The sequence below is a fragment of the Novosphingobium sp. NDB2Meth1 genome (assembly GCF_900117425.1).
Taxonomy (GTDB): domain Bacteria; phylum Pseudomonadota; class Alphaproteobacteria; order Sphingomonadales; family Sphingomonadaceae; genus Novosphingobium.
On sequence record NZ_FPEH01000019.1, the window covers coordinates 110,843 to 154,378 of the forward strand.

33 protein-coding genes and 1 pseudogene (1 of these 34 running past the window's edge) are annotated in these 43,536 nt (G+C 62.2%); 18 read left to right on the forward strand and 16 right to left on the reverse strand.

Going from position 1 to position 43,536, the window contains the following annotated elements; translation table 11 throughout:
• The 12 genes in view from NDB2M1_RS15240 to NDB2M1_RS15295 are tightly spaced (at most 50 nt apart) and all read left to right on the forward strand, a layout consistent with a single transcriptional unit that may run on beyond the window.
• On the forward strand, positions 1–104 hold the 3' portion of the coding sequence (locus NDB2M1_RS15240) for a hypothetical protein (RefSeq protein ID WP_072383662.1). 643 nt of this gene lie to the left of the window's left edge; the window shows 104 of its 747 coding nt (coding positions 644–747); its start codon lies off the left edge, out of view; it ends in the stop codon at positions 102–104.
• A complete protein-coding gene (traC, locus tag NDB2M1_RS15245; RefSeq protein WP_072383665.1) occupies positions 101–2,647 on the forward strand; it encodes a type IV secretion system protein TraC in 2,547 nt (848 codons plus the stop codon). Before NDB2M1_RS15240 ends, traC begins: the two co-directional genes overlap by 4 nt.
• 41 nt (positions 2,648–2,688) lie before the next feature.
• Entirely contained in the window at positions 2,689–3,114 is a 426-nt protein-coding gene (locus tag NDB2M1_RS15250; protein ID WP_072383667.1) for a hypothetical protein, read from the forward strand.
• On the forward strand, positions 3,111–3,518 hold the full coding sequence (locus tag NDB2M1_RS15255) for a type-F conjugative transfer system protein TrbI (protein WP_083554892.1): 408 nt from the start codon (positions 3,111–3,113) through the stop codon (positions 3,516–3,518). The genes NDB2M1_RS15250 and NDB2M1_RS15255 overlap by 4 nt, the downstream gene beginning before the upstream one ends.
• Positions 3,505–4,032: a S26 family signal peptidase gene (locus tag NDB2M1_RS15260; protein ID WP_253185902.1), complete on the forward strand. Its 528-nt coding sequence runs from the start codon at positions 3,505–3,507 to the stop codon at positions 4,030–4,032. The genes NDB2M1_RS15255 and NDB2M1_RS15260 overlap by 14 nt, the downstream gene beginning before the upstream one ends.
• Positions 4,033–4,034: 2 nt before the next feature.
• Positions 4,035–4,685: a type-F conjugative transfer system protein TraW gene (gene traW / locus NDB2M1_RS15265; protein ID WP_083554901.1), complete on the forward strand. Its 651-nt coding sequence runs from the start codon at positions 4,035–4,037 to the stop codon at positions 4,683–4,685.
• Positions 4,682–5,713, forward strand: coding sequence for a conjugal transfer pilus assembly protein TraU (gene traU / locus NDB2M1_RS15270; protein WP_072383669.1), 1,032 nt, complete (start codon positions 4,682–4,684; stop codon positions 5,711–5,713). Before traW ends, traU begins: the two co-directional genes overlap by 4 nt.
• Before the next feature lie 50 nt (positions 5,714–5,763).
• Complete coding sequence (gene trbC, locus NDB2M1_RS15275; protein WP_253185903.1) at positions 5,764–6,483, forward strand: type-F conjugative transfer system pilin assembly protein TrbC; 720 nt, start codon at positions 5,764–5,766, stop codon at positions 6,481–6,483.
• The gene (locus NDB2M1_RS15280; RefSeq protein ID WP_072383673.1) at positions 6,480–8,171 is read left to right on the forward strand and encodes a conjugal transfer protein TraN; all 1,692 of its coding nucleotides are present in this window, start codon (positions 6,480–6,482) and stop codon (positions 8,169–8,171) included. Before trbC ends, NDB2M1_RS15280 begins: the two co-directional genes overlap by 4 nt.
• Positions 8,152–8,979 (forward strand): conjugal transfer protein TraF, encoded by an 828-nt coding sequence (locus NDB2M1_RS15285; protein ID WP_072383675.1) that lies wholly within the window; start codon positions 8,152–8,154, stop codon positions 8,977–8,979. The genes NDB2M1_RS15280 and NDB2M1_RS15285 overlap by 20 nt, the downstream gene beginning before the upstream one ends.
• Entirely contained in the window at positions 8,969–10,417 is a 1,449-nt protein-coding gene (locus NDB2M1_RS15290) for a conjugal transfer protein TraH (RefSeq protein WP_143146783.1), read from the forward strand. Before NDB2M1_RS15285 ends, NDB2M1_RS15290 begins: the two co-directional genes overlap by 11 nt.
• 36 nt (positions 10,418–10,453) lie before the next feature.
• Positions 10,454–13,150, forward strand: coding sequence for a conjugal transfer protein TraG N-terminal domain-containing protein (locus tag NDB2M1_RS15295; protein ID WP_072383677.1), 2,697 nt, complete (start codon positions 10,454–10,456; stop codon positions 13,148–13,150).
• A gap of 5 nt (positions 13,151–13,155) precedes the next feature.
• Here the strand turns inward: NDB2M1_RS15295 and NDB2M1_RS15300 are convergent, their stop codons facing one another.
• Positions 13,156–13,368 (reverse strand): hypothetical protein, encoded by a 213-nt coding sequence (locus NDB2M1_RS15300; protein ID WP_072383751.1) that lies wholly within the window; start codon positions 13,366–13,368, stop codon positions 13,156–13,158.
• A gap of 198 nt (positions 13,369–13,566) precedes the next feature.
• On the opposite strand from NDB2M1_RS15300, the gene NDB2M1_RS15305 reads away from it, so the two are divergent.
• The 3 genes from NDB2M1_RS15305 to NDB2M1_RS15315 are packed head-to-tail and all read left to right on the forward strand — an operon-like array spanning position 13,567 to position 21,278.
• Complete coding sequence (locus tag NDB2M1_RS15305; protein ID WP_072383679.1) at positions 13,567–17,055, forward strand: class I SAM-dependent DNA methyltransferase; 3,489 nt, start codon at positions 13,567–13,569, stop codon at positions 17,053–17,055.
• Positions 17,056–17,073: 18 nt separating this feature from the next.
• Entirely contained in the window at positions 17,074–19,962 is a 2,889-nt protein-coding gene (locus tag NDB2M1_RS15310; RefSeq protein WP_216234029.1) for a ScoMcrA-related endonuclease, read from the forward strand.
• On the forward strand, positions 19,959–21,278 hold the full coding sequence (locus tag NDB2M1_RS15315) for an McrC family protein (RefSeq protein WP_072383681.1): 1,320 nt from the start codon (positions 19,959–19,961) through the stop codon (positions 21,276–21,278). The genes NDB2M1_RS15310 and NDB2M1_RS15315 overlap by 4 nt, the downstream gene beginning before the upstream one ends.
• A 390-nt stretch (positions 21,279–21,668) precedes the next feature.
• Here the strand turns inward: NDB2M1_RS15315 and NDB2M1_RS15320 are convergent, their stop codons facing one another.
• The 12 genes and pseudogenes from NDB2M1_RS15320 to NDB2M1_RS15375 all read right to left on the reverse strand — a co-directional run.
• Entirely contained in the window at positions 21,669–22,229 is a 561-nt protein-coding gene (locus NDB2M1_RS15320; protein ID WP_072383683.1) for a hypothetical protein, read from the reverse strand.
• 55 nt (positions 22,230–22,284) lie between these two features.
• Positions 22,285–23,160: a hypothetical protein gene (locus NDB2M1_RS15325; RefSeq protein ID WP_072383685.1), complete on the reverse strand. Its 876-nt coding sequence runs from the start codon at positions 23,158–23,160 to the stop codon at positions 22,285–22,287.
• Positions 23,157–24,824, reverse strand: coding sequence for an AAA family ATPase (locus NDB2M1_RS15330; protein WP_083554894.1), 1,668 nt, complete (start codon positions 24,822–24,824; stop codon positions 23,157–23,159). The genes NDB2M1_RS15325 and NDB2M1_RS15330 overlap by 4 nt, the downstream gene beginning before the upstream one ends.
• Positions 24,825–25,612: 788 nt before the next feature.
• On the reverse strand, positions 25,613–26,980 hold the full coding sequence (locus NDB2M1_RS15335; RefSeq protein ID WP_072383689.1) for a ubiquitin-activating E1 family protein: 1,368 nt from the start codon (positions 26,978–26,980) through the stop codon (positions 25,613–25,615).
• On the reverse strand, positions 26,977–27,411 hold the full coding sequence (locus tag NDB2M1_RS15340; protein ID WP_072383691.1) for an MPN domain-containing protein: 435 nt from the start codon (positions 27,409–27,411) through the stop codon (positions 26,977–26,979). Before NDB2M1_RS15340 ends, NDB2M1_RS15335 begins: the two co-directional genes overlap by 4 nt.
• Positions 27,412–27,448: 37 nt before the next feature.
• Complete coding sequence (locus NDB2M1_RS15345) at positions 27,449–27,937, reverse strand: DUF7665 family protein (protein ID WP_072383693.1); 489 nt, start codon at positions 27,935–27,937, stop codon at positions 27,449–27,451.
• A 1-nt stretch (position 27,938) separates the two neighbouring features.
• Positions 27,939–28,427 carry a hypothetical protein gene (locus NDB2M1_RS15350; RefSeq protein ID WP_072383695.1) on the reverse strand — a complete coding sequence of 163 codons (489 nt, stop codon included), beginning with the start codon at positions 28,425–28,427 and terminating at the stop codon, positions 27,939–27,941.
• A 95-nt stretch (positions 28,428–28,522) separates the two neighbouring features.
• Positions 28,523–31,870, reverse strand: a complete 3,348-nt coding sequence (locus NDB2M1_RS15355) for an ATP-dependent helicase (protein WP_072383697.1) — start codon at positions 31,868–31,870, stop codon at positions 28,523–28,525.
• Entirely contained in the window at positions 31,867–32,538 is a 672-nt protein-coding gene (locus NDB2M1_RS15360) for a hypothetical protein (protein WP_072383699.1), read from the reverse strand. The genes NDB2M1_RS15355 and NDB2M1_RS15360 overlap by 4 nt, the downstream gene beginning before the upstream one ends.
• Entirely contained in the window at positions 32,535–33,332 is a 798-nt protein-coding gene (locus NDB2M1_RS15365) for a hypothetical protein (protein WP_072383708.1), read from the reverse strand. Before NDB2M1_RS15365 ends, NDB2M1_RS15360 begins: the two co-directional genes overlap by 4 nt.
• Positions 33,333–33,580: 248 nt before the next feature.
• On the reverse strand, positions 33,581–34,288 hold the full coding sequence (locus NDB2M1_RS15370; RefSeq protein WP_072383710.1) for a GIY-YIG nuclease family protein: 708 nt from the start codon (positions 34,286–34,288) through the stop codon (positions 33,581–33,583).
• A gap of 248 nt (positions 34,289–34,536) precedes the next feature.
• Positions 34,537–34,908, reverse strand: a pseudogene (locus tag NDB2M1_RS15375) (integrase core domain-containing protein); the annotation flags it as partial.
• 230 nt (positions 34,909–35,138) lie between these two features.
• Here NDB2M1_RS15375 and NDB2M1_RS15380 point away from each other — a divergent pair.
• The 3 genes from NDB2M1_RS15380 to NDB2M1_RS15390 all read left to right on the forward strand — a co-directional run bounded on the left by NDB2M1_RS15380 (position 35,139) and on the right by NDB2M1_RS15390 (position 37,456).
• Complete coding sequence (locus NDB2M1_RS15380) at positions 35,139–35,624, forward strand: DUF488 domain-containing protein (RefSeq protein WP_072383712.1); 486 nt, start codon at positions 35,139–35,141, stop codon at positions 35,622–35,624.
• A 155-nt stretch (positions 35,625–35,779) separates the two neighbouring features.
• Positions 35,780–36,520 (forward strand): hypothetical protein, encoded by a 741-nt coding sequence (locus NDB2M1_RS15385; RefSeq protein WP_253185906.1) that lies wholly within the window; start codon positions 35,780–35,782, stop codon positions 36,518–36,520.
• Positions 36,521–36,814: 294 nt separating this feature from the next.
• A complete protein-coding gene (locus NDB2M1_RS15390) occupies positions 36,815–37,456 on the forward strand; it encodes a S24 family peptidase (protein WP_072383715.1) in 642 nt (213 codons plus the stop codon).
• Positions 37,457–37,466: 10 nt separating this feature from the next.
• Here NDB2M1_RS15390 and mobF read toward each other — a convergent pair whose 3' ends face one another.
• From mobF to NDB2M1_RS15405, 3 genes are read right to left on the reverse strand one after another with little or no spacing between them, the layout of a single operon-like run.
• On the reverse strand, positions 37,467–40,412 hold the full coding sequence (gene mobF, locus NDB2M1_RS15395; protein WP_072383717.1) for a MobF family relaxase: 2,946 nt from the start codon (positions 40,410–40,412) through the stop codon (positions 37,467–37,469).
• Positions 40,413–40,445: 33 nt separating this feature from the next.
• Entirely contained in the window at positions 40,446–42,815 is a 2,370-nt protein-coding gene (locus NDB2M1_RS15400; RefSeq protein WP_072383720.1) for a type IV secretion system DNA-binding domain-containing protein, read from the reverse strand.
• A complete protein-coding gene (locus NDB2M1_RS15405) occupies positions 42,805–43,137 on the reverse strand; it encodes a hypothetical protein (protein ID WP_072383722.1) in 333 nt (110 codons plus the stop codon). The genes NDB2M1_RS15400 and NDB2M1_RS15405 overlap by 11 nt, the downstream gene beginning before the upstream one ends.
• Positions 43,138–43,536: the final 399 nt, after the last annotated feature.

Here is a 43,536-nt window from a genome sequence, read left to right on the forward strand (position 1 = left end):
GGCCTTCCTTCGATCGGCCGCACTACCCCTCGGCCGCCGCGATCGACGCCGCGCACCGCGCTGCCGCAGCCAAGACCGCCTCGCCCAAGGAGCTGCACCCGTGAGCCTCTCTTTTCGCACACTTCGTGACGCCATGCTCGGCGGTCTCACCGGAGATGCCGAGCAGACCGAAGCCGCCCGCCCCCGCCTTATGCTCGACATGCTCTCGGACTGGCTGCCCTACCGCGTCTGGGATCCGCGTCACCGGCTCTATCTCAATGCCCGCTCAAAGGGCTTCGTGCTGGGCGTCACGCCGCTGATCGGGGCCGACGAGCGCACCGCCGAGATCCTCGGGGCGTTCTTTTCCGAAGGGCTGCCGGGCGGTGCCTGCCTGCAGATCCTCCACCTCGCCTCGCCGCGCATCAGCCGGATCGTCGGCCCATGGTTTGCGCCGCGCTACCTCCAGGGCGGGATCTACGAAGCCATCGCCCGGCACCGCGCCCGCCAGCTCTACAAGATGGTCTGGCGCTCAGGCTCGGACGAAGCGCCCTTCCACGCCCGGCACCATCAGGTCTTCGTTTCGGTCGGTGTGCCCGAGCACAAGTCTGTCTCTGCGCAGGAACTGGTCCAGGTCCGCGAAGGGCTCGTCGCCATGCTGAAGTCGCTCGGCCTCGGTGTGATCGAAGTGGAGCCCGAGGGTCTGATCGCGCTCATCGACGACCTCACCTCGCCGACCACCGCGCCGCAGGAAGACGCCGTTCCCTACAATCCCGAGGACCCGATTGCAGCGCAGGCCATCCGCCGCGATATCGAGCTGGTGGTGCGCGAGGACCGGCTGCTGCTCGCCACCGAGCGCTTTCGCCCGACCGGCGAGATGGCGGACGGCTCGCCTGTGATCGGCGAAGTCTATCCCGACCGCTTCGACCTCCGCCACTTTGCCGTGCGCGCCTATCCGCCGCGCTGGGCACCGCACGAATGCGCGCGGCTGATCGGCGATCTCTTCACCGACAAGCTGCGCTTTCCCTGTCCGGCCGCCACCATGCTCTGTCTGGTCTACCCCGATCAGGAAGCGGCAGCGGCGCGCGCTGGCTACAAGTTCATGCGCACGACCAGCCTGGCCGATACCCGCAGCGCGCGGTTCCTGCCGCGCATCGGTGAGCAATCGGCAGAATGGGCGCGTGTCCAGGCCGAGCTGCAGGAAGGCCGCCGTCTCGTACGCGTCTTCTACGGGGTCACGACCTATTCGCCGCTTGGGCTTGGCGACACCCACGAACGCGCGGTCAAGTCGATCTACAAGGCCGCTGGCTGGGATCTTGCCGACGAGCGCTATCTCCAGATCCAGGGCCTGCTCGCCGCCATGCCGCTCACCCTCGCCGATGGGCTTGCCACCGACATGGAGCGGCTGCGCCGTTTCCGGACGCTGCTCTCGACCACCGCCGCCAATATTGCACCGGTCCAGGGCGAGTATCTCGGCGGGCTGGTCCCGCACCTCCTATTTGTCGGGCGGCGCGGCCAGCCCTTCTACTGGTCCCCCTTCGAAAACGGCGCGGGCAACCACAATGTCGCGATCTGCGGCAAGTCGGGCTCGGGCAAGTCGGTGCTGCTCCAGGAGATGTGCGCGGCGTTACGCGGTGCGGGCGCGCAAGTTGTCGTGATCGACGATGGCCGCAGCTTCGAACATTCCGCGCGGCTCCAGGGCGGGCGCTTCGTCGAGTTCACGCTCGCCTCGGGCTTCTGCCTCAATCCCTTCTCGATGATCGATGCCGCCCGCGCCGCCGAAGACGAGGACTACCGCCTCGACTGCTTCGGCATGGTCAAGGCGATCATCGGGCAGATGGCGCGGCATAGCGCGGCGCTCAGCGATACCGAGCGCGGGCTCATCGACCGCGCGGTCAACGAGGTCTGGACCGCGCAGGGCTCCGCCGCCACCGTGACACAGGTCGGCGCCGCGCTTGAAGGGCTCGACCACCCGCTGGCCCGCGATCTTGCGACGGCGCTCGCGCCCTACATGGCGGGCGGGACCTACGGCGCTTTCTTCGAGGGTGCGGCGACGCTCGATCTCTCGAGCGACTTCACGGTGTTCGAGATGTCGGACCTGGCCGCACGCGAAGACCTCAGAAGCGTGGTCCTGAGCGCCATCATGTTCATGACCAGCCAGGCGATGACGCGCAGCCCGCGCTCGGTGCGCAAGCTGCTTCTGATCGACGAGGCCTGGGCGCTGCTCAAGGGCGGGTCGATGGGTGCGTTCGTCGAGACCTATGCCCGAACCTGCCGCAAGTATGGCGGCGCGCTTGCGACCGCGACCCAGTCGCTCAACGACTACTACAAGTCGGACGGGGCGACCGCCGCGCTCGAGAACAGCGACTGGATGCTGATCCTTCAGCAAAAGCCCGAGACGATCGCGGATTTCCGCAATTCGAAGCGGCTCGACATGGACGACCGCACCGAGACACTGATCCGCAGCCTCAAGCGTGAGGGCTCGGCTTACTCCGAGGTCTTCATCAAGGGCCCCGAAGTCGAGGCGATCGGCCGGCTCGTGCTCGATCCCTACTCCGCGACACTGTTCTCGAGTTCGCCCCAGACCGTGGCCGATATCGATGCCGAGATCGCGCGCGGCCACCAGCTTGCCGACGCCATCGCGCGTATTGCCTTTCCGGACCAGCCCTAGGCCGGCCGCATCCCATCACTTCCCAACGCAAGGACACACCCATGCCTCTCTACCTCGTCACGCCCTTCGACCATCTCGCACCCCCGGTAGCCGCTGACATGGCGCCGCCTGGCCTTCCGGTTCCCGCAACTTCGGCGGGCGATAACCCGCCGCACGCGCGGCGGTACTTGGCCGACCTCTGGTACATCCTCGTCAAGGCCGGTGCCTTTCTCGGCGCGATCTATCTGATGGTGCTCGGGCTGCCTTTGCTCGCCTTCCTGATGCTGGCGGGCGGCGATCCCGAGCGGCTGTTCCTCCACCTCGACAACCTCGCCGCGCACTATCTCGCCGCTGACCACAACGCGCGCGCCGCGTTCGACCAGGGCACTGCGCTCGGGCTCTTCGGCCTCGCCACCCTGATTGCGATCTGGCGGCTGCCCTCCTTCCTCGATGCCGTGCAGGCAGGCCTTTCGGAGCGTGAAAAGTGAAGAACATTCTGGCAACATTATCGGCGCCATCCCTGTCCTGGCGCAGGACGCTCGGCACGGCAGCACTCGGGGTGAGCCTCACGTTCTCCACGCTCTGGGGTGTTTGGGCGACCCGCAGCCTGCTGGCGCTTGAGAAGCGCCAGGTCGTGACGGTCCAGCTCTCGCGGATCATGGGCGACTTTGTCGAAGCCGAGGCCCGCTCGGGCCGGCCGCCCGAACAGACCCGCGGCGAGGTCGAGGCCTATCTGAAGGCTGTGCAAGCCTCGGTCGAGCGGCTCGGCCGCGACGGCCGCACGGTGCTCGTCGCCGAAGCCGTCGTCGCTGGCGGTGTGCCCGACATGACCGACACGGTCCGCGCCGATGTCGCGCGGCGTATGGGGGACCTGGCCCGTGCTGCGCGCTGACTTGCTCCACCTCAAGAACGGGCACTGGCGCAACCTGCTGCTGACCGGCGGTGCCACCCTCGCACTCCTCGGTGCTGCCGGGCTGAGCGACTTTGCGCGCGCCCACGCCTTGCTCGTCAACGCCAGTCCCTCGCTTCCGTGCTGGGCAATCTGGCTGACGCGCGGGGCCGAGCCCGGCAAAGGCGACCTCGTGCTCTTCGTGCCCCCGCGCTCGGACCTGCTCCAGCGGCATTTCGGCAAGGAACCGGGCCTGTTCGGCAAGCGGGTTCTGGGCATGCCCGGTGAGCACGTGACGCGCGAGGGGCGCCAGTTCTTCGTGAATGGCGTGCCCGTCGCGCTCGCAAAGGCGACAACCCGAACCGGCGAGCCGCTCGCGCTTGGCCCCACCGGCACAATACCCAAGGGCTGCTACTTCGTCGGCACCGCGCACAAGGACGGTTTCGACAGCCGCTATGCCGCGATCGGGTGGATCTGCCGTCCGCGTATCCTCGGGACCGGGAGGGCAATCCTGTGACGGTGCGCCCCGTTTCCTCGCTCGTCCGGGCTCTGGCAATCACCCTGTGCGCAAGTGCAAGTCCAGCCAATGCTCGCGACTATGGCCAGCATGGCGCCGTCTGGGGCATTGCCGAGCCTGATCTCCTCGAACAGATCCACACCCGCCTGTTGCGCCTCGAAGCGAGCGGCGAGACCGCGCGCCTCAATGCCGCGCTCCAGCACCGCACCGAAGCCAAAGTCCAGCGGCCCGATCCGGTGCCAGGTCTCGCCGCCGCCTCGGTCTCGCGGACCTGGACGTTCGATCCGACGATCACCGTCAGCGCCGATATCCGGGACGCGCGCGGCGCGGTCATCATTGTCCGCGGCACCCGGGTCAATCCACTCGACACCGTTCCGCTGCGCAGCCCTCTCGTATTCCTCGATGGCGACGATCCGGCTGCGCTCGACTGGGCTGCCACTACTTTCGGCAAGCGCCGGCCCAAGGTGATCCTCGTCTCCGGTGCGCCGCTGGCGCTCATGAAAGCGCGGCAGATGCGCTTCTACTTCGACCAGGGGGGCACGCTGGTCCGGCATTTCGGCATCCGCGCGGTGCCTGCTGTCGTCGAGCAGAAGGGCCGCGTCCTTCAGATCACCGAACAGGCGCTCAAGCCAGCGCCAGCGAGGGCGTCATGAAGCAGCTACGCTCAATCCCTCGCAGGGCTCTGGCCGCCACTGCCGCGCTGGCGCTCACCACGACCGTCACGCAGTCGCCTGCTGCAGCCGCATCGGGCCCGGGGCGCTGCACCGGGCATTTCGTGAACCCGATCACCGACATCTGCTGGTCGTGCCTCTTCCCGATTTCGATCGGCGGACTCAAGATCTGGCCGTCGAGCCGGCCTGACACCAGCAATCCTGCGCTCCCGGTGTGTCTCTGCGGCCTGCGCCCCGGCATCGCCATGGGCTTCTGGGAACCGGTGCGGCTCGCCGATGTCAGCATGAAGCCCTGGTGTTTCGTCAATCTGGGCGGGCTCAAGCTCGATCCGGGCTTCGACATCGGCTTCAAGACCATGGCCGGCCCCTCCGCGGTGGGCGGCGCGACGCAGTATGCCTCGCAGTGGCATATCCACTGGTACGCCTACCCGCTGATCTACTGGATGGAACTGGCCGCCGATTTCCTCTGCCTCGAGCAAGGCTCGGTCGACATTCTCTACATCACCGAGCTCGATCCGCTGTGGCAAGACAGCGAGCTCACAGCGATCATCAACCCCGAGGCAGTGCTCTTCGCCAATCCGCTCGCGCTTGCTGCCTGCGCTGCCGATTGCGTTGCGGCCACCACCAAACTTCCCAGCGACGACCTGTTCTGGTGCGCAGGCTGCCAGGGCACGATGTACCCGCTGAACGGCAACGTCTCGGCGACGATCGGCCATGTCCAGGCCTCGCGCCTCGCGCTCGCGCGCTTTGCCTACAAGCTCCACCGCGAGCTCGTCGCCTGGGGCACGATGGGCAGCAAGGGTCTCTGCGGCAAATACCTCATGCCGGTCATGCGCAAGCAGCAGTATCGCTTGCAGGCGACCAACCCCAATCCCCAGACCAGCGGCCGCTATGCCTGCGCGCCGATCGGCGCCTCGACGACCTTCATGTCGGCAGGACAGGTCTATCCCGCGATCGGTGAGGACATGGGCTACCTCGTCTGGCGCAAACGCAATTGCTGCGCCCTATGAGCCGCCGGCCCTCCCTCTCCCTTCGCACCTGCGCGCTCACGGGTCTTGTCATGACATCCGCGCTCGGCGGCGCGCTCGCGCAGAGCGTACCGGCGGATATCGATGTCGAGGCTATTCGCGCGCGTGCAGGCGAACAGGCTAGCGAAGCCGAGGCTCTCGCTACGACCGCGCGGGCCCGCGCCAAAGCGGTCAGCGCTTCGGCCACCGGCACTGCGGAGCAAGGCCACGCCAATGGCGCGCGTTTGGCGGCAAGTCCGCGACTTCAGACCAGCAAGACCGGCGATGTGTTCGATTTCGACGGCATGGTTGCGGATGCCGGAACCATAGCGAAAGCAGACCTTGGCGAGGCGCCGCGGTTCATCGCCTTTGCCAGCACTGCAATGCCGCCGGCCGCGCTCAAGGCGATGATGGACGACGTACCGCGCGCGGGCGGCGTGGTGGTGTTTCGCGGGCTGACGCGCGGCAGCGCCCAGGCCATGACTGCCGCGCTGTCGCGCGTGCTTGCACCGGGCGAGCGCCGTGACGGGGTCGGGATCGATCCGCGCCTGTTCCGCGCCTTCGGGATCGAGACGGTGCCGACCTATGTGGTCGCCAGCAGCGACTTCGATCTCTGCGACGGCTTCGATTGCAGGACCAATGTCCCGCCGTTCGACCAGATCAGCGGCAATGTCACCGCGGCCTATGCGCTCGACACCATCGCCAGCGGTGGCGGTCCCGGCGCCAAGCTCGCGGCTCAGTACCGCGCAAGGCTCGAGGAGCACACGCCATGATCTGCCGCGTTCCCGCTCTTGTCCTGCTTGTGCTCGCTTTGCCAGCACTGGCACAGAGCACGCCCGACGCCGCACGCGCCGATGGCAAGGCTTTCGGCGCCGCCAAGTCGGCCACTGCACAGGCTGCCGCGACTACAAAGCCGGATGCAACCCGCGTGCCCGGTTACGGCGGCACGCCGACGCAGTCGGGCTACTTCGCCGATCCCGATCGGATGGTCCGCGAAGCCGCCAGCCAGACCAGTACCAACAGCGGCTATAGGGCGGTGCGCGATTCCATGCGCAGCCGGGCGAAGTTCAATGCCGTCGATCTCGACGCGACAATTGCCCGCAGCCGGACGATCAGCGCCGATCCGCTCACCTACGCGAGTGGCATGGGCGGCAAAGGCAGCCAAGGCCGCTGCGTTCCGCTGCCGCCTTCGACCGGCACGGCTGCGCGTTACTTTGCGACCTGCAACACCGGCTACACCGCGAGCCAGGAGAGCCGCAGCTGCACGGTGCGATTGACGACTGTACTACGCGATACGTCCACCTACCTCTACTTCTGCTCAACCGGCGGCGACTGCTCGGCCTTCACCGGAGCGCAGTGCCGCAAGACCGGCACGCACCCCGGCCCATGCCTGCAACGGGACAAGACCTTTGTCGGCGGTGGCTGCACCGAGCCCGGTGATCCCGTCGATGAGTTCACCTGCACGACGCCGATTTCTGGGTATACGCCGGTTGCCGTCAGGACGGGTCAGACCATTGAGCCTGTTCGCGATGAAAGCGCCTGCACCTCGCTCGCGGCCGACGCCGATTGCACCGCTGGCGGAGAAACCTGCACCGACAGCGACCCCATCACCCGTACCATCGGCGGCGTCGCCATCACGCAGCCCTGCTGGGCCTGGGGGCGCAGCTACACCTGCGCTGCCTACGAGGCGAAGCAGGACTGCTCGGAGCTGGATGCCAATCCCGGCTGCCGCTTTGTCCGCGCCGATTGCCTGACCGATGAGCCCTGCCGGACCTGGGAGCGGGTCTACGATTGTCCGGTGCCTGATCAGCCGACCGATCCCAGCCAGTTCATCTGCGACGGCGACATCTACTGCATCGACGGGTCCTGCGAGACGATCGACCGCCAGCCCAACACCGAGTTCAAGGATGCGGCGGTTGCGCTGAATGCCATGAACCAGGCGCGCCGCGAGTTCGATCCCGCAAACCTGAAGCTGTTCGAGGGTGAGCGCGCAAGCTGCGCCTCCAAGGTCTTCGGCATTCTGAACTGCTGCAAAGGCAAGGGTTTCCCGCTGATCCCAGGCATCCAGCTCCTCGTCGCGCTCGGCTGCAGCCGCGAAGAGATGCTGCTCCATCAGCGCGATGCCAAAGGTCTGTGCCACTATGTCGGCACCTACTGTGCGTCGAGCTTCCTCGGTGTCTGCTTCACCAAGCGCAAGGTCTACTGCTGCTTTGAATCGAAGCTCTCGCGCATCCTGCAGGAACAGGGCCGCACCCAGCTGAACAAGCCCTGGGCCCCGCCCAAGGAAGAAACCTGCGCGGGCTTCACCGTTCAGGAATTCGCGAAGCTCGATCTGTCCAAAATGGACTTCAGCGAAGTCTATGCCGAGTTCACCGACGCCGCGCGCCTGCCCGATGAACTCCAGGCTGCCAGCGATCTCCAGCAGAAAATCGAGGCCTACTATGCCCATGCATCGCATTGACCGCGCCCTGCGCATGGCCGCTCTCGGTGCTTGCCTGATCCTGTCGTCCGGGCTGGCCGCTCGTGCTGCCGATCCGACACCAACTGCACAAACATCGGGCGACGATCCCTTCTACTGCCAGGAGCGTCGACTCGGGTACTGGTTCTACTGCACCAGGCCCAAGCCGCCCGAGGCGCCGCAAACGCAGGCAGTTCCGGACACCTCGGCCACACAGCGCCTGGAGACGATCACGTCTCAGCTGCGCGAGCTCAAGGCCCGCGCCATCCTCGAGCCAACGCCGGCCAACGTCACTGCCTATATCCGCTTCCAGCGCGCGCAGCTCGACCGCGCCTCGCTGTTCAGCGATGTCTGGCAGCGCTCGATCTGGCAGCACCCCGACCTCGACTACACGCTCCAGCGGCCGGTCTCGACGCTCGGCAAGCGCCAGTGGCAGGATGCCCGCAAAGCCGAGCGCGACAGCGTGATGGCGCATCTCTCTCAGCGCTACGGCCTCTTCTACTTCTTCGCGCAAAGCTGCGGTGCCTGTTCGGTGATGTCGCCAATCGTGCGCTCAGTCGCGGCAACCTGGGCGATCGAGGTACGCGCGATCTCCACCGACGGAGGGCCCTCGCCCGATTTTCCGCGCTACACCGCCGAGACCAACCAGCGCGCCCGCATGGGCCTCGAACCCGGGATCACGCCCGCCGTGGTCCTGTGGGATGCTGCGGCGCACCGCGCGATCCCGATCGGCTACGGCGTGATGTCGGCCGACGAACTGCAGGACCGCATCTACCTCCTCACCACCAAGGAAGCCGGCCATGACTACTAGATCCCAGCGCCTGATCGCCGCGATCATGGCGCTCGCCCTCCCGCTCGCCACGATACCCGCTCCGGTCTCCGCCAATGTCGGCAGCTCGATGGACTCGTTCCTGAACGATGTCGGCGGCGCGTCGAACGTGACCGGCCCAACCGCCTTCCAAGGCCAGTCGGCCGGCTACTACAGCCTCGGCAATGTCTGGATGCGCTTCCCGCAGAAGACGACCTCGATCGCCAACCTCCAATTGCCCAAAGCCCGCGCCGGCTGCGGCGGCATCGACCTGTTTGCGGGCTCATTCAGTTTCATCAACGCGAGCGAGATCGTCGCGATGCTCAAAGCCGTCGCCAACAATGCGGTCGGCTTTGCCTTCAGCCTCGCCATCGACACCGTCTGCCCGGAATGCTCGAAGATCATGCAGGAGTTCGCCCAAAAAGCGCAGCTCATGAACAATCTCAGCATCAACTCGTGCGAGATGGCGCAGGGCCTCGTCGGCGGCGTCTGGCCCAAGGGCGACCTTGCCGACAAGGCGGTCTGCGAAGCGATCGGCAACAGCCAGGGTATCTTCACCGACTACGCCGCCGCCAAGCACGGCTGCGGTACGCGCGGTGAGCGCGCGAGTACGACGGGCAAGGCCGACGCGAGCTTTGCCGACGTCAATCCCGGCGTGGCGCGAAACTACACATGGACCGTTCTCAAGAAGTCCGCCTTCTTCTCGCCGGGCGGCAGGTTCGACCAGGAACTCGCTGAATATGCCATGACTTTGGTGGGCACGGTGATCTACCAGCCGCCCAAGGATGACAGCGCCGGCAAGTTCATTCCCGTGTCGGGCGATGCTTCGTCGACCCTGGTCTCGGCGCTTCTCGACGGCAGCTCGGGCAGCGCGGTCAAGATCTTCCACTGCGACGAGCCCGACCAGTGCCTCAACCCCGGCCTCGCAGCGCTCTCGGTGCCAACGTCCAAGGCGCTGCGCCCGCGCATTGCAGCGTTGATCGATGGCATGGTCCAGGCGATCCGCGACGACACCGCGATCACGGCGGCGCAGAAGGAACTGCTGCAGATCTCCTCGATCCCGCTCTACAAGATCCTGACCGTCCAGGCCGCTTATGGACGCGGCATGCCAACCGATGACCGCCAGACCCTCGCCGAGATTGCCAGCGTCGACCTGCTCTTTGCGGTGCTCGACCGCATCGTCAGCGAATCCAGCCGCTCGATGGCAAGTTTCATCGGTGCCGACGAGGCCAAGATCGCGCTGTGGCAGGGCCAGGTGAACGTGGTCCGTCAGGCACTCGCGGACAGGCAGGCCAATACCCACGCCAAAGTCGGGGCGATCATGCAGATCATCGAGAAGACCGCGTTCATCGAGAACCTGCTCGCCAGCCAGATGTCACCGGGCATGGCCGCTGCGCTCGACTGGTCGCGCGCCGTCGAAACCCGCGCCCTCACCCACTGACACGTCAGCTCATAAAGCCAGCAAGGGACCACCGAAATGGTCGAAGTCTTCACGATCGGCGGCGGCGACTACCTCGTCGCGGTGTTCCGGGCGGTGGCTGCCTGGACCGGCAATGGCGGCTACAAGGGTCTGCTGCAGGTCGTGATGGTCATGGGGCTCGGGCTCTCGGCGCTCACGCTCGCTTTCGGGCAGAACTGGCGCGCGTGGATCAACTGGTTCCTTGGCGCGACGCTTATGTATTCCTGCCTTATGGTGCCGCGGCTCGACGTCCACGTCACCGACCGCATCAACCCCAGCCTTGCGCCGGCCAATGTGAGCAATGTCCCGCTGGGCCTTGCGCTGATGGCGAGTTTCACGAGCCAGGTCGGTGACTACCTCACCGGCTCGGCCGAGGTGGTCTTCGCGCTTCCGCCCCAGCTCAATTACTCGAAGAATGGGATGGTCTACGGTGCGCGCCTGTTCGAGGCGACGCGGGGCCTGCGCATCTCCGATCCCGAGTTCGCTGCCAATCTCGATGAGCATTTCCGGCAATGCGTGTTCTACGATGTTCTGCTGGGCCGGGTATCGATGCAGACGCTTGCGAACAGCAGCGACATCTGGACGACGATTGGCCCCGGCAGCCCGGCGCGTGCGCAGCGGTTTCTCACCCGCGATGCAGCGAGCGGCAAAGTCACAGCGACCATCCTCACCTGCCGGGAGGCCTACACCGCGCTGAACGGTCAGTGGACCGGCCTGATCACCGCCATTACCACGGCGTTTGGCCGGCAGCTCTATCCGAACCAGACCGCATCGCTCGCCAAGGCCAAGCTGCTGGCTGATCTGCCCGTCGCCTTCCAATATCTCTCCGGCGTCTCGGCCAATGCCTCTCAGATCTTCAAGCAGACGCTGACGATCAACGCGATGGCGCAGGCGATGCACGGCTTTGCGGGGAACAGCGGGGCCTCGAGCATTGACGTCTATGCCCAGACCCGCGCCGATATCCAGACCGAGCGCACCTACGGCTCGATCGCCAACAACGCCATGAAATGGGTGCCGCTGCTCGGCATCGTGCTGACCGTGCTATTCTATGCGCTGTTCCCGGTGCTGTTTCCGCTGTTTCTGCTCCCCCGCACGGGGCCGACCGCGCTCAAGGGTTACCTTACAGGCTTCTTCTATCTCGCGGCCTGGGGGCCGCTCTTTGTCATCCTCCACATGATCCTGATGACCAAGGGCGCCTCCGATATGGCCGCTGTCGCAAATGGGGCGGGGCTCAGCCTTGCAACCTTCACCGGCATGGCCGACGTCAATGCCGATATCAGCCTGCTGGCAGGCTATCTGATTGCCTCGGTGCCGTTCCTGGCCGGCGGCGTCGCCAAGGGCGCGATGGCGATATCATCGCAGGCAACCTCCTACCTCAACCCCAGCCAGAACGCCGCCGAGGAAGCTGCACGCGAAGCCAGCACCGGCAATGTCTCGCTCGGCAACTCCAGCATCGACAATTCGACCGTGTTCACGCGCCAGTTTGCGCAAGGGACGATCGCGCCGAGCTTTGCCTATGGCGCGCCGCAGACCCGCACGATCAGCGAAAGCGGCGCTACCACGTCCTGGTTCCCTGACGCGGCCTATGACCAAGTCCCGAACTCGAGCTACCCCTTCACACCGACACTTGGGGCGGAGTTCTCCTCGCGTCTGGCTATGATGGCATCCGAAGCTAGGAGCCGCAGTGAGACCCTTGCCAATGTCGCCAGCCAGTCTACGTCCAATGCCATCAGCCGGTTCCGGGAGCTGCGCAACCAGTTCAGTTCCTCGCATGGCAGCGAAACCGCGCAAGGCAACACGACCTCGGACAGCATCCAGACCGCCTACAGCGAAGTGGATCAGGCGTCGGCCAGTCTACAGCGGCAGTTTGGTCTGTCACGGCGAGCAGCGGATGACATGTCGATTGCCTGGTTCTTGAACGGCGAAGCATCAGCTGGCCTCGGCAGCAACTTCGGAACCGCAAAAGTAGGGGGCGGAGCGCGGGGTGGCCGAAATCAGTCCTGGACGACCAGCGACACCGCGATTGCATCCGAAGATCGCTCCCGCATCCTCGGTAGCCTCAAGCAGATGTCCGACAGCAAGAACTGGTCTAGCACCCGCGATGGCTTCCTCCGCACCATCAGCACATCCGGAAGCTCATCGGTCTCCTCGAGTGCCGGCGGGCTGAATTCCAGTATCACGGAAAGTCGCGCCAACTCCCAAGAGGCTCGGCGGGCAGAAGAGACAGCGCACCGGCTAGAGCGCCAGGCTTCGTACTTCGCTGGCCATAGCGCCGCAGGTAATCTGAACCTCAGTCAGGCATATCGCGAGTGGGGTCTTGCAGAGCTGGATCGCAATCGTGATTTTTATGGAAGTGCCCGCTTCGACGACACAGCTTTTCAGCTAAGTCCAGCAGGGCAGGCAATGCAGTCAAAGTTCATCGAGAGCTATGCGGATAAACTGCGCGACGATGTTTCCGGCGACCTAGCCCTCCCTTCAGCTCCGCCACTGGCACAGCCGGACACTCGAGGCGTCCGTCAGGTCTCGGCGAGCAAGGCCAGCGGTAGGCAATCGCGCCTACCAAATGTCGAGGGGATCCATTCGAGCGTGGAACAGGTGCAGATGCGGGGTCGACGCACAATTGAGACCCAACGCAGTTCGCTCGAAGCCCTGACCAAAGATGCTACAGGAGTAAGTGCGGACCGAGCCATGCGCGTGAACGAATGGCCCGAATAAAGCCTTCAAAGGATGAAGTCTGCAAGCACCACGTACCCGACGTAGACAGCCAGGATCAGGCAAACGGCAATGGTCACAACGCGATTGATCGGATCAGCCCAAGCCTTCTTGATCCGGTACTCGGTCAACCTGTTCTCAGCCAAGGCCTTATCCAGCTCTGCCAGCCCTTCCCACTTGTTCTTTGCAATGCCCTCGGAGCGTTCATCCATTTGGCTCATCACACTAACTCCGCTGATCCTTCCTGCGGAACATAACATAAACAAAAATCAAAGCCAATTACCAATGATCGGCGACAAAGCGCCGAGAATCAGAAACTAACCGTTCGATCTTTAATGCGAAATTCGAGCAAGTTCACCTCGCGCAGGCCCAATCCGCTTTGTTGCCCGTTCACCGCCCCTGTGCTTAACTAGCGATGCATGAGAGACCCCGCCGACATTGATGCATTCATCGCGCATTGGCGTGAAACCGGCGGTAGCGAACTCGCCAACACGCAGAGCTTCATCAACGGTCTGTGCCACCTGCTCGGCGTCGATGCTCCTGCCGGGAGCCGTACCGACGACAAGCACAACGACTATGTATTCGAACGCCGCGTGTTCCAGGATAACGGCGACGGCACGCAGAGCTTCGGCCGGATCGACTGCTACAAACGCCGCTGCTTCATTCTTGAGGCCAAGCAAGGCAGCGAGGGCGATCGGGCGGCGGCAGCCAAAGGCGAAGACGACCTCGACCTGTTCGGCCAGACCGCGAGCGCGCGAGTCAAGCGCGGCACAGCGCGGCGGGGCACCCCGGGCTGGGCCAAGGCGATGGTGCAGGCCAAGGGCCAGGCCGAACGCTATGCCAAGGCCCTCCCCGCCGATCATGGCTGGCCGCCGTTTCTGCTGGTGGCAGACATCGGCTATTGCATCGAGGTCTATGCCGATTTCACCGGCACCGGGAAGGCCTATGCCCAGTTCCCGGATCGAGCGCGCTACCGGATCATGCTGGAGGATCTGGCAGACGAGGACGTGCGCGACCGCCTCCGCGCCATCTGGACTGAGCCCAAGACGCTCGACCCCGCCATCCAGTCAGCCAAGGTCACACGCGAGATCGCCGATCTCCTTGCCACGGTATCGAAGCGGCTCGAGGCGCGCGGATACAACGCGGAGAGCGTCAGCGGCTTCCTCATGCGCGTGCTGTTCACGATGTTCGCGGAAGACACCAAGGTTCTGCTGCCGGAAGACAGCTTCAAGACCCTGCTGCGCGAGCACATCGGTAATGCGGGGATGCTCCACCATTCACTGGCCGCGCTGTGGAAGGCGATGGACAAGGGCGAGTTCGCCCCCGCGCTGCGCACGCAGGTGAAGCGCTTCAACGGGTATCTGTTCAAGTCCACGGATGCACCGGTGCTCGATGACGACGAGCTGCAAGCGCTTATCGAGGCTGCCGAGAAGGACTGGACCGAGGTCGAGCCCGCCATCTTCGGTACGCTGTTGGAGCGCGCGCTGAACCCGAAAGAGCGCGCCAAGCTGGGCGCGCACTACACCCCGCGCGCCTATGTCGAGCGGCTGATCGGCCCGACGATCATGGAGCCGCTACGCGCCGATTGGGATGGGGTGCGCGGCGCTGCCGCGACCCTGATCGAGGAAGGCAAGGCAAGCGAGGCCAAGGCCTTTGTCGAGGCTTTCCATGCCCGTCTGGCGCAGACCAAGGTGCTCGATCCTGCCTGCGGTACCGGCAATTTTCTTTATGTCGCCATGGCGCGGATGAAGGAGCTGGAAGGCGAAGTGCTCGACCTGCTCGAGGAACTGGGCGACGCCCAATATCTTGCTGAGCTGACCGGCCACACGATCACGCCGGAAAACTTCCTCGGCATCGAGATCAACCCACGCGCTGCGGCCATCGCGCAGCTGGTGCTGTGGATCGGATATCTGCAATGGCACTTCCGCGTGAATGGCCCCAATCGCTCCCCGCCCGAGCCGATCCTCAAAAATATCCGTACCATCGAAAACCGCGATGCGTTGATCGATTACGACGACAAGGTCCTGGAGCTCGACGAGGAAGGAAAGCCTGTCACACGCTGGGATGGGGAGACGATGAAGCTTCATCCGGTGACGGGTCGTAAGGTGCCGGATGACGACGCGCGGGCCGAAGTCTACCGCTATGTGAAACCGCGCGCGGCGAAGTGGCCCACGGCGGATTTCATCGTCGGGAACCCGCCGTTCATTGGCGGCAAGGATGTCCGCGAAAGGCTGGGCGATGGCTATTTCGATGCCCTGTTTGCCACTACCGATGTGCCCGAAAGCGCCGATTTTGTAATGCATTGGTGGGACAAGGCCGCGACTGCGGTGCGCAAGGGCGGCACGCGCAGGTTCGGCTTTGTCACAACCAATTCGATCACGCAGGTGTTCAGCCGCCGGGTGATTGCAAAGCATCTGGATGCCAAGGACCGCGGGAGCCTGCTGTTCGCCATACCCAACCATCCTTGGGTGGACGAAAAAGACGGCGCGGCAGTCCGTATCGCCATGACGGTGGTGGGGTCGGGTAAAACCGTTGGACAACACTGGTCGGTGGCTGATGAGAGCCAAGCTCCAGAGCATCTCGTTTACACCGAGAGGGTCGGGCAGATCAGCAGCGATTTGCGCATTGGTGCCGATGTGACCGCCACGGTTGCGTTGAAGGCAAATGATGGCGTTTGTTCCCCTGGTGTGAAGCTGCATGGTGATGGCTTCATCGTCACGACAGAGCAGGCGGCGCAGTTGCGGAACGCACCTGGAGTAGCGGGCGGAGGCCAAATCCGGACCGGCATCGACGATGGAGCCGAAGTTATCTTCGACTATCGGAATGGCCGTGATTTGGCCTCACGTCCACGGGGCGTCATGCTGATTGACCTGTATGGGCTAAGCGAAGCAGACGTGCGGATGACCTATCCGGCAGTCTATCAGCACGTACTTGCGACGGTGAAGCCGCATCGAGATACGAACAATCGCGCCAGCTATCGGGAAAACTGGTGGCTCTTCGGCGAGCAGCGTTCCGAGTTGCGCAAGGCCTTGCGTAGCGTGACCCGATACATCGCGACCATTGAAACTGCGAAGCACCGGGTCTTCCAGTTTCTGCCCAAGTCGATTGTGCCTGACAACATGTTGGTCTGCATCGCGCTGGATGATGCCTATTTGCTCGGCGTATTGTCGAGCCGCTTCCATGTGCCATGGGCAATCACCTCTGGCGGTCGCATGGGAATGGGCGATGATCCTCGCTATAACAAATCCCGCTGCTTCGATCCCTTCCCATTCCCAGCTGATGTACCTGAAACGCTCAAGGACAAGATTCGCGCCGAAGCCGAAGCGCTGGATGCCTTGCGCAAACGCGTGCTGGCCGATCACGAGGATCTCACGCTCACCCGCCTCTACAACGTGCTTGAAGCTCTGAGGGAAGGCCGCGCGCTGACCGAGGTCGAACGCGATATCCATGATCGCGGGCTCGTCACGCTGATCCGCCAGCACCACGATGACATCGATGTGCTTGTAGCCGAGGCCTATGGCTGGCCGGCCGACCTCTCCGACGAGGAGATCCTCACACGCCTCGTCGCGCTCAACAAGGAACGCGCTGCCGAAGAAGCCAAAGGCCTGATCCGCTGGCTGCGTCCAGAATTCCAGGCACCGGACTACGCAGCCCCCATCACCCAGACCCTCGATCTGGGCGAGACCTCCGCCGTGCTGCCCGATAACATCATTCCTTGGCCTGGCACCCTGCCCGAACAGGTCAGCGCCGTGCAGTCGATCCTTTCCGCCGCCTCCACCCCTCTCGCCCCTCAAGACATCGCCCGCGCCTTCAAAGGCAAACGCGCCGCTACCGTCCGCCCGGTCCTCGACGCCCTCGCCGGCATCGGCATGGCCCGCCGTCTCGGAGATGGGCGGTATGCGGCATGATGATGAAGGAACCGACCGATGGATGACGCGGTCTTTCGCCAGTATCTCAATTGGAAGGGCGCAAAGGCGAAGGACGCACAGGACACTCGCATCAATGCGGTCAAAAAGATCGAGAGCAGCCTTTCAGTCCTCGGCTTTCCCTACGCCGACCTGGATGAAGCATTTGCGGCTGATCGCTTTGCAGCCCTTCGCGAGAAGCTGCGCACCATTCGTGCCGATGCAATTTCTGGCGGAGAATCCTATCGGATCCTGATGCCGGTATCGGAAAACCCCAAGAACCGACTGGCTAAGTGGGGCACTTGGCTTGCCGACTATGGGAGGAGCCTTGAGTGGCGAGATGGCGAAGACGAGGACGAGGACGAGCGTTTTGCGGAAGGCATGGACCAGCTGAGAAAAGCGTTCCTCGCCAAGATCCCGGATTTTGAAGATTTCGAGATCGAAGAGGGCGAATTCTTTGAGCAGGAAACAGCTTACAAGCGCGCTGCAGCGGCTGAGGTGCTTCAAGCCCTGCCATTAGCTGGTTCGCCAGCAGCCAATGAGCCGTTAGAGGTAAACGGCCGTAATGTTTACAAGGCGCTGTCGCAAAGCACAGGCCAAGGACGACCGCTCGGTTGGCGAACACCAGGCGAAGTAGCTAAGGCAATTCCTGAAGCGCAAACGCGCTTCTACGAGACGGTTGCCAAGCTGGCCCAGCTAGAGGCAGACGATCACGCCGAACTTGAAGAGTGTGCGCGCGCGCTCGAGGCCCTGCATGAAGAGGGCATCACGGCATTGAAGCGTGGTGAAGTCCTCTGCATCACGATCTCGATCTTTGGGACGCGAAATCCTAACAGTGCCTGCTGGTTTAAGGCTCGCACATTCGACAAGCTCGGCAAGCTCCTTTTTGGTCGTCGACTGTTTCGGTCGTCGCGCTTCGAGCTGCAGGATTTCGAGGAATTTCAAGGCCTCCTTCATCGCATGCGCAGTATGCTGGGGGAATGGGGTTGGAAGCCTTCCAACCTCCGGGACGTTCAGGGTTTCATATGGGTCGCCCTGTCCGAGGCAGAGGAATCTGAGACGAAAGATGGATTGACGCGCGAGGCCGTCGAGCGGTCGATGGACGAGTGCGAGCAAATCGGGGTCGAGGCCTTCCTCGCCAAGTATCAGTTCGGCAAGCCGCGTGACTATTGGGTGCGGCGTGAATCAGGTGGGATGCTCTATCCAGCCAAGGCAACTGTCGGTGCTGCCTATGGCTTCTTGCCAGACGGAAAGCCCCAGAGCGCCAAGGAGTTCTATGGAGGATTCGGCGAGCAAGCCGCGAACGGCATCCTGCAACGACTCGGGTTCGAGATCGTGACCGTAAAGGGGACTGATGTGGCTGAACCGCAAGATCGCAAAGTCTCACCGCCGTCGAAGCCGACCAACCTCATCCTCTACGGGCCGCCCGGGACCGGCAAGACCTATGCGACAGCGGCCGAAGCCGTGAAGCTCTGCGGGGAAGAGGTTCCCGACGATCGTGACGAGTTGATGGCCGTCTATCGCAGGTTGACGGACGCCAAGCGGATCGAATTCGTCACTTTCCACCAGTCCATGAGCTATGAGGACTTCGTCGAAGGAAAGCAGCCGGTCACAGGCGCGGATAGCGAGGATACCACTGGTGGCTTCCGGCTCGAAACATTCCCTGGCATCTTCCGCAGGATTGCTCGCCGCGCCGAAACAAGCATCTCAAGTTCCGAAGGTCCGGGTGCAATCCGGGTTGCGGGGCGGCAGGTATTCAAGACTTCGATTGGCGAGGCAGCAAACCCCGAAGACGCCTACCTCTTCGAAGAGGCCATCGCGGAGGGGCACACACTCTTAGGCTTTGAGGATATCGACTGGAGCGACGACAAGTACGCCTCGCGTGACGCGATCATCGAGGCCTGCCGCGAACATGGCGATCGGGAAGGTGACCTCAACGCGCAGACCGGGCGTGTGCAGATGCCATTTATATTCCGCAACTGGGTCAAGCCAGGTGACCTCATCATCGTCTCGAAGGGCAACAGCCTGTTCAGAGCAATCGGTGAAGTTACCGGCGAGTATGAATTCCATCCCCGGCCCGAGGGTGACTATGCACACCGGCGCAAGGTACGCTGGCTCTGGGTGGACCGCGAGGGTGTACCTGTCAGCGAGATCTACCAGCGCAAGTTCAGCATGCGGACCATCTATGAGATGACACCAGCGGAGTTGAACATTCCCGCGCTGGAGCGCTACATCAACAGCCAGCAACCAACGACAAAAGCAGCTGCCCATCCTGATCAGTTTGTCCTGATCATCGACGAGATCAACCGTGCGAATATCTCCAAGGTGTTCGGCGAACTGATCACTCTGCTGGAACCTGACAAACGACTTGGCCAGCCGAATGAAATCAAGGTCCGCCTGCCGCATTCCGAGGACGAATTCGGGGTGCCTTCCAATCTCCACATTATCGGCACCATGAACACTGCCGATCGCTCCATCGCGCTGCTCGACACGGCTCTGCGCCGACGTTTTGAATTCCGCGAAATGATGCCCAAGCCCGAGGTGCTCAACGATGCAGCAACACGGACAGGTGTCGACTTGTCGGCGGTCCTGCGGACGCTGAACGAGCGGATCGAGTACCTGTTCGACCGCGAGCATCAGATTGGCCACGCCTACTTCGTGGACTGTCAGACGCGCGAGGATCTGGACAAGCGCATGCGCCGGCGGGTCATTCCGCTCCTTGCCGAGTACTTCTTTGAGGATTGGACCAAGGTCGCCATGGTGCTTGGTGATCGCGAAGGCACCCGCTTCCTCGAACGGATTGAGCTCAAGCCTCCAGCTGGCCTGGATGAAGATGGCGATGCGCCGGTGCGCTGGCGTTGGATGGTTCGGCCGTCCTTCCCGCCCGACGCTTACTCTGGTCTGATGTGATCAAGCGTTCCGTCCTTGAGTGGGGATCAATTCCCTATGGAGACGGTGAGGACGAGATCCCAGTTTGGGCCGCTTCCCGTCTGGCCGCGGTGGCCCGACAATCTCCGCTGGGCGGCGAGAACGGGTCGCGGATACTGACCCTGGGCCTCAATTCCATGCGCGTGGGGCAGGTTGTGGGGATTGTCGCGGCCGAAGGCTGCACCTTGGAGATCTTGCCGAAGATCGATGGTTCGGCGGATCGGGATGACGAGTTGGAGCGCGGATTGATCCGGAAGCGCCTCGTCCACCTTCTGGCCGTTGCCCTCGACATGGAAATCGACGGCGGTTCGATAGCGGAGATCGGCTGGCAGAAACAAAGCCTGCTTGAAATCCTGATCCGACTGTTCAGCACAAACCTCTCCAACGCGGTTCGGCACGGCATGCCGCGTCAGTATCTGCACTGTCGCGATGACCTGCGCTCGCTAAGGGGGCGCCTCGATGTCCGACGGCAGTTCACGACGCTGGCGGTCAATCCATCCAAACTGGCCTGCCAATATGATGAGCTATCGGCCGATGCGGCCTTGAACCAGATCATGAAGGCTGCCGTTGGCAGGCTTGGTCGTATTGCGCAGACCGCCGGCAATCAGCGCAGGCTGGCCGAGCTCGCATTCAGTTATGCCGATGTCTCAGCCGTTCCCGTGAGTGCTCTGCGCTGGCAGGACGTTCAGCTCGACAGAACCAACGCGCGCTGGAAGGATCTTCTGGGCCTCGCGAGGTTCCTTCTCGGCGATCGTTTCCAGACAACATCAGCCGGTCCCCAGGCCGGCTTCTCATTGCTCTTCGAGATGAATACTCTGTTCGAACAGTATATTGGCCGAATGATGCGCAAAGCCCTCGCCGGGACTGCCCTCTCTGTTCATCTGCAGGGCGGCCGGATGTTCTGTTTGGAGTCAGTCGATGATGGCAGGCGGGTCTTCCAGACCAAACCGGACATCCTGATCAAGCAGGGATCCCGATGCGTTCACATCATCGATACCAAGTGGAAGCGGATCTCTCCGCGGGTTGACGACCCGAAACAGGGTATTTCCCAGGCCGATGTCTACCAGATGATGGCCTACGGCCAAATTTATCAATGCCCAAAGCTGACCCTTCTTTACCCGCACCACAATGCCCTTGGTCTCAAGCCCGGCTGGCAGAGCATGCACCTGGTGCAAAGCGGCAATAGTCAATTGATGACCGCGAGCGTGGACTTGGCTGAAATCAAGACGATGAAGGCGAGCCTTAGAACACTCATTAGCGATCAGGCTATTGTTGTTACTTCACCAGAACCCCAATGACCGATGTTGAAGCTCTTTTGGACGTTTATTGATTTTATATGGCTCCTCAAAGCCCGTCGCTAGTTCACAGTATCGCCCAGCTCACTTATGAGGATGTATTGGACTTTGCTGCCGTTCCAAAACGATAGGTCGAACGGCAACTCTTGTCAGGGACTGACGTTAAGTGGTTTGCCTGACCGTCATCGTAGAATGACGAAAAGTCGCCAGCTCCTGTTAGGCAGGTTTTAGAAAGCCGCTGCAGGATAGCTGCTCCCGACGGTTGATGCATTAGGTCGGTGCCGCCGGTAGAACTGAAGTTGGCTATTTGGAATCCGTGCGCTGACTTCTGTCCTACAGTTATAATTAGCCTGATGAGCACCAAAAAATCACCCAAGTATTGGCTTGGTTCATCTATTCGTCCTTCGGCATTAGATAATCCGGCGCGAGAAAGGTGCGCTGGCGGTTGCCGAACCAGACCGCGCGCGCCGGCAGGTCATAATCGGGAAAATCGATCAGGTCCGGCCAATCTGCATGCGGCCGCCGCCGGGGCGTTTCATAGTCGGTCGCGAACCATCGATTGAGGACGGTTACGCTGCGAGGCGGCAGCGCCTTGGTCTTCTTGTCGTTGAGGGGCAGGCGGAGAAAGCGCGCATGCAGCCATTCCGCGAAATCAAGCGTGTTGCGGGTGGCTTTGAGGCGTTTGCCCGATGGTTCGGCGGTGACTATCTCGCCCAGCCATAAGGTGCGTTCGCGAACGATAAGGCTGAGCTTGTGATGCTGGCTGGTCAGGCGCGTGTGAATCGAGTTGCCGATGCCGATATATTGAAGCGCGCGCCTGCGCTCATATTTGCACTTGCCGATCGCCAGATAGAGTCCGTGCACATAGTCATGCCGGGCGCGCTTGCGAGCCTCGTCGAGGTCGGGATAGGGCCCGTACCAGTTGATCGCGATCATCAAGTGCTTGGCGGTCATTCAATCCCCGATTCCGCCACCCGCGGGTTGCAGACCGGCAGGCGTGCTCCGTCGCTCATACCCCAACCAGTTCGGCATTGTCGGCGCGACCGGGCTGGGACAGCCTGAGGTGCAGCCAATCAGTCACGTCCGTATCGAGCAAGCCCGCCGCGAACATCGAATACCAGCTGTTCTTGCTCTCATAGGTCTCGTCCTGCGTCGCGAGCTCCTCTTCCAAAATTGCGACCAGTGCCTCGCGCGACGCCGGGTTCGTTCGGAGGTCCCGGATCATGAGCGATGGCTTGCGGACCAGCTTGATCCACTGGTCCCTGAGCCAAGCCCTAACATGGGTTCGAGCCACGACGTTCTCGACATGGAACTGGACACCAGGGAAGGCGGGGTGGGCAGGGTCGAGTAGCACGCGAATGGATACCCGCGGGACCGGTCCGAGATCATCGAAGCGCGCCGCGAGCAGGCGATCGGCAAGGATAGCATCGAAATAGGGATGGAGGATGCGCTGTCCGGCCCCAGGACCGGTGAGCGTAGTGCTGCGCAAGCCGTTGCATTTGCATGCGGGCACGAGGTTAAGCCCGAACACAGCGAAGGCCGCGAAGTCCGTCTTGGGAAGCACATGGTCGAGCGTGCCGCCCGACATGGACCCGCACATCGGGCAGGTCTTCACCTCGCCGTCAAGGCGGATCTTGTCGATATAGTCGATTGCCTTGGGCGGAGAGGCATAGTGGCCGCGCAGGAACGCTTTGACCGGCTCCGGCAGTGCTACCGGGATCACCGCCCTCGCGTCGCCGCCGACCGCGACATATTGCGCATAGGCGGCCTGGATCGCCTCGAGGTGCGTTAGCAGCGCGGGATAGCTCTTCAGCAGGTGATTGTTGGCCAGCGCTTGAATCGCTGCTTGATCGTTGAAGAAGGTCGGCAAGGTGAGCTTGTTCATGCACCGCTCGGCGTCGGGCCGCTCCCTTCGATGCGCTCGCGGATTTCGCCCAGGAGTTCGAGCGAGATATCGTCCTTGAACTGTTCGAAGACCTGCTCCCAGGAACCGGCATCCTCGACAATCCGCTCTTCGACTTGCTGCGCAAGCCGGGACGGCTCATCCTCGCCGAACACAAAATAGGAGATCGCGCCCACGTCCGCGCCGAAAGTCTTCAGGCGCGGGACGATGACCGAGATGCGCCGTTCTTCGTCCGAACGAAGAATTCTTACCTGGTCCTCAAAGGCCTCCCGAACGAAATAGACCGAGTGCGTCGACAGGATTGCGGCCGATCCGGTCTGCTTGAGGAGGCTGTCGAGCAGCATGACGAATCGGCTGATGAAATTGGGGTGAAGATGGGTTTCAGGCTCGTCAAACAGAAGGAGCGAGCTGTTCTCAATGTAGAGGCTGGTCAGTGCCGCAAAGCGCACGAAAGCGAGCTCGCCGCTGCTGAGCGGATAGCCCTTCTCGCCCGCTCTCCGGACTGGTTCCTTGCGAAGGTCGATGGTGGCGAAGCGTTCGAGCTGCGCCCCTTCGCCGCCGCTGGTCAGATCCTGCATCGAGATGAATCCGCCGATTTCGCGACGGCACTGAAGCGCCAATTCCTCATAGCCTTCGATCGCGTTCAGGGCGTCGAGAAAAATTCGCATTCGGCTGGAGCGCGCTATGTGCTCGGTTGAGCGTGCGACCTGCACGATAAGGTCGGAGGTGCTGTTTCGCCGGGCACCAGGGCCGGGATTACCGAGCGAGAAGCGGCGATACCAGACGCGGGCGTGACGGCGTCGCTCACTGGGAAAAACGCTGGCCGCGCTGGCGGTCGGATAAAAGGCCAGCAATCGTGCGAATGTCGGCCGCTGCCCGTCGCCGTCGGTCAATTCGGATGATCCGCTCAATGCGGCTTTGGCGATCCGGTTGAGCGCCTGGCTCTTGCCGACGCCGTTCTTGCCGATGACGACCGCGAAGCGCTTCGGCAGGACCGCTTCCTTGAGCGCGAACTGGAAATCGAGGTCATGGGGATTGGGCCGGCCCTGTAGCTGGAACGTGATTCGAAGCCGCTCCGAGAGGCGCCCGATTTCCTCGAATTCCTCGCCCATCAGCACGGGCGCGGCGTTTTTCCACGCGAAGAAGGCCTCAGAGAAGCGCAGGAAGCCGATCAGAAAGACCTTGTTCGTCTGTGCTTCCCGGAACCAGGACACGACACTTCCGCTATCCTCGGCCGCGACCATGTCGTGGACGGCAAGGAGGGCGACTCTGGTTTCCTGAGGCCCGAGCCGAGCGACCAGTTCGCGGTACGCCTGCATGGTGGGCAGCATCGTGAAGAAGGCGGGCAGCTTGTCCGGCGAGACCGAATCGCTTTGTTCCCGGTCCAGCACGGTCATGAGTTCGCGCGTGTCGCCCGGGCCGTCCGAGCCTTTCGCGAAGCCTAAATAAACTTCGGAGAAGGCTTCCATCTGCGGGGCGAATTCCGAACGGGGGTAGATGACCATGTTCGCGCGGATCTTGAACCCGAAGTCGTTCCATTCGGTGTTGTTGGGTGCGATACGGATCGTACCAGGCTCGCCGCGGTGGGCGCGATCCACATTGCGCGCGAAAATGATTTGATATGCGTCGGAAGTTTCATCGCCCACGCCAGTCTCCAAGAGTTTCACATCGGCGATCGGAAAGCGGCCAAGTGAACCTCAACTCAGGCTAGGCGCCCCAACGCGTCATCGACGCAGATTTACTGGTCTTGGTTTTCCGTACAAGCGGCGATCAATATCTAGCGTGCGGTGCAACTTCTGCGGTCAGCGGAACTCCCGTGCCCTGACCTTGAATCCCTCGGTCGGTTCGCCCGGAAGAATGCCCGATCCAAGTCTGTAAATCGAGATCAAACACTTCTTTCACTTTGTTAGGGCGCCTTCTCTCTGGGTCTCGTGGATCGGGCGGGACTGGGCTCTTGCCTACATCGGCGCGGCTGCTGCGGTAGATATCGGCAACGTTCGAGCGCGCGCCGACGCTGGCAAGCATCGATGACAAATCGTCGAGCCGTTGCGCGATGATGTGGATTACTTCGCCCTCGCGCTGGACCTGGGCCTGCGCGCCATCGACGAACTGCGGGACTAGTATGGCGAGCCTTTGGCCGGTTCAAACGGCAGCTTCCGTTGGGACCGGACGTTCAGCGCGGACTGAGTGAACGACTGGCATTGGTCGCCTTCTACCTGTAAGGAAAGGCCGCCTCGTCAGACATTCCTGCCGGTCACGGACACAAGTGGGAATGTCCGGCTACGCCGAAACCGGCCATTCATGGAGCACGGTTAGCCCCCGTTACGGTGTTTCAAGCCTTCGGACGTCATGGACTTTCCGGAATCAGGAATGAAATTGCTGTAAGCTGAAGTTGAACGTCAGATACTAATGAACAGCTTCTCACCTATTGAAGTCAGCGCAGGGTCGTGTAGCCGGGATTAAATCGCTTGAGTCTCTGGCCCGCAACGCCTTGCATGGCGCTGAGATCTCGAAGGGTCAGGTCAAGTATGCCCAGGCCGGGACCTTGATTTAAGCGGCGGACGATCTCCATCAGTGCAAGGGTCGCGGCGATCACCCCCACAAAGGGTACGCCAACGGTCCTTGATGCGATCTCCAGCAAACCGCAATCATCCAGGCCACGCGCCACTAGGTCCTGATAGGCACTCGCTTTCGCTACCGCCTTGGCGTCCGCAGTGCGTGTGCTGGAGGCCTCACCCCAACGCGCGCGCGCCGTGACCAAGCCGGGGAACGTATGAAGCCGCATGGCGAGGTACTCATGCGGACCCGCGCCAAGGCCTGCATCGACCACCAGATCGAAGCGGGGATCTTCCAGAGCCGCCCTTGCCTCGGCATTGTCGACGCCGCAGAAAAGGATGCGCGGGTCGTCCTCGGCCAAGGTGATATCGCCGCTAAAGCGTCGCTCGACGAGCCGTGTTCGAAATCCCCGCGCTTCTGCCCATGCCGCGACTTCGCGAGTCTTGAGGCGGCCGACCATGTCGACGCTAGTCAGCATGGATGTGCTGTCGTTCGCCAGTGCCAGGCGGTCGAAATCCTGAAGCGTGAGTTCGACGTCCGCCGGGCGCTCGAACGGGAGCAGGCCCAGCGTCCACAGGAAGGCCTGGCCCAAGTGGCCAAGCCCGAGAACCCAAAGCTTGGTCGGCGCCACCCATTCCATGGGGCCCGAGGCGGTGCGCCAGTATGCGCGCGGGTCCCATAGGGACAGACCCACATCTCGGTCTCCCGCCATCGGATTGCCCCGCAGGCGCTGGAATATTTCAGCGACAGCAATGGCGCCAGCCAAGACCGCTGCGGGAATGTCTTTCGCGCCTTCTTCGAGCCGATTGCCCTCACCGGCGACGAACACGCCTGCGCGCCAGTCGCCGAAGGTGACTTGCAGCGCGCCCGCTGGCGCCCCGTCGCCGAGCCAGGCGAGCGGAGTTTGCGGCGAGAGTTCGACTCGAGGCTTACCGCCGAGCTTCACAATTGCATCACCCAAGGTTTCGCCCAGCCCCGGTAGATCGACCAGCAAGGGGACGTTGAGATCGCCAAGCACTTCTACTCCGCCCAGCAAGGCTCGCCGCCCGCAGTTGACCATGGTCAGCAAAGCGGCCTGGACGGCGAGTGACTGGCCGCAAGCGGTGCCTAGGCCGATCGCCATGCGATAGCTCGCGAACAGGGCGTAGGCAGCTTCGATGCTGTCGGCCTCGCCGATGTCTAAGGCCATCTTGACACCCCTATGCAAGGCATCAGGGCTTATTTCGGTGATCGTCTGGGTCATCATGCAAATGTTCCTGTTTTGAGGATGCGGCGGCTGCGCCAGCCGCCCAAATTGATCCAGGCGTGTGCCCCCTCATATTGGTATAAGCCTATGCGGTGTCGCCACACCGGACTGCTTGCGAAGCGTTCGACGATGAGGGCCATGTGACCGGACCGCGCGATCATCGGATTGCATCGGTCGGCCTCGCTCTGGATTGCAGCGCCGCCATGGGTGTGGATGTCGGCGAGCACCTGAAGGCCCGTAGTCCGGCAGATTCCCCAAAGCCTCTCGAAGGCGTCGGCATAAAGAACACACACGCCGGTGCTGTAAGCATTCGCATCTAAGTCGTCGTAAAACACGCACAGCTCGAACAGGCGCCGATTGCCTTCGCGCTTGCCAAGTAGGAACGCACCGCTCTCGGTCCGCCCGCCGCCGCGGCGGCGCAGCTCGCCCATGAGAGCTAGCCATTGGGCACGCGGGATAACAAGTTTGTCAGCCACCGCGCACCCCCATGTAGTCAAGGCTGTTCAGCAGCTCATGCAGGAACTCGAGGTACTGCTGGATGCCCTTCTCGGGGCGCCAGATGTGCGCAGCGTGCTCCTGACGCCAGTTAGCATGACCGGCGATGCTCATCCGGTCGCATGGCGCGTACAGGCAGGTCCCGTTCTGCCAGTCCGGGCGGAACACCGCCGAGACCCGGCGAGCGCCGGCGGGCCACAAGGCAAAGGGCAAAGCCGTGCCGTTGGCAGGGAGCCAAGGCTGCGCGGTCGGGGGTTCTTGCGGATAGCCTGTGCAGTCGAACCGAAAGCCGTAGGCACTTGGAGCACCCGATCGGGGCGCCGCAGTGACCTCGATTTCAACAATTGGCCAGGCGATGCGGACAATGCTCCACCGGCCGAGGTAGACGGCGAGCTCGAAGGCACCCTCCGCTACCTCGTCCAGGAATGCTTGCGCGTCCGGGCAGGCGAGCACCGTTGTCATGTTAGCCCTCGACCCGCTTGATGGGCACCAGGCTGAACGAAAGCTCACAGCAGCCAGTCAGCAGGGCACCGATCTGAACGTCAGGGTCCGGCCGGTCGTTGGTTCCGGTGATCTGCAGGACGTGCTCGCTGGCATCGATCGGTGCCATCTTGAGCTCGTGCACATACCAGCGCTTCACGTGGGTTACCGTCGCCGTGGGGGCGAACGTATGGTGTGCTTCGGGCGTGTCTGCATAATGCAGCGTGACGCCGATCTTCTTGCAGCGGTGCACATGGACGCGGTGCTTGTCCTTGACGCCCTGATGGTGGAGCGGCTTGCCCATACGCAGCGGCTGCTCGTCTTCGCCGGCGAAGACCATGGCCGCTTCGATTGCGAGGCCAAGGGCCGCCGCAGCCGCGAGGACTGCTTCAGGCCCTGCTTCCTCGGCAACCTCGATCAGTTCGATGGACCGGCGGCCCTCAATCTGCATGAACAGTTTAAGCTTGGTCATTTGAGTACCTCTTGGTTGGCGGGGCAGTTTTTACCGCCGCAAGAGGTTCAAGAAGGCTCGACGCGAAATCGGAAATCGGTCAGCCGGATTTCCTACTAGGGGCGCAGGCCGTCCGCAGGACAGATGAAGAAGAAGGGACAAGTCGGGCAGTTACGGCTGCTACGCTTGGGATCAAACAGACCTGCCGCAATCGCGTTCAACGCCTCCGCTGCCCCGTCGAGCGCCTCGGTCAGCTTGCCGGCGGCGGCAGTGGCGTCCTTCTGCATTCCGTCGAGGAGCGAGATATGCAAGAAGCTGGCTGCAACCCCTTCGTCTTGCTTCACCATGGCCTGCAGGAGCGCATAGCGGGCCTTGGGCGTTTCTCCGGTCTTAGCAAGCCGTCCGGCCTTCATCCGCTGGATGACGATTCCGCCTCCGGCCTTCTGTATGTGATCGGCCCGGGCGATGATGGTAACCCCCTCGATTGTCAGACGCCGCTCGGTCTTTAAGGCATGACCGCTCATGGCTGCGCCGGCATTGACGAGCATCCGCTGCGCGGTGTCCTTATAATGCATCGCCGCGGGGTGGTCGACGGGGCCGCGCTCCGACCAAGTGGTGTCTAGGTGGACCGCGACGTCGGCGGCCGACCGGGCCGGTTGTTCGCGCAACCAATCCAGCCCCCCGCGGATGACACCATGAAATCGCAGGTATGGTGTGTCCGCGAGCCGGCGCGAAAGTCCCAAAGCCTCACCGTAATAATAGCGTCTAGGACAGGCGAGATAATCTTCGAGGGCGGTAACAGCGAGCTCCGGTGACATGCCGCTAGCAGCCCTTTGCGGCACAGGGCTCGGACCTGTCGGCCCGACAGCTGTCCACTGCGGCGCAGGCTCGCCTCCGGGCGCCAGAACAGAAGAAAGCGGCTTTAGCAACTTCGACGGGTTGGGTCTCGACGATCCGCCATAGCGGTTGGCTCGGGACACGGTCAGGCGATCCTTTGCGCGTGAGAGGGCCACAAACATCAGGCTTTCTTCTTCTGCTTCGCTTGTCATAAGCGCGTCCTCCTCCGCGATGCCTGGCGGCAACGGGCAGAGATTAGGCCGGGCGTTCGGCGGGAAATATGATGGGCTGGCCGATGGGATGTAGACGTGCTGGAACTCCAACCCTTTGGCGGCATGCACCGTCATCAGCTGGACCGCATCGATGCCTGACGCTGCGGCCGGAAGACGGCGGAGTTCCTTCTCTTCGTCGAGAACCTCAAGGCGGCGGATGTGCTCGAGGAAGTCGCGATTGTGGCTGCGATTCCCCGTTGGCCGGTGGCCGAACGCCAGGGTGAGAAGCTGATAGACAGCAAGCTGGCGCTGCTGCGCTGCCACGTCTGCCCCGGCAAGGGGTGCGCTGTAGATCGCGGCCGCCTTGCCAAACAGGAAGGCGGATATGAGGGCGTGCGGCGAGGTCTTGAAGTCGGCGCTGCCAAGGTCATCCGCCAACCGCAAAAACCCGGCTCGGCCTTCCGGCGACAAGGTGACCTCGTTTGCGCGTCTCAGCGCGGTCAGCATGGCGATGTCCGCGTCCTTCCTGAAGCGAAACATCTCCAAGATGTCTGGCACAGGCACTGCGTAGCGCGAAAACTGGGCAACACGGAGCAGGCCAACACCGTCGCGCTCTCCGACAAGGGAGATCAAAGACAAGAGGTCGCGCACTTCTGGCCGTTCAAAGAAGTCGCCGAAATACAGCGCCGGCACGCCCGCGCGCTGGAAATGCGCTGCCAGGGTGCTGAGTACGCCGTGGGTCCGCGCCAGGACGGCGTGCTGGCTGAACCCGTCTTGCTCGGTACGGCGCGTCAAGATTTCCTGGGCCAGCCCTTCGGCTTCGGTTTCGCGTTCGGTGGCAACGCGGTACGCGATTTCGCCGCTATCTTTGCCGCGGTTCGGCGTCAGCTCGCTCTTGGAAGCAAAGGCGGCGGCCGTCATCGTTCGCCCATAGCGTTCAAACAGGCCGACAATTCGCCCACCAGAGCGGTAATTTACCTCCAGATCCTTGAAGTCAGCACCAGGGAAAGCGTCGGCGAAGCGGCTCATATTGAGCGGCGAGGCGCCGCGGAACCGATAGATCGATTGCCGGACATCGCCGACGACCCAAGGACCGACAGCAGGATCGGCAAGTTGCTTGAGCAAGGCAGCACTCGCCTTGTTCATGTCCTGATATTCGTCGACCAGAATGTGCCGGTAGGTCTGGCGGATGTCGGCAGCGACGTCGGCGTGGGTCTTCAGCAGTTCCACGCTCCGGGCGATAAGATCGCCGAAGTCTACCCACCCCCGGGTTTCAAGCGCCTTCTGGTAGACTGCATAAATATGGGCCGCTTCAAGGGCCTTGTCCCTAGCTTCGCCCTCCGGCATGGCCTGCGCCCGCGCATGGTAGGTCTGAGGGTCGCACAGCTCATCCTTGGCGCGCGATATGGCGTTCAGAACCGACTTCAGCCCGCGTAACGGTTCCTGCAGATCAAAATAATAGTCGAGCTTGAGGTGCTCGAGTTCGGACTCCAGGAGGAACAGCGAGTCCGCCCGGTCTAGGAGTTTCGGTGAACCGGGCAGGCCGAGCCGATCTCCATAGAGGCGCAGCAGCTCCTGCCCAAAGGCGTGAAACGTGCTGCACCAGACCGCGGTCGAAACGCCTCCAAGCTCGAGACGTAGCCGGCGTGAAAGATCATCGGCCGAAGCATTGGAATAGGTGAGCGCAAGAATGGACGCCGGATCGGCCTCCTTCCGGGATATGAGCCATGCTGCCCGGGCCACCAGAGTGCGCGTTTTGCCGGTGCCAGGTCCGGCTCGCACCTGCACGGGCCCCGGATCCGCCTCTGCCGCAAGTCGCTGACTGGCATCCAGCGACGGACGCGCACCATCAGGATCTGGCGGCCGATCTTCGGGTAGCAAGAGTGCATCGGCCATCTGTTGCTGGACCAGATTGAGGGGAAGGCCCAGATCGCCGGCGATAGCGTCCGCCGTAAGCTTGTGCGCGATGCACTCGGTCCTGAGGCGCCGACGTGGCAGCAGAAGTTCGCGGGCATAGACATTTGCCTGCGCTTCGCGGCGCTGCTTCGGGCTATAGGCGTCGCTCTCCCCTACCGCCGAGCTTTCGGGCTCGGCGATAGCATAGGGATCGACATCATCATCGTGGCAACCGCCTTTGGGATGGTGCAGTCTGTGATGCCCGAATTCGTGAGCGACGTGAAAGGCGCGGTCCTCGTCGCTAAGCGCGGCCGAGACCAGAATTCTCGGACCGTCTGGATCATAGGACGCCTCGGTGTTGTCCAGCAGCGCATCGTCCTTGGGCAGCACTAAGATCTTGACGCCGCTGGCCAGTGTGGCCGCGGCGAGGAGTTCGTCGGCCCGAAGCAGGCCAGCCTGAGGGTTCAGCTCGTCATGCCAAGCTGCAGCCTGACTGCGCAGTTCGGACCAGACGCTCATACCGCCGGTTCATCCGAGTCCGCGAGTTGCCGCAACCAGAAGGCCTTGAGATCAGCCGATAGCGTCGAGGCATTGATGGCCACTTCGAACGTCTCGGTTTCGATCTTAATTGGCCCTTTGGCCTTGCGCAGATTGCCCCTGGAGGACGGGATTGGCGCGCCGGTGGCCGAGGCAATCACATGCGCTGGCGGCAAGCGAATTTCCCCGGCGATCCGACGGAACATTTCCAAAGGACGCCGCCCGACGATGCGGCGTCGGTCCAGCTTCATCATCAATCCCGCATCGAGACCGACACGGACGGCGACCTCGTCTTCCGTAAGGCCGCGCGCACGGATCAGCTGCGAGAGGCGCGGAGGCATTGATTTGATTTCAATCTCTCCGCTTGTGTCGTCGATATCCGTTGAGGTTTGTCCCGGTTCCTCGTGACGGCGGACCAGAACTCGGCTCACGCCAATATTCGCAAATTGCTCAACACTGCAGTCAGAGGGTGCCGGCTCGTCCTTCAAAGCCGTTTGCACGGCAAGATTGGCGAAAAACGCCACCAGCGCATCGCGATGCTGGGGATAGGCGGCGATCGCCACCACGAGATTCTCATGCGTCGGCTCGACGCCGTCGATGAGGAGGTCAAGGATGACGTCATCCGCCGTAGGCTGATCCACACGGTTCATGACTCTTCTCCATGCGCTTCGCGCATTTGCTCAATTGCAGTGTTTATCCAGTTTCGAATTTGGCGTTCGCTCACCGGTTTGAACTTCTCGCAGAGGGTAGGTACGCCATCCGGGCCATCTTTGAGCGGCCAGTTGTAAATGTGCCGTAGGATAAAGGCTTCCCGGTGCCGCGGATCTGTCACCGCGTTGAGATACCTGAGAGCGCCGCCAGCTTCGTCCTCTTCCTCCGCGAGCAAATGCTCTTCTGCGTTAAGTTCCTCTGACGCAAGACGTTCGACTATCGGCGTGTACTGCCCATCTTCATCTCGATCTGCGGACTGAAATGCCTGCGCCTTCGGACGGCCTGGCCCGATTGCACGGAGCGTCGCCTGCTTGACGACGGTTGCTGCGTCGACTTCAAGATATTCGGCCGTCCGTGACGGAGGCGCTTCATTGAGCAGATCGCCGAGTTCATTCGCAACCGAAATCTGTATTTCTTCGCTATCGGCTGGGCCGTAGCCCCGTGACCAGCGGTTGACGATCGGCTTCACCCGTTCAAAAAATTGATATGTAAGTATGCCCAGAACATGCGGATCGTTGTCGCGTCGCCGAAGCCGGATGAGATGAACTAGGGTCTCGATCCGCCAAGATTGGTCACACCAGACGGTATGAGGCATGTCGAGAGCGAGCGCGATCTCATTTTCCACTGCCTGGTGGCGGGTATAGCGTTCACCGCTTTTCCGGAAGCACATCAGTGGTGCCGCTCGCATTTGGGTGGTCTCCTGCGGCTCCTGATCGTGAAATGACGGGTCCATGTCAGGCTCAAGAAGAGGTCAAGCTCAATCGGAAATCCGGTCGCAAAATTTTTTGCCCCGATGTTTCTTCGCGCACGCAACCGTCTTACTGGCCACGAAAGATTTCAAGATATAACCAGTCGAACGAACAGGTTCTAGTCGATCGCTGAATGGAGGGCCACTTTCAGCTAAGCAGTTCGCGGGTCTGAACGACAACAATCTTGGCGGCGTCAACCGCGGACCGGCTGAGCAATTAATTCATTAGGAAATTAGCGGGCTACTCCTGCCATGCGCGGCACCTTTGGAAGCGCCTTGCGGAGTGCGATGAGGGCTTCAATACAGCAATCGATTACGGTTCCTTCCCATGAAGTTGGCCGACAATCATCAGGCCAAGCAAGCAACGCTAGGTCGATGCTCGATGTGTAAGCTGGAACCTCCCCGGCATCTTCGGTTTCCGGGTCGCGCCATAGGGTAAGACTTCTGCCGTTCTTCTCCGCCCCTATGAGTGCCGGACGACGCCCGTGTTCAGCCACAAAGCGGCAGAAAAAGATGTAGCTGTCGAAGATGTAGCTTCCTTCCTTCGCTCGACGCAGCATCTCTAGAACGCGAGCAATCACGCTCCGTATGGCTGATGCCTCGCGCGATACTCGAAGATGCGTCAGCCAGCGCTCTCTGCCCACGGGATCGTGCTCGAACTTCCACTCCAGATGCTCGGAACCGAAAATCTCGGAGACGGCTTTGCGAGCTTCATCACATCCATCGAACCACTCACCTTCCAGCCGGTGTGCGTCCAACTCAATATGCATTGCTTCCTCGTCCTCGCCCCCGCCCTCGAATGCCGCGATCAACTCAACTCGGCAGTGCTCGGATTGGCGAAGCGCGTGAACGCGCCGCCACGGATCGATGCTACGTCCAATTTTGATGCAGCCAAACTCGTTCTGCATTACGTAGAGGTCTTGGACCATCGGATCAGTCATAGTCGCATGCCCCGTCCAATGCTCAGCGGTCAGAGAACATCACGTCAAGTTCGTACCTTCGGCGGGAGAAATCAATCAGTGACGGAAGAGATAAACGAACGGCTGATTTTGACGGTGAAGCAATACCTTGCGAATGTTTGCTATGTTGGCGGTATGCGTCGTGCTCCGGACGCTTACTAGCGGTCTTTTTGGTAGATCCTGATAGCATCAGTGTAATCGCAGTGACGTGCTCCCCTGATTGTTACCAGTCAGAGGTAGAGTCCGCCTCCTACATGATGGTCGGTTGAGGTGATGGCAACCTGTCTGGGGGCATGCCCCCTGACAGGTTTGCCAGCTTTCTCGGCGGGGGTTCTCCCGCCCAATTTCGAGTGCGGCCTGACGTGGTTGTAGTCGTACCGCCAGACATCAAGCACGAACCGGGCATGCGGCGGCGACGTGAACAGCGTCTCGTTGAGGCATTCGTCCCTGAGCCGCCCGTTGAAGCTCTCGACGAAGCCGCTCTGCATTGGCTTGCCCGGGGCGATGTAAGGCCACTCGACCCGTCGCTCCTGCGACCAGCGCAGGATGGGCGACGAGGTCAGCTCGGTGCCGTTGTCGCTGACAACTGTATGCGGCTTCCCGAACTATAAGGACGCACCACTCAAACAGCGTTACCCCGCCAACCAGGAGCTCCTTATCGAGATCGACGAGAAGCTGGTATTGCTCATGCTGATCCATCGAGAACCCATCCACTGTTCGGCAAATTCCTGCCGCCCCTTGATTGACCCGAGTCAGCTTTGCAGCTCTCTACCGAAACTGCCTCACTATCGACTCGATTTTCGGCTATGGGCCCGCGAACGAAGGAGCCAAGATGCGCCGCATTGTATATACCATCGGCTATGAAGGGGCAGAGATCGCGCCATTTTTGAAGACTCTGCAGGCTTGCGGCATCCAACGCGTGATCGACATCCGCGATGTTCCAGTCTCCCGAAAGCCTGGCTTCTCGAAGGGATCTCTCGGCACCGCTCTTACAGGGCAAGGTATCAGCTATTCGCACTTTAAACCGCTGGGCGACCCTAAAGCTGGGCGCGATGCTATGCGGCGGGGCGACTATCCGGCATTTGTCGAAATCTACCATGCTCACCTCGCCTTGGAAGCCGGTCAGCGCGCCCTGCAGGAAGCGATCGAACTAGCCCTTAGGGAAACCTCTGTGCTTCTTTGCTTCGAGCGCAAGCCGAAGGAATGCCATCGTACGATCGTCGCGAACGAAATGCGAAAGCTTGTAAACTTCGAAGTACGCAATCTGGGCGTGGACAAGAATTCTGCTGTGGGAAGCACAAGACCAACCACCGCGTGAACATAGCGCCTGCTTCCCTTCGATGCTAACTTCTCCACGGCTGCGGATCTGGGAGGTGATAAGTGGCGGGAGCACGGCGCGAACGCATATTGATACTATGCAAGACTTATCCGTCGCCCAGCGAGAAGCATGCCGAGACGTCCTGCGTTGCTGGAATGACTGCGGATGGTAAACTAATCAGGTTGTTCCCTGTCCCCTTTCGACTCATCCGCGACGACCAGCAGTTCAAGAAATGGCAGTGGATCTCGGCGCAGATCTACAAGGCGAACGACGATAGGCGGCCCGAGAGTCACAAGATCTATGTCGACACCATCGCTCTTGATGGCGCGCCGCTGTCAACCGCGCGCGACTGGGAAGTGCGCCGGCGTGAGATCAGCAAGCTCCCGCTGTTCACCGATTTTGCCGAACTCGATCGCCAACGCGAGGCCGACGGCATCACGCTAGGGCTGGTGCGGCCAAGCAAAGTGCTCGGCCTAGACATTACTGCTGTAGACCAGGCGGAGTGGACTGACGAGGAACTTAGGAAACTTGTTCAACATCAGCAGCAAGCCGGCTTGTTCGACGACGACGACGCGCGCGCTTTCCAGACGCTGCGCAAGCTCCCTTTTGCCTTCCACTACCGCTATGAATGTGAAGTGGGTGGCGAGACACGAAGTTATCGTCACAAGATCGCCGACTGGGAGATCGGAGCGCTCTATTGGAACTGCCGCAATCGTCACAAAGCCAATTGGGAACGCCCTTTGCGCGAAAAAATCGAGCAGAAATTGCCCAGTGCGGATCTAATGTTCCTGATGGGCACCATCCATCGATTTCCCGACCAGTGGCTGATCGTCAGCCTGATCTATCCTCCGCGGAGTCGCACAGACCCGCCCTTCCAAGGGGAGTTTGTACTCTAGCAATGCGGCATCTGAAATCATGGGCAAATGCGCTTGCGGCTCTGCGTCCGCTCAAACCGGACCCAACAGCGGGTTTCGGGACTAGCTGACCTTCATGATGGCGCGCTTGATGGGTGTAAGTTGGTCGCCTACGGCCTGCTTTTTCCCGGCAGCCGCACCCCGATCCCTTCTGCCCGGAACCTTACAACCCAAATCGCTTTAGATGCATCTGCGCAGATAAAGTTCACTTTTTGTTCTTGTTAAGGATGTTTCCTAGCGCTAGGATCATTTCTTAGAATCGCAGGAACAGAGACCATGGAAGATCCCCGCACGACGCTTGACGAGCTGATCCGCCAGCGCGGCGTCAACTACTCGGCTGTCTCCCGCCTGTTGGGTCGCAACGTGTCCTACATCCAGCAGTATCTGCGCAAGGGCAGCCCCCGCCATCTGGACGAGCAGGACCGCCAGATCCTGGCGCAGTTTTTCGGCGTGGACGAGGCGCTCTTGGGCGGCCCGGTTGCGCGGCATACTCCGGTCATCCAGCTCGTCCAGATCCCAGTTCTCGATGTCGAGGCATCTGCGGGCCACGGCGCCTTGGCCGGCGCAGAAAGCCAGGCGGGCCAGTTCGGGTTTGACGAGAAGTGGCTGCGCAAGCTCACGCAGGCGAAGCCCGCCAGCCTCTCGATCATCAAGGTGGTCGGAGATTCGATGGAACCGACGCTGCACGATGGTGACGAGGTCCTTGTCGACGTTGCGGACGATCAGTCCAAGCTGCGCGACGGGATCTATGTCCTGCGGATGGACGGTGCTCTTAACGTCAAACGGGTGGCCATCGAGCCGCAGGGCCGCAAGATTTCCGTGGTCAGCGACAATTCCGCATACCCCAGCTGGCAGGGCCTCGACCGGCGCTCGGTGAACATCGTCGGCCGCGTGCTCTGGTTCGGCCGCAAAGTCTGATCCCACCCGTTCAGATCCCCATCTCGAACGGCTTGACCATCGCTTTCTCGCGCTCAGGCGGTTCCTTGAGCACGGGAGGCTCGCTCTGCAGCGCTGCCTCGGACTTCCCTCTCGCAAGACCGGAAGCGGCTGCCTCGCGCAGCAGGCCCACGGTTTCGAGGGCAGAACGCTTCATGCCCGTGTTGCGAGCGATGGCCACACCGAGCCGGGAGGCATCGTTGACGAAGAGGGTTAGCCCATCGCGCAGGCGGGTGACGGTCACGAGGAAAGTTTGCTGGTTCGAGAGATTGCGTTCGCGGCTGTCCATCACCGCGATGCCGCGGTCTGACGTGAGCCCCTGCGCCATATGGGCATTGAGCGCATAAGCCAGATCAAGCCGCTTCAGCATCGGATCGCTGGCCGGCAGATCATGCGCAATGCCCGTCGAGGTCACCAGCGATACTGTATCCCGGCCTATCGCGGTGATACGCGCCTGGTCGGCATTGATGAGCCCCCGTCTGTGGTCGGTCTCAGTCCAGCGAATGCGGTCTCCTGCATGTAGGTCCAGGCGCTTGACTTCGAACAGCCGTAGCGGATCGTAGTCACCATTGGGACGAAGGCGATCGACCTTCAGCACTGTGTGCTTCCCGCCTTCACCCTCCAAGGTTACCGACCCCCGCTGCCGGTCACTCTCGATGACCGTGTATGTCCCCTTCCCTAGCTTTTGCGCCCGATTGTCGCGGTCGAATACGGCGACCATCCCCGGGCGATAGCTGGATGCATAGCGCAGCTCCTCGCGCGTCTTGTTGACGCGTGAGAGCACGTCCAGCCTCAGTGCCGTCTGACCCAGTTCGCCATTGACCTTTAGCCCGCTCTGAACAGCGGCATTGACCTCGCTGCGCATAGCACGGCCAGAGGCATAGATCGCAGTTCGCTCGCGCTCGACAGGCGCAAGCGAGAGCCACGCCGCCGCCGCTTCGATCGCTGCCCCTTCACCGACCTCGACGACATTCTTGCCGAGGTGCCGTAGCGCGTCATCGATCCGCCCGCCCTGAGCTGCCTGCTGCGCAGCACGCAAGGCCTTGCTGCGGGCGCGGATGTTGGCATCCATCGTCGCTGTTTCGATGCCGGAGCGCTGCATGACATCGAAGGGCTTGCCCGCATCGACTGCACCCAGTTGCTTGCGGTCACCGATGCTGGCGAAGCGGTCGACACCGAGAAGATTGGCGAGAAGGACCAGTTTTTCCTTGTCGGCATTGCCGACCATGGAAGCCTCGTCGAGCAGGATCACCGCGCCCTTCATCTCCGCGCGCGCCTCGGCAAGCCTGGCCGGATTGCTGCCCTCGAGCAGATCCTGATGGCGGCGCAGAAAGCGCGCGACGGTCATCGACGGGATGCCGGTGTCGCGCTCAAGCATCTGCACCAGAGTGTTCTGTACGGCGAGGCCCAGCACCACCCTGCCCTCCTCCCGCAGGATATCGGCCACGGGTTTGAGCACCGTACTCTTGCCGGAACCGGCCACGCCCTGGATCGCCACAATCCGGTTGGTGGAACCCAGCAGCAAACGACCGGCGGCCTCCTGCCCAGCATTGAGCGTGATGCCATACCTCAGCTGCGAGAGGCTCTGCAGCCGCGCACCGGCCGCATCGGCGGTGATGATCGGCGATGCCTTCCCCCTGCCCTCATCCACGGCGGCCACGATGCGCTGCTCGGATGCGACCGCGTCTTTCGTGGTCAGCATGCCCTGGCTGACCCCGGCACCCCGCTGCAGCGCACCCTGCCGGACCAGCTGCTGCACCCGCTGCTCGATCGCCGGCAAGGCTGCGGGAAGGCCAAAACCCAGCGCTGCGCGGTAGAGATCGACTTTCGAGAACGCCGCTTCGCGCTCGGCGAGATGCCGCAGCGCGGACGCCACAGCGTGGGCTGCCGCGACCTGTTCGGGCGACCGCTTGGCGAGATCCCGAGGCATCAACGGATCGCCTTCCCTGAGCCCAAAGCGCTCGGCGAGCGCGGCCGCAAGGTCCTGCGCCCTGGTAACGGTCCCGCGCATGACCGAGGACAGTCTGCCGACCTCGCCGAGGCCCTGCGCCGCGCGCGCGTTGGCCCTCGCCATGACGACGGAGGGATCAAAGCCGATAGATCTGGCCTTCTCTTTCCACGCGCTGACCAGCGCTGACCGGTCCTCGACCGCCGATTTCTCGGCACGCGTCATGAGCGTTGCGGCGTCGGTCGCGCGAGGCCCTTTATGCTCCATCCGGGAGACAGCTTCGAGAACCTCCGCCCGCCGCGAGCTGAAGACCTCGCGCACGGATTTCGGGACACCGACCGCTTCGAAGTTGCCGTGCTTGCCGACCTCACCAACCTCATAGCCAAGGCGCTCGACCGAGATCCGGAAGCGGGCCATCGCCATCGCGTTGAGCAGGGTGTTGTGCTCCCACAGCTTGTCATTGCGCAGGGCGCGCCACTTGCCGTCGGGGCCCTGCGTCGCATTGGCGACCACCGCGTGGATGTGCGCGTTGGGCTCCTTATTGCGGTTCGTATCGTGCATGAAGAGCGCGACGGTCAGGTTGCCGGTCGCGACGGCCTTGTCCTTGCCGCGCACCTCGATGCGGGTCTCGGCGAGATTGCGTTCGGCCCATGTGAGTGTCTCCTTGACCGCTTCGGTGTAGGCTTCAAGGATGCGCCGGTCGCCGCCCACGAGGGCGAGCAGCGACCAGCTCTTGGGCATCGAGAACGTAAGGTCGGTTCCTGCCCGGTGTTCGCGCTTGTCGGTGCCAAGGCGGGTCCCATTGGGCAGAAACCCCTTGAGGATTTCCTCGAAGGTCTTGGCATCGACTTCGCCGGAAAGCCCCAGCTTGTCCGCGCCTTTGCCCAACCATTCACCCGAACGATCGGCATCAGCGCGGGTGTAGTAGTTGTCGGCGGCAAAATAGCGGGCAGCTCCACCGGCAGTTCGGACATTGGCAACGGACAGCATGGGCAGTGACCTCGATCAGAGGAAGCTGACGCTTCAGATCTCGATGTCGAACTCTCCGACATCGCGAGCCTCGCGAGGTGTATGACGCTCCTCAGATGCGTCCCCTTCGAGTGCCATCCGGCGGGGGTCGGTCAGCGCCAGGGGTGCTTCTGAAAGGGGCTGATCTGATTGCGCCGGACTGGTGTCAGTTGCCGACGACCTGCCATAGATTGGCGCCGACTTGTCCGGCACTTCACTGTTGCCACTGGCCTTCGCAGCTTCCGGGCTGGTACCGCGGGTCGGCACAGACCCTGCACCTTGAACGCCCGCCATCTCGTCTGCCGATTGACCCTCGCGCGGCACAGCTGGGCGAGTAGCATCCCCCTTCGCCAGACCGATAGCAGCGGCCTGATCCGTCAGACTGCCGCGATGCTGGACGCGCTCGTCACCCTCACCGTTCTCCGGCTCGCGGGGAACAAGCGGCAGCAGACCCTGGCGCGGATCGAGCCTTCTGCCCGCACCATCATCATTGGATGACGTGTGCTCCTGAGCCGAGGATCCCGTCCAGTCCTCGCCGGTGCTTCCATTCGCCAATTCTCGCGCAATCAGCCGATTCGGGAAGGGATCAGCTGCCCTGCGAATGAACGCTTTCGAACGCATCGGACGGTCGACCGGCGTGAGTTTGACCTCCGCTGCGGGAAAGCCATCGGGAAACTTGAGGTACCCGACAAGGCGAGGCAGGTCCTTGATGTCGTCGGGAAGGAGCAGCCGCTGGATATGCCGCCGCGTGGTCAGGCTGACGGCATCACGGGCGTTGTTGAAACCGTAGGTGTAGCCCTCGTCCATGTCCCGCACCTCTCTCTGGCCGATGAAGTCGGAGCACCATGTGGCGGTGTCGGCATCGCCGGTCCCGAGAACGAGTTTGGTTCGGGCAAGCGAGGACAAGGTCATGGCCATGTTGTCGCCGTAGACCTCCTTGAGCTTCGCATAGGCGTGGATGCCGGTGACGATCGCGCCGCCGAAGTTGCGCGCGGTCTGCAGGCCCTTCTCAAGCGCAGGGAGGCGGTGGAGCGCCCCCAGTTCGTCGATGAAGAACCAGATGCGCAGGTCACGGGTGCGATCGAGGGTCATCAGCGTGTTCATCGCCAGATCAAGCCAGACGGTGAGGAGCTGGGAGCAAACGCTGAGATCGACGTAGCGGGCCGAGATGAAGACGAACCCACCACCGTCATCGGTGCTCTCGATCCATTTGCGCATCGAGAAAGGCTTTCCCTTTCGGGGGAGCATCTTGAGAGCCTTGGCATTCGCATTGAACACCGCGCGGATGGATTCAGCCATTCGCGCGGCCTCGGGTGCGGTCAGCGGATCGGCGATTGTGCCGCGCATGAGCTTGTGCACTTGGGCGAGGTCTGCCGTCATCAGCTCCCTCGCCAGAGCGTCGTTGCTGTCGGCGCCGCGGGTGCGGAGCTTGAGGCACATCTCGACGAACAGCAGGCGCGCGGCGAGCACCCAGAACTGTTCCGAGCCGCCCCCATCGTGGGGCACCAGCGCCTCGGCAGCGGCCGTGAACTCGGCCTCGTCGCGGCACTCGTCGAACACACTCCAGCGCGGGCAGCGCGCATCGAGCGGATTGAGGATTACGTCGCGCGAGGCATCGTAGAAGTGCTCAATGAAGTGTCCGGTGAGGTCAAAGATCACCGCGCGGTGTCCGCGCTCCCGGGCCTCCTCGATCATGTCCGAGAGCGCAACGGTCTTGCCCATGCCGGTGGTGCCGATGAGCATGGCGTGGCTCTGTTCCAGCCGCCAGGGATAGGTCACCCCGGCAATGCTCGAAGGCCGATAGGGAAACGCGCGTGCGAGTTGTGCAGCACTGCAAAAGCGCCACTCGTTGCCGAGCTTCGCGCTCCACTCCTTGCGCTGCTCCGCCTTGTTATGCCTCCGGATCCGGGTTTCGAGATCGCGGAGACTCGTCAGCTTGGCGCCGCGCTCATGCCGGCGTTCCTTGGCCTTGCCGCCAAACCGCGACGCGAACCAGACCCACGCCACAAACACCGGCACTAGGATCACGGTCGACCAGGCCAGAGCCATGCCGACCAGCTTTAGCAAATGATGCCAGGCGCGCACCACCGGCGGGTAGATATCGAGCAGCGAAATGGGAAAGGTCACGGCCCTTCCCCACGCTGTCCGGACCGTCACATCGTGCGCCGGATCGAACTCCATGAAGCGGTAGCCGACGCCGTAGACATGCATCCACGCGAGGTAGACTTCGTGGTCGGACATGCCTTCCGAGACGGTCCACCAGGTCATCCAGCACATAACGATGAGGGAAATGATCAGCGGGCCTTTCAGACCCGCTGCGAACATGAAGCCAAAGTGCTCGATGAGCTGGCTACCGCGAGTGAAATTGCCGAGGTCACGCTTCATGGCTGCCTCCCTCGTCGGTGGTTTCAGCGACGCCGGCGGCGCGGCAGCGGGCAGCGAAAGCGGTATGCACCCGCTCGCGCAAAGCATGATCGCTATGGCCCGCGAGGAGGGCATCAACCCCAACCATGGCGAAGAGCGACTGGCGGTAGAGCCGGAGCATGACGTTGCGATCACTGGCGACCGAGAGGTCGTTATCGCAGGCGCGAACGATGACTGTGCGCAGCCATTCGCTGAGCGCGAGCCCGTTGGCAGAAGCTGCTGCGCGGGCACGGGTAGCAAGCTCGTCAGAGACGTAGGCTTGGAGACATTTGGGACGTGACATTCGACAGATTCCTTCAAGTGAAGGAGCCTGGTCACTCTGCGAAAGTGATGGGCAGATTACGTCGACATTTGGAACATGTCAAGAACATTAGAGGCAAGGAACCGCGCCGTCTTCGCCTCCCTGTACGGTAGATTGACGTGCAAAAGCGCCTTGCAGGTCAATGTGACGGAAACGCGCCAAAGGGATCGAAATCACAAATTTTGGCATCTATTTCTGATACTTCCCACCTACGACAAGTCGCGTAGGGTGTGCCCACCTCCCTTCCTTTGCAGGGTCGTGTCCCACGGGGTGGTGTAGGAACCGTCGATCCGCAGTAGGATCAGGTTCGGGTCAGGCAGCCAGAGCTGGCAGGCTGACAATGGGGTTATGGCTCACCGAGCCGAGGGTTTCCAGCGTCAT

Bases quoted from the DNA above. Each gene is read 5' to 3' on its own strand.
- NDB2M1_RS15295 (WP_072383677.1), top strand. From the start codon at position 10,454: ATGGTCGAAGTCTTCACGATCGGCGGCGGCGACTACCTCGTCGCGGTG.
- NDB2M1_RS15335 (WP_072383689.1), bottom strand. From the start codon at position 26,980: ATGATGACCCAGACGATCACCGAAATAAGCCCTGATGCCTTGCATAGG.
- NDB2M1_RS15320 (WP_072383683.1), bottom strand. From the start codon at position 22,229: ATGACCGCCAAGCACTTGATGATCGCGATCAACTGGTACGGGCCCTAT.
- mobF (WP_072383717.1), bottom strand. From the start codon at position 40,412: ATGCTGTCCGTTGCCAATGTCCGAACTGCCGGTGGAGCTGCCCGCTAT.
- NDB2M1_RS15370 (WP_072383710.1), bottom strand. From the start codon at position 34,288: ATGACTGATCCGATGGTCCAAGACCTCTACGTAATGCAGAACGAGTTT.
- NDB2M1_RS15400 (WP_072383720.1), bottom strand. From the start codon at position 42,815: ATGAAGCGTGACCTCGGCAATTTCACTCGCGGTAGCCAGCTCATCGAG.
- trbC (WP_253185903.1), top strand. From the start codon at position 5,764: ATGACATCCGCGCTCGGCGGCGCGCTCGCGCAGAGCGTACCGGCGGAT.
- NDB2M1_RS15390 (WP_072383715.1), top strand. From the start codon at position 36,815: ATGGAAGATCCCCGCACGACGCTTGACGAGCTGATCCGCCAGCGCGGC.
- NDB2M1_RS15285 (WP_072383675.1), top strand. From the start codon at position 8,152: ATGCCCATGCATCGCATTGACCGCGCCCTGCGCATGGCCGCTCTCGGT.
- NDB2M1_RS15385 (WP_253185906.1), top strand. From the start codon at position 35,780: ATGACTGCGGATGGTAAACTAATCAGGTTGTTCCCTGTCCCCTTTCGA.
- NDB2M1_RS15310 (WP_216234029.1), top strand. From the start codon at position 17,074: ATGGATGACGCGGTCTTTCGCCAGTATCTCAATTGGAAGGGCGCAAAG.
- NDB2M1_RS15380 (WP_072383712.1), top strand. From the start codon at position 35,139: ATGCGCCGCATTGTATATACCATCGGCTATGAAGGGGCAGAGATCGCG.
- NDB2M1_RS15345 (WP_072383693.1), bottom strand. From the start codon at position 27,937: ATGACAACGGTGCTCGCCTGCCCGGACGCGCAAGCATTCCTGGACGAG.
- NDB2M1_RS15300 (WP_072383751.1), bottom strand. From the start codon at position 13,368: ATGAGCCAAATGGATGAACGCTCCGAGGGCATTGCAAAGAACAAGTGG.
- NDB2M1_RS15360 (WP_072383699.1), bottom strand. From the start codon at position 32,538: ATGAACCGTGTGGATCAGCCTACGGCGGATGACGTCATCCTTGACCTC.
- NDB2M1_RS15365 (WP_072383708.1), bottom strand. From the start codon at position 33,332: ATGGACCCGTCATTTCACGATCAGGAGCCGCAGGAGACCACCCAAATG.
- NDB2M1_RS15325 (WP_072383685.1), bottom strand. From the start codon at position 23,160: ATGAACAAGCTCACCTTGCCGACCTTCTTCAACGATCAAGCAGCGATT.
- NDB2M1_RS15350 (WP_072383695.1), bottom strand. From the start codon at position 28,427: ATGACCAAGCTTAAACTGTTCATGCAGATTGAGGGCCGCCGGTCCATC.
- NDB2M1_RS15405 (WP_072383722.1), bottom strand. From the start codon at position 43,137: ATGTCACGTCCCAAATGTCTCCAAGCCTACGTCTCTGACGAGCTTGCT.
- NDB2M1_RS15280 (WP_072383673.1), top strand. From the start codon at position 6,480: ATGATCTGCCGCGTTCCCGCTCTTGTCCTGCTTGTGCTCGCTTTGCCA.
- NDB2M1_RS15340 (WP_072383691.1), bottom strand. From the start codon at position 27,411: ATGGGCGAGCTGCGCCGCCGCGGCGGCGGGCGGACCGAGAGCGGTGCG.
- traU (WP_072383669.1), top strand. From the start codon at position 4,682: ATGAAGCAGCTACGCTCAATCCCTCGCAGGGCTCTGGCCGCCACTGCC.
- NDB2M1_RS15355 (WP_072383697.1), bottom strand. From the start codon at position 31,870: ATGAGCGTCTGGTCCGAACTGCGCAGTCAGGCTGCAGCTTGGCATGAC.
- NDB2M1_RS15250 (WP_072383667.1), top strand. From the start codon at position 2,689: ATGCCTCTCTACCTCGTCACGCCCTTCGACCATCTCGCACCCCCGGTA.
- NDB2M1_RS15290 (WP_143146783.1), top strand. From the start codon at position 8,969: ATGACTACTAGATCCCAGCGCCTGATCGCCGCGATCATGGCGCTCGCC.
- NDB2M1_RS15305 (WP_072383679.1), top strand. From the start codon at position 13,567: ATGAGAGACCCCGCCGACATTGATGCATTCATCGCGCATTGGCGTGAA.